Origin of the sequence: Cognatilysobacter bugurensis, assembly GCF_014652095.1 — a bacterium.
GTDB lineage: Bacteria > Pseudomonadota > Gammaproteobacteria > Xanthomonadales > Xanthomonadaceae > Cognatilysobacter > Cognatilysobacter bugurensis.
The window spans coordinates 1,094,781-1,151,374 of the sequence record NZ_BMYD01000001.1 but is presented as its reverse complement, the minus strand read 5'-3'; the positions used below and the strand labels follow the sequence as shown (position 1 = coordinate 1,151,374).

Below are 56,594 nucleotides of genomic sequence, written 5' to 3'. Positions count from 1 at the left end.
CTCGATCGCGTGGCCGGTCATGTGCCCGGCGCCGTCAACCGGCCGTATGCCGCAAACCTGCGCGACGGGCGTTTCAAGCCCGCGGAAGAGCTCGCGCGCGAGTTCGACGCGCTGCTCGGCGACGCGCAGCCCGCGGACCTCGTGGCCATGTGCGGCTCGGGCGTCACCGCGTGCCACCACCTGCTTGCAATGGAGCACGCGGGTCGACCCGGCGCGAAGCTCTTCACCGGCTCGTGGAGCGGGTGGATCGAAGACCCCCGGCGCCCGGTCGCGCAGGGCGACTGAGCAACGTTTCAGCCGGGCGGCGGGATCAGCGGCGCAGGCGGGCGACCAGCGCCTGCAGTGCCTGCTGCGTGCCCGGCGCGTACCAAGCATCGAGGAACTCATCGAGTGCGATGCGTGCGGGCTGCATCGCAGCGCCGACGTCGGCCCGGGCAATCTCCCGCGTGCGGCGCATCGCGTCCTGCGGCAGCGCAAGCAGACTGGCGAGCCATTCGTGCGCCCGTGGCACGACGCGGTCCATCGGCACGACTTCGTCGACGAGTCCGATGCGCTGCGCCTGCGCGGTGTCGACCATTTCGCCGGCCACGAGCAAGCGCTCGGCACGGTTCACTCCGACCACCCGCTGCAGCAGGTGTTGGACGCCTTCGGGCACGGCAAGGCCGACCTGCGTTTCGTTGAGGCCGATGCGCAGCGGCCGGGTCGGATCGGGGCTGTCGGCCATGATCCGGTAGTCGCAGCACAGCGCGAGTACGCACCCGCCCGCAGGCGCGTGGCCGTTGATCGCAGCTGCTACCGGCACCGGGCACGAGGCGAGTGCGCGGGCCGCGTCGAAGAACGCCGTCCACGCCGCCCGCAGGCGCTCGCGGTCGTCGCCGAGCGAGAGCAGGTGCGGGACATCGAGGCCGGCTGAAAACACCGCGGGGCCGTCAGGGCGATGGGCCGACGCGAGCACGAGGCCGCGTGCTCCATCACCCACCGCTTGCCGCACGGCCTCACGCAGTGCATTGCACAAGGCGGGGTCGAGCGCGTTCACCGGCGCGCGGTCGAGTCGCAGCGCGAAGATGCCAGCGTCCGCGTCGAGAACCTCGATGCGCACGAGGCTCATCGGGCGGCTCCCACGAAGTGGGCTGCAGAGCGGGAAACAGCGGACGTGCGCGCAAGCATGGGCGGCTCCTGGCCAGGACGCGCCTATCATAGGCACATGACTATCAATCGCCGCTTCTCGCTGGGTTTAGCTTTCGCCTTGGCCTGCATGCTCTCCGGAGCGGGCGATGTGTCGGCGCGTGGATGTGCACCGCGCGTCGAATCCGCGTGGCTGCGGCTGCCGCCAGGCGGGATGCCGATGCTGGCCGGCTTTGCGCGCATCACCAACCCATGCGATGCGCCGATCATCATCACCGGCGCACGCAGCAAACGCTTCGCTGACGTGTCGCTGCACGAGTCCAAGATCGTCGATGGGATGAGCCGCATGCGCGCGGTGCCGCGGCTCACCGTGCCCGCACGCGGCGCAGTGTCCCTGCAGCCCGGCGGGCTTCATCTCATGCTGATGGGCGCGCAGGCGCCGGTGAAGACCGGCGATCGCGTTGAAGTCGAACTCGAGCTGGAAGGCGGGCGCACGGTGCGCGCCGAGTGGCCTGTGCGGGCCGCGGCCCGCTGAGCCCCAGCTCAGCCGGCGACGGGCGCCGCGCAGGCCGTGCGCACGAACTCTGGCAGCGGCGCGGGGCTGCCGGCTTCCCGGTCGATCCACACCATCACGACGTTGCCGTCGCAGTACACGGCGCCGCCGTCGCCCGCGTCGACGATGCGATGCCCGACCGTCAGGCTCGTGCTGCCGATCCGTTCGACGAACAGTTCGACCACGACCTCGCCCGGCCAGCCGATCGGCCGCCGGTAGTTGAGGTTCGATGCGGCGACGACCGGCGCGATGTGGTCCTCGAGGCCCATGCCGGGCATCGTGATCATCCAGCGCAGGCGCGCTTCCTCGAGATAGCTGAGGAACTTCGAGTTGTTGACGTGGTTGAACGCGTCAAGATCGCGCCAGCGCACGCTGATCGGCACCCGGATCAGCGGCGATGTCGGGGCCGACGCTGGCGATTTCGCCTCGGCCTCGGTGGCTGGAGCGGAGTCCCGCGTCGGCTCCGCTGCAGCGGCCGCCTTGTCTTTCGCGGGCTTGCGCTTGCGCGTCGAGGGGCGGCGCTTCTTCGGCGCGGGGGCGGGGGTTTGATCACTCATGCAGCGGACGGCTTCTTCCGGGCGCTCTTGCGCGGCGGCTTAGCTTCGGCCGGTTTGAGCAGCGGCGCAAGGAAGCGGCCGGTGTACGACTGCGGCATGGCTGCGATTTCCTCGGGCGTTCCGGTCCCGAGGATCGTGCCACCGCGGTGGCCGCCTTCCGGGCCGAGGTCGACGATCCAGTCGGCCGTTTTGATCACGTCGAGGTTGTGCTCGATCACGACAACCGTGTTGCCGTCGTCGCGCAACCGGTGCAGCACCGCAAGCAGGTGCTCGATGTCATGGAAGTGCAGGCCGGTCGTCGGCTCGTCGAGGATGTACAGCGTGCGTCCCGTGTCGCGACGCGAGAGTTCTTTCGACAGCTTCACGCGTTGGGCTTCACCGCCCGACAGCGTCGTCGCGCTCTGTCCGAGCTTGATGTAGCTCAGGCCGACGTCCATGAGCGTTTCGAGCTTGCGCGAGATCGACGGGATCGCCTCGAACAGCTGCAACGCGTCCTCGACGGTCATCTCGAGCACGTCGTTGATGTTGTAGCCCTTGTAGAGGATCTCCAGCGTTTCGCGGTTGTAGCGCTTGCCGCCGCAGACGTCGCAGGGGACGTACACGTCGGGCAGGAAGTGCATCTCGACCTTGATGAGGCCATCGCCCTGGCAGGCCTCGCAGCGACCGCCGCGCACGTTGAAGCTGAAACGGCCGGCGGCATAGCCACGGGAGCGCGACTCGGGCACCGCCGCGAACAATTCGCGCAGCGGCGTGAACAGCCCCGTGTACGTGGCCGGGTTGCTGCGCGGCGTGCGGCCGATCGGGGACTGGTCGATATCGACGACCTTGTCCCACAGTTCGATGTTCTCGTACGAATCGTGCGGCGCGATAGGCTGCGACGCGCCGTTGAGCTCGTTCGCGGTGATCGGGTACAGCGTGTCGTTGATGAGCGTCGACTTGCCCGAGCCCGACACGCCGGTCACGCAGGTCAGCAGGCCGGCCGGAATCGCGAGGTCGACGTTGCGCAGGTTGTTGCCGCGCGCGCCGCGCAGGTGGAACGTCGTCTTCGGATCGGGGGCGTGGCGCTTGGCGGGCACCTCGATCTTGCGCGCACCGCTGAGGTACTGGCCGGTCAGCGAGCGCGGCGCGTTGATGATGTCCGCGTACTGCCCCTGAGCGATGACCTCGCCGCCGTGCACGCCCGCGCCCGGGCCGATGTCGACGATATGGTCGGCAAGGCGGATTGCGTCCTCGTCGTGCTCGACGACGATCACCGTGTTGCCGAGATCGCGCAGCCGCGTGAGCGTGCCGAGCAGACGCTCGTTGTCTCGCTGGTGCAGGCCGATCGACGGCTCATCGAGCACGTACATCACGCCGACCAGGCCGGCGCCGATCTGCGACGCCAGGCGGATGCGCTGCGCTTCGCCACCGGACAGCGAGTCGGCCTTGCGTTCGAGCGTGAGGTAATCGAGGCCGACGTCGACGAGGAAGCGCAGTCGGTCGCCGATCTCCTTGACGATCTTCGTCGCGATCTCGCCGCGCCAGCCCGGCAGCTGCATGTCGCGGAAGAAGTCGAGCGCTTCGCCGACCGGTTGCACGACGATGTCCGACAGCGGCCGGTCCGCGACAAACACGTTGCGAGCGGCGCGGTTGAGACGCGCGCCGCCGCACTCGGTGCACGCGCGCTCGCTGATGTACTTGCTCAGCTCCTCGCGCACGGCGGCCGATTCGGTCTCGCGATAACGGCGTTCAAGATTCGGGACGATGCCTTCGAAGCGGTGCCGGCGCTGGTGCTTCGTGCCGCCTTCGCTGACGTAGGTGAACGGAATCGTCTCGGTGCCGCTGCCGAACAGCACCGCCTCGCGGTTTTTCTCGGGCAGCGTGTTCCACGGCTGGTCGACCTTGAAGCCGTAATGCTTCGCGAGCGACTGGATCAGCTGGAAGTAGTACGCATTGCGGCGGTCCCAGCCGCGCACCGCGCCCGCCGAGAGCGACGCGTCGGGATTGACGACGACCCGCGCCGGATCGAAGAACTGCGCGACGCCAAGGCCGTCGCAGGTCGGGCACGCGCCCACCGGCGAGTTGAACGAGAACAGCCGCGGCTCGAGCTCGGGCAGCGAGTAATCGCAGACCGGGCAGCTGTACTTCGACGAGAACAGCAGCGGGGCCATCTCGGCGTCGTCGAGCGACTGCACGATCGCCATGCCGTCGCCGAGCTTGAGCGCGGTTTCCAACGACTCGGCCAGGCGCTGCTTCATATCCTCGCGCGGGCGGAAGCGGTCGATGACCGCCTCGATCGTGTGCTTCACGCGCAGCGCGAGCGGCGGCACCGCATCGATCTCGTGCACTACACCGTCGACGCGCACACGGACATAGCCCTGCGCACGCAACTGCTCGAACACCTGCGCATGCTCGCCTTTGCGCTCACGGATCACCGGCGCAAGCAGCATGAAGCGCTGCTCCTGCGTCTCGGGTTTCGTGCTCAGCGCAATGACCTGGTCGACCATCTGGCTGACCGTCTGCGCTTCGAGCGGATACGCGTGCAGCGGGCAACGCGGCGTGCCGACGCGCGCGTACAGCAGGCGCAGGTAGTCGTAGATCTCGGTGATCGTGCCGACGGTCGAACGCGGGTTGTGCGACGTCGACTTCTGCTCGATCGAAATCGCCGGCGACAGGCCTTCGATGTGGTCGAGGTCAGGCTTTTCCATCACCGACAGGAACTGCCGCGCGTAGGCCGACAGCGATTCGACGTAGCGGCGCTGGCCTTCGGCGTAGATCGTGTCGAACGCGAGCGAGGACTTGCCGGAACCGGACAGGCCGGTGATCACGATCAGCTTGTCGCGAGGCAGGTCGAGGTCGATGTTCTTGAGGTTATGCGTCCGCGCGCCGCGGATGCGGATCATGTCCATTCGGGAACCGGGGCTTTCATGGGGGATGCGGCGGTCGCGGCATCTACGCCGGCGAAAGCCAATCGGGGAGCGTATCGGCCGGTCGATATGGGGGCAAACCGCATGAACCGAAGGCCGACGCGTCCGACGCTCATGTGGTCAGGCGAAGGTCCGGTTCAGTTGCAGGCGCCGCCGCGGCTTCGCGGGTTGCGTCTGCGGCACCGCTGCAGCCGCGGAACACGCCGAACCCGATCAGCAGCGCAACGATCACGAGCAGCATCACCGCCATCGGCCGCGCCGGGCCGGTGCGGGTGGGTGTCGGGCCCTGCGGCGGATCTACGGGCGGGGCGATCGGCTCGGGCGCCGCGGCAGGGCTCGCGTCCTCGACGACCTTGGCGGCGGCTGCCATGTGGGCATTGCCGACGACCCCGACGCTTCCGCCGAGCGTGACCGCGCCTGCCTCGATCGCCGCGGCGCCGATGTGCCCGAGGTCGGGCAAGAGGTGCTCGCGCGAGTCACCGAACCAGCCATGGAAGCGGTCGGGAATTGCCGAGACGTCTGCCGGCAGATCGCCGTGCTCGCTGAGTTCGTGCACCACGTCCGGCAGCATCGCGGCCGCCGCGGCGCGCACGTTCGGCAGCGGCATTTCCAGGCGGTGCGCCATGTGCGCGAGCGTGTCGGCGCCGAGCGTCTGCTCGAGGCGTTCGCCGTCGATGGGCTCGTTCGGGCCCGGGCCGAGCCAAGAGTCGATCTCGGTGCCCAACCCGCGGTCGCGGAAGGTCTGCACGAAGCCGGCCGCTCCGCCGCGCTTGGGGTTCAGGATTTGCCCGACGAGCATGCCGAGCAGGCGTCGGGCGCGGGGCTCGTCGAGACCCAGCAGGCGGGTGTGCTCAAGGATCCGGTCGAACATGGCGGGCTCCGTTGCGCCAGGCATCTGGCCTTCGCTTCACTAGAGCACCGCTTGCGTCAACGCTGCGGGAACCTGCCGGACGCAACGGGCCGGCTTGCCCGGGCATGCGCGGTCGCCTACAATCCCGCGTCTGTTTGCCCGGCAAGGGCGGCAGGACCACAATAACTACATAGGAAGTCTGGTCATGTACGCAGTACTGGTCACTGGCGGTAAGCAATACCGCGTGATGGAAGGCGAGAAGCTCCGCGTCGAGCTGCTCGACGTGGAAGCCGGCAGCGAGGTCACGTTCGACAACGTGCTGATGCTTGGCGGCAGCGACGGCGTGAAGGTCGGCAACGACGTGAACGGCGCCACGGTCCGCGCAACGGTCGTTGGCCACGGCCGCGCCGACAAGGTCAAGATCGTCAAGTTCCGTCGCCGCAAGCACCACCGCAAGCAGATGGGTCACCGTCAGCATTACACCGAAATCCAGATCACCGGCATCGCCGGTGACAGCAAGTAAGGAGCAGGCGTCATGGCACATAAAAAGGGCGTAGGCTCGACCCGTAACGGCCGCGATTCCAACCCGAAGTACCTCGGCGTCAAGATCTTTGGCGGCCAGGAAATCGAAGCGGGCAACATCATCGTCCGCCAGCGCGGGACCCAGTTCCACCCGGGTTCGGGTGTCGGCCTCGGCCGCGACCACACGCTGTTCGCGCTGGTCGATGGCAAGGTCGAGTTCTCGACCAAGGGCCCGAAGCGCCGCCGCACCGTCAGCGTCGTCGCTGCCTAAGCGCGCGACGTTGCGCGAGAAGCCCCGCTTCGGCGGGGTTTTTCGTTTGTGAGCCGGTGAATCGCGTTTGCCGCTCCTTAGCGGCAGCGGACGAGCAGCGCAGCGCGTCTCTGGACGCGCTCCAGCCCGCACCGTCGTTGCACACCTCCTTTCCGACTCATTCATCACGGCCCCTATGAAACTCGTCGACGAAGCCGAAATCCAGGTCAGCGCAGGCAACGGCGGCAACGGCTGCGTGGGCTTCCGCCGTGAAAAATTCATCCCCCTCGGCGGCCCAGACGGCGGCGACGGCGGTGACGGCGGGAACGTCTGGCTCGTCGCCGACGAGAACCTCAACACGCTCGTCGATTTCCGGCACCAGAAGCAGTTCCGTGCACAACGCGGCGAGAACGGGATGGGTCGGCAGATGTACGGCAAGGCCGGCGCGGACCTGACCATCACCGTTCCGGTGGGTACCGTCGTCACCAACGTCGAGACCGACGAGGTGATCGGCGACCTCGCGCGCCACGGGGAGCGGCTGCTCGTCGCGCACGGCGGCAAGGGGGGGCTCGGCAACATGCACTTCAAGAGCTCGACGAACCGCACGCCGCGCAAGGCCCTGCCGGGTCTGCCGGGCGAAGAGCGGGCGCTCAAGCTCGAGCTCAAGCTGCTCGCCGACGTCGGCTTGCTGGGCTTTCCGAACGCGGGCAAGAGCACGTTGATCCGTGCCGTCTCGGCGGCAACGCCGAAGGTGGCGGACTACCCGTTCACGACGCTCTACCCGAACCTCGGCGTGGTCAGCGTCGAGATGCATCGCAGCTTCGTGATCGCCGACATCCCAGGCCTCATCGAGGGCGCCGCAGACGGTGCGGGCCTGGGTGCGCAGTTCCTGCGCCACCTGCAGCGCACCCGGCTGCTGCTGCACCTCGTGGACATTGCGCCGATGGAAGGCGGTGTCGAGGGTGTGTCGCCCGCCGAGCAGGTGCGTGCGATCGAGCGCGAGCTCGAAAAGCATGACCCGGAGCTGCTCGCAAAGCCGCGCTGGCTCGTGCTCAACAAGGCCGACCTGCTGCTCGAGGAGGAACAACAGGTCGCGGCGCAGGCGGTCGTCGATGAGCTCGGCTGGAGCGACCGTTGGTACCTCGTCTCCGCGATCGGCCGTGAGGGCACGTGGCCGATCATGCTCGACGTGATGGCCTTCTTCGACCGGCAGCGCGAAGAGGCTGCCGAAGCGGCTGAAAACGAACGGCCGGAGTGATCCCGTGGTGCGCGTGAATCCGCAGCGCGGTCCAGGCCGCGCGTGCGAATCCCTCAGTTGTTCGGGGAGCGCGCTGATGCGCGCGGCTCGCTCGGGCTGTGCGCTGCAGCGGAGCGGCGAGAGGACGATGCCGTCGGAGGCGTGCGCCGGGGGCTGCAGTGCGCGCGCATACGGCGCTGCTGGATTGCCATGTTTAGCGCAGCCGTCCGCCCAGGCGGCGGCCACAAAAAAGCCCGGCCGAAGCCGGGCTTTTTCAACAGCGCCTAGCGTGAACTCAGGCCGCGGTCTGCAGCGCCTTGATGCGCGCGTTCAGACGGCTCTTGTGGCGAGCGGCCTTGTTCTTGTGGATCAGGCCGCGCGAGCTGAAGCGATCGAGGATCGGCTGGGCGGTCGCGAAAGCAGCCTGGGCACCGGCGGCGTCATTTTCGTTGATCGCCTTCAGCACCTTCTTGACGGCGGTGCGCAGCATCGAACGCTGACTGGCGTTGCGGGCGTTGCGCACGACAGCCTGCTTGGCGCGCTTCTTGGCGGACTTGATGTTTGCCACGGTGGGTTCCTGGAATTGAGCTGAAACTGAAAGGAAAAGCGGGTGCGGAAAATCAGACCCAAAAGTATGTCCCGAGTGAAGACGTGCGTCAACCGACCAAGCGCGGGGCTGCGTTCATGAGCCGAGGACCGGGCCACCGTCGAGCTGCGGGTATGCTGCGCTCGACCGTCGTCTTCAGCGCGATGACGTTCCTCTCCCGCATTGCGGGCTATGCGCGCGACGCGCTGCAGGCGCATCTTTTCGGCACCAGCGCGGCGGTCAGTGCGTTCGTCGTCGCGTATCGCATTCCGAATTACCTGCGCCGAATCTTCGCGGAAGGCTCGTTCTCGTCGGCGTTCGTGCCGGTGCTCTCGGAGCTCAAGCAGAAGGGCGACGAGCAGGCGATGCGCGACGTCCTCGACCACGTCGCGGGCGCACTGCTGGCGGCGGTCATCGTCGTCACCGCACTCGGCATGCTCGGCGCGCCGTGGATCGCGCGCGTGTTCCTGCTGTTCGCCGACCCGGGGGCCGGCGGCCTCGTGGAACTGGCGGCGGACATGCTGCGCATCACGTTTCCGTACCTCGTCTTCATTTCGATGACGGCGCTGGCCGGCGGCGTCCTCAACACGTTCCGGCACTTCGGCGTGCCCGCGTTGACGCCGGTGCTGCATAACCTGGCGATCATCGGCGCCATGCTCGTGCTGCCACGTTTTCTGGCCATCCCCGAGCAGGCGCTTGCCTGGGGCGTGCTGGCGGCCGGCGTGCTGCAGATGGCCGTGCTGTGGCCGACGCTGGGCCGCCTCGGCATCCGGCCGCGGTTCCGCTTCGACCTGCAGCACGAAGGCGTGCGACGCGTGCGCAAGTTGATGCTGCCGACGATCTTCTCGTCGTCGGTCGCGCAGGTGAACCTGCTCGTGGGCACGATGTTCGCGTCGATGCTCGTCGTCGAGGCGCAGGCCTGGCTGTACTACTCAGACCGCCTGACCGAACTGCCGCTCGGCCTGTTCGGCGTCGCCGTCGGCACGGTGATCCTCCCGCAGCTTTCGAGGCAGTTCGCGGGCAAGGACGAGGCCGGGTACGCGCGTTCGCTCGACTGGGGTCTGCGCGTCGTGGTTCTGGTGGGTATGCCTGCGGCGCTCGGGCTGGCGCTGCTCGCCGTCCCGCTCACCGCGGCGCTGTTCGGGCGCGGTGAGTTCACTGACGACGACACGCGCATGGTCGGCTACGCGCTCACCGCGATGAGCCTCGGCATCCCGACGTTCATGCTCAGCAAGGTGCTGCTGCCTGCGTTCTATGCGCGGCAGGACACCAAGACGCCGATGCGTGCGGCGCTGGCGACGGTCGTGACGAACGTCGTCCTGACGATCGCGTTCGTCACGCCGCTCGACTACCTCGGGGTGCGGTGGGCGCACGTCGGCATCGCGGCGGCGACCGCGCTCGCCGGCGTGGTCAACGCGGCGCTATTGTGGCGGTACCTGCGGCGGGACGGCATCTTCAAGCCGCAGCCGGGTTGGACGCCGTGGCTGGCGCGGATCGGCGTGGGCCTCGCGGTGATGGCCGCTACTGTGATCCTCCTGGAGCGATGGGTGACGGCGCGGTACGGCATGTGGACGGCGCAGCCCGATGCACTGCGGTGGATGTGGTTGCTCGCGACGATCGCGACCGGCGGCGGCGCGTACGGCGCGACACTGCTCGCGCTGGGGCTGCGGCCGCGTCACCTCCGCCAGTGAGCAGCGGCCGGGCAGCGGACCGGCCCGGCTATACTCCGACCGGATGAGCAGGCTGTTTCGTGACGTCGAAGGCGGGCCCCGATGCCCGCACGGCAGTGTGGTCTGCATCGGCGCATTCGACGGCCTGCACCTCGGGCACCGGGCGCTGGTGCGCCACACCGTTTCACGCGCGCGTTCGCTGGCTTTGCCGGCGGTTGCATTGAGCTTCGAGCCCTTGCCGCGCGAGTTCTTCGCGCGCGGCGAGGCGATGCCGCGTCTGTCGACGGCGCGTGCGAAGGCCCGCGGGCTGTGGGCGCTCGGCATCGATCAGGTCGGCCTGCTGCGCTTCAACACGGCGCTGAGTGCGCTGAGCGCCGAGACGTTCGTCGAGCGCGTGCTCGTCGATCGACTGCAGGCACGCGAAGTCTGGGTCGGGCCGGGATTCGGCTTCGGCCACCGGCGCGGCGGCACGCTGTCGACGTTGCAGACGCTCGGCAAAGCTCACGGTTTTTCGGCGGCCGAGATCGAGCCGGTGCTCGTCGACGCCGAGCGCGTGTCGAGCACGGCGATCCGCGAGGCGCTGCGCAACGGCGACTTCGAGCACGCGAGCCGGTTGCTCGGCCGGCCGTATGCAATCGAAGGCCGCGTCGTGCGCGGGCGGCAGCTCGGGCGCACGCTCGGTTACCCGACCGCAAACCTGCGCCTCGGCGGTCGTGTGCCCGCACTGACCGGCATCTTCGCCGTGCGCGTGACTGGCGTGGAAGGCCGGGTCTGGCCCGCGGTGGCGAGCCTGGGCACGCGCCCCACGGTGGACGGCGTCGAACCGCTGCTTGAAGTCCACCTGTTCGATTTCGACGGCGATCTGTACGGGCGCTGCATCGAAGTCGAGTTCGTTGCGAAACTGCGCGACGAAGTGCGGTTCGAATCACTCGACGCACTGACCGAACAAATGCACCGCGACGCCGCCCAGGCGCGCGACCTCCTCACGCACGATCAACGCCGCGCGTTCGGCTGAGCCTTTCCGTGAACGATTCCACGAAGTCCGGTCCGGACACCCAGGACAACCCGTACAAGGCCACGCTGCACCTGCCGGCCACTGCATTCCCGATGCGGGGCGACCTGCCCAAGCGCGAGCCGCAGACGCTCGCGCGCTGGGAAAGCGAAGGCCTGTATGCGCAGGTGCGTCAGCACGCGGGCACGCGCGATAAGAGCTTCGTGCTGCACGACGGCCCGCCATACGCGAACGGCACGATCCACATCGGCCACGCCGTCAACAAGGTGCTCAAGGACATCGTGGTCAAGTCCAAGCTGCTGTCGGGCTTCGATGCGCCGTACGTGCCGGGTTGGGATTGTCACGGCCTGCCGATCGAGGTCGCGGTCGAGAAGAAGCACGGCAAGGTGGGTGAGAAGCTCGATGCCGCCGCGTTCCGGCAGAAGTGTCGCGAATACGCGGCCGAGCAGATCGAACTGCAGCGGCGCGACTTCAAGCGCCTTGGCGGCCTTGCGAATTGGGACAACCCCTACCGCACGATGGATTTCCGCTTCGAGGCGGACATGCTGCGCTCGCTCGCGAAGATCATCGAGCGTGGCCACCTCGTGCGCGGCGCGAAGCCCGTGCACTGGTGCTTCGACTGCGGCTCGGCGCTCGCCGAGGCCGAGATCGAATACGCGGACAAGAAGTCGCCCGCGATCGATGTCGCCTACCTCGCGCGCGACCCGCAGGCGCTCGCCCGCGCGTTCGGGGTCGACATCGAGCCGGGCACCGAAGTCGCCGTGCCGATCTGGACGACGACGCCGTGGACGCTGCCGGCGAGCCTCGCGGTGTCGATCGGCGCAGACCTCGAATACGCGCTTGTTGAAGGCCCGGCTGGCCCGAACGGCCGCCGCCTGCTGGTGCTCGCGAGCGCACTCGCCGAGCGTGCGCTCAAGCGCTACGGCGTCGACAACGAGGTGTGCTTGCTGGGCACCTCGACCGGCGCACGGCTGGAAAACATGCTGCTCGCGCACCCGTTCTACGAGCGTGACATCCCGCTGCTGCTCGGCGAGCACGTGTCGGCCGAGGAGGGCACCGGTGCCGTGCACACCGCGCCGGGCCACGGTCAGGAGGACTTCGCGGTCAGCCGCAAGTACGGGCTGATCGAGCGCTACGAAGCAGCGCAGATCAATCCGGTCGATGCGCGCGGCCGCTACCTGCCGGGTACGCCGGCTGCGAACGGCGCGGAGATCGCGGGCGTGCATCTGTGGAAGGCAAACGACATCCTCGTCGATGCCGTCCGCGGGCTCGGCCTGCTGCTCGCCGCGCACCCGCTCGAGCACAGCTACCCGCATTGCTGGCGCCACAAGACGCCGGTGGTGTTCCGCGCCACGCCGCAGTGGTTCATCTCGATGGAGCAGGCCGGCCTGCGTCGCGACGCGCTCGCAGCGATCAAGGATGTGGGCTGGTTCCCCGATTGGGGCGAGGCGCGCATCGCGGGCATGGTCGAGGGGCGCCCGGACTGGTGCATCAGCCGCCAGCGCACCTGGGGCGTGCCGATCGCGCTGTTCATCCACCGCATCACCGGCGAGCCGCATGCGCGCTCGGCCGAACTCATGCGCGAGGTCGCCAAGCGCGTCGAGCAGTCCGGTGTCGATGCGTGGTACGCGCTCGATGCAGCCGAGTTGATCGGCGACGAGGCGGGCGACTACGACAAGGTCACCGACATCCTCGATGTCTGGTTCGATTCGGGCGTCACGCACGAATGCGTGCTCGGCGCCCGCCCGCACGACGGGCTTCGCAAGCCGGCCGACCTCTATCTCGAAGGCTCCGACCAGCACCGCGGCTGGTTCCAGTCCTCGCTGCTCACCGGCGTCGCGATGGACGGCGTCGCGCCCTATCGGCAGGTGCTCACGCACGGCTTCGCGGTCGATGCGCAGGGCAAGAAAATGTCGAAGTCGCTCGGCAACGTGGTCGAGCCGCAGAAGGTGATCGACCAGATGGGCGCGGACGTGCTGCGCCTGTGGATCGCGTCCACCGACTATCGCAACGAGATGTCGGTCTCCGACGAGATCCTCAAGCGCAGCGGCGATGCGTATCGGCGCATCCGCAACACTGCGCGCTTCCTGCTCGGCAACCTGCACGGTTTCGACCCGGCGCGCGACCTGCGGCCGCTCGAGGACATGGTCGCGCTCGATCGGTGGATCGTGCACCGCGCGCATGAGTTGCAGCAGCGCGTCATTGCCGCCTACGAGCGGTACGACTTCGCCGACATCGTGCAGGCGCTGACGAACTTCTGCAGCGTCGACCTGGGCTCGGTGTACCTCGACGTCACCAAGGACCGCCTGTACACGATGCGCGAGGACTCCCGCGGGCGTCGCTCGGCGCAGAGCGCGATGTACCGCATCGCCGAGGCGTTCGTGCGCTGGATCGCGCCTGTGCTCAGCTTCACGGCCGACGAGATGTGGCAGCACCTGCCGGCGCCGGCCGACCGTGAGCGAGCAAGGAACGTGCTCTTCGCGACCTGGTACGACGGCCTCGCGCCACTGCCGTCGGACGCAGCCTTGTCGGCGGTCGACTTCGACCGCCTGCTTGCGCTGCGCGAGCAGGTCAGCCGCACGCTGGAACCGATGCGCGCCGCGCGCGAGATCGGCGCGGCCCTGGAGGCGGAGATCACGGTCCGCGCGGGCGCGGCAGATGCAGAGTGGCTCGACAGACTGTCCGACGAGCTGCGCTTCCTGTTCATCAGCGGCGACGTCGACGTGCAGAGCGGCGGCGGCGACACGGCTGCGGTCGAGGTATCGGCCGCGCGATCGACGAAGTCGAAGTGCGCACGCTGCTGGCATCACCAGGCAAGCGTTGGCATCGCGCCGTCCCATCCGGGCCTGTGCGCGCGATGTGTCGAGAACGTCGACGGCGAGGGCGAGGACCGCCGCTGGTTCTGATGTCGTTGCGCGCTTTTGTCCGCGGCGCGCCCGCGCGCTGATAGCGGCTTGCCGGCCCCCGCGGAGCACCACCCGTCAATCAGCCCTGCCGCGCCCTCAGCGCGCGGCCACCCCGGAAACTCATGAACAACTCCGTTCGTCCCAATGCGCTCGTCTGGCTCGTCGTGTCCGTTGTCGTCATCGTCCTCGACCAGCTCACCAAGGCCTGGGTGCTGACCTCGCTGCCTGAGTACACCGCGGTGCCGGTCATCGAGGGCGTGTGGAACTGGTACCGCACGTACAACACCGGCGCGGCATTCAGTTTTCTGAGCGACGCGGGCGGTTGGCAGAAGTACTTCTTCGTCACGCTGGGCATCGTCATCAGCGGCTTGTTGGCCTGGTGGCTTTCGCGCACGCCCCGCCGCGACTGGCGTGTGGCGCTGCCGTACTCGCTCGTGATCGGCGGCGCGATCGGCAATGTCATCGACCGCGTCGTGCACGGGCACGTCGTCGACTTCATCCAGTGGCACTGGCAGGACTACTACTGGCCGGCCTTCAACATCGCCGACATTGCGATCGTCGGCGGCGCGGTTGGGATTGCCGTGCTCGGGCTGTTGGGGGAACAGAAAGGCGCGGCGCAGGCGCAGCGGTAGAATCGTCAGATGGACGTCCTGCTCGCCAACCCCCGCGGCTTCTGCGCCGGTGTCGATCGCGCGATCGAAATCGTGAAGCGCGCGATCGAATTGCTCGGTGCGCCGATCTACGTGCGCCACGAAGTCGTGCACAACCGATTCGTCGTCGACGACCTCAAGAAGCGCGGCGCGGTCTTCGTCGAGGAACTCGACGAGGTGCCTGACGGCGCGACCGTGATCTTCAGTGCGCACGGGGTCTCGCAGGCGGTGCGCCAGGAGGCCGCGCAGCGCGATCTGAAGGTGTTCGATGCCACGTGCCCGCTGGTGACAAAGGTGCACATCGAGGTCGCACGTCACTGCCGTGCCGGGCGCGACGTAGTGCTGATCGGTCACGAGGGACACCCTGAGGTCGAGGGCACGATGGGGCAGTGGGCGCGTGAGTGCGGCGCCGGCAACATCTACCTCGTCGAAGACACTGACGACGTCTCGGCACTCGAAGTGGGGCAGCCGGAAAACCTCGCGTACACGACGCAGACGACGCTGTCGGTGGACGACACGCGCGTGGTCATTGCGGCGCTGCGCGCGAAGTTCCCCGCGATCCAGGGGCCGAAGAACGACGACATCTGCTACGCCACCCAGAACCGCCAGGACGCGGTGCGCGAACTCGCATCGCGCTGCGACCTCGTGCTCGTCGTCGGCTCGGTGAACAGCTCGAACTCGAACCGGCTGCGTGAGCTGGCCGAGCGCGACGGCGTGCAAGCGCATCTGATCGACGGTGCCGACGAGATCGACGCGGCGTGGGTCACGGGGCGCACGCGCATCGGTGTCACCGCGGGTGCGTCGGCGCCGGATGTGCTGGTGCGCGGGGTCATTGCGCGGCTGCAGGAGTTGGGCGCGTCGGGAGTCACCGAGCTCGACGGCAAACCCGAGAACATGGTGTTCGCGCTTCCGCGCGAGTTGCGCCTGCAATTGGTGGATTGACCCTGCCGCCCGAGGCCCTCTACAATGCGCGGCCTTGCGGCACGTACCGCAACGGTTTTGCCGGAATAGCTCAGTTGGTAGAGCGGCGCATTCGTAATGCGTAGGTCGTAGGTTCGATTCCTATTTCCGGCACCAATAAAAACAAGGGCTTGCAGAGCTTATGGCGCTGCAGGCCCTTGTCCTTTTTGGGACTGGGTAGCAATTGGGTAGCAGGCTGCGTCGATGTCGTACCTGAAGAGATTGTCAGAGATGGCGCCGGATGGTGATACACAGCATCACTGGGATCGTCTCGTCGGCCGTTTCGTTCTCGCGTTCGGCGACATCGAGAACGTAGTGACGTCCTGCCTGCGGTTGCTTCCGCAGGATCCAATTGGGCGCACTGCTTCAGAGCTGCACCTTGCCCAGCGAATCAGCCTGCTGGAGGAGATCCTCTCGCCACGTCGCACGGCGGCCCGATCGAATCTCCTCGACGCTGTTAAAGCCGTGCGCCGCTACAGCAGCAAGAGAAACATCGTTGCTCACAATGGCCTGAGCTTTCGGTTTGAACGCGACGGGCAGGGCCTCGCTGTCGAAAGTGCTATTCGGTCGACGCGTGGCGATCGCTTCCACGAGGTCTCGCATCGGGAGATGATCGATCTGGTAGAGGAGGTGATGTCGATCTCCGCGGCGTTGAACAACGCATTTTTGGAGGTGGTCGACGACGAGCCTGAGATCGAGCACCGCCTTGATTCAGAGTGAGCGTAGTCGGGTTACTGCTATTCGCGGCCTGTCCTCGACATAGCGCGCGCCGCCGCCGCGCCGCCCGCCGCCGGCTGGGCCCTAGCATGTCTGAGCGCATCCTCGCCTAAGTGTCACCGGTTGAGCGGCGCTGGATCGAGCGGCGGGAGCCTGCGCATGGCGCACCGCTGAGGCGGTACCCGGATCGGGTCGCGAACTTGCCAGCGTTGGCGCCCGTCGAATTAGTCGGCGCATAGGCCCTGCCGCAGTTGGCTGAGGGCAGCTTGGATCTCGCCATATTTCGTTGTCGGATGCGATGAGGACGGGAGCGCTTACGTAGACGAGCCGGGCGAGCGCGCCGAGCTGTTCCTCAAGGGAGGCATCAAGGCCGACGAGTTCGCCGGGCTGCGACTGGGGCCGAACTTCGAACCGCTCACCCTTGAGGAGATGCGTCGGAAGGCGTCGAAGGTGTTTGAGCGAGCGGGGGTTTAGTCTCGTCGGCGTCGCTGTACCAGTAGTCGACGTTCACCGTATTACAAGACCTGAGTTGGACCACACAGAACTCGCCAGGTATCTCCACCCATCCACCCATTGGATCAGCCTCGTCAGGCGGGGTGTAAGGCATGATCTTGCGGAACGCTGTCCTCAGAACAACGCGGTTCAAGCTGCCGTCTGGGCCAATGCTGAACTCGTCTGCGATACCTGTGTAGAGATAGCAGTTGCTTCCTACTTGTACGTCGACGGTAAGCAGGATAAGCGTCACCCCACCCGGGTGAAGGAGCTCGTAAAAGTCAGCGTTACGCGGCTTTCGGAAACGTTTGTTTGCGCTTCTACCCAGCCGAACGCCTAGAAATGTAAGGCTAGTGAAGTAGACGACAATCTGGAGCGGCGACGCGACGACCGAGGCGACAGCTTTAACTCCGTCGTCTCCATCAACCTTACCCGCAAGCAAAAGAAGAGCGCTTCTGATGTCAGGTATTGGCGTGTCGAAAGCGTGTGCCACCAGCATCAAGCCGGCGTACGCAATAGCGTGTAGCACGAGCGCGGCCGCGATAGACACAGCAAGCCCTGCACTGATGTGCTGATCTAACGGATTGGTAGGCTTATTTGCCCGGTGTAGCCGGCTAAGACCAAAGAAGAACGCGACGCCCGGTAAGGCAAGAATGATCGCAACAAGGACCGAGAGACTCAGTCCCACGAATCAGCCGGCTTTCTTCTTTTCGGTGTCCTGCGGAGCTCGACCCTGCTTCTTCGAAAAGAAGGTGACATCCCCCACCTTCACGACCTCTTGGCCGCGCTCTCGAGCCATCAAAAACTGTCGCAGGTTGTCACGACCCGAATCTGCTGAGCCGAAAACGCGCTCGACAACGTCGCGCCGCATGGTTGCCTTGGCAGAGACTTGCTTCATTTCACCTTCCCCGTGCCCGAGACTATAGACGAGATTACGCGCGTGTGATCAACGGGTTGTCACGATTTGATCGTGATAGCTTTCCAGTGCAAAAAAGATACCGAATGCTGGCTGAAGTCGACTTATAGACTGGTCTAGCCAGACGGAAAATCGCGTAAGTATCTGATTTTACAGCAGGTGGGGTGAGTGTCGCCTCAGGTAATTTCTAACGGCGGCTGCCGATCGGCTATTTCTACTTGCCTCCACTTTAGAAGTGCAGAGGTGCGTTGCAGGGCCCTCGCACGGCCTCGAAGCTGACCGCCTCATCCTCGCAGCAGTAGAAATGAGGTGGCCGAGCCAGTCCGCCCATGGCGTGCCTCCTAGGCACGAGGCGCCTGCCATGGCAAAGACCACCCGCCTGTCGCCCTTGAAGTAGCTTCTTTAGAAGGGTGCGATGGGCCGAGCCGACATCGCTGCTCGTGGCTGGACCGTTGCGCTGCGATCACGCGGACGCACGCATACAGGTCGGGAACCCATCGAGCCCCCCCCCGATGCCGACCGCCTACCTCATGATTTCTGCCGTTGCCTGCGCACTGACTGTCGTACGCGGCCTCCTCACCGCGCGGAGGCGTGCCGCGCGCCGCCAGCGGAACCCGCTCCCTCCAGTGCTCGTGCTCGCGTAGCGCCGGATCAGCTGTTGAAACGCGTGCCCGGATACTTCCGGGCATGCGATTCCAATGGCTCCCCTGGTTGACCGGTCCCGGCCTCGCCTACGGGCGAAGGTTCGTCGCGACCGTGGTCTGCATGGAGGGCGGGGCGCGGGTCACCTGCACCCGAACATCCCGCGCCTGCTGCGCCATGAGTTCGCCGCCGCCGAGCACGCCGGCTGGCGCTCCGTCGAGGCGTGGAAGCGGAAATGGGAAGCCGAGCTTCGGGAGCTGTACGTACCCTACGGGAAGGGCAGGCCGGACCGGCCGAGCGAGTTCGAGGAGCAGTTCTGAGCTGTCACCTCTGACGCCATATCAGTTACAGGCCCGTGCGACCCGGTCGTTCCAGGCGCGTACGCTGTCGTATGACCGCTTGAGTCCTGCTGAACGTTCCCACTGTTCACGCTGCGAACGCGCCAGCTCGCACGTACTCCGCGCTGACGGTGTCACTGTCGGGATCGGGATGTTCGCCGCCGCCGCCGCGTGTTGCTGCTGCCTGGTAGCCCACTGGGCCTCGCGCTGCCGCTTTTCCTGCCACGTCAGCTCACGGTCGGGCACAAAGCCTTTGATGTCGGCGACCTTAGCAGAGGCGGGGCAGGGCGAGGTCTGGAAGCTCGTCGGCTTGCCCTTCTCCACGCACTTGTAGACCACCTGCCCGTGGGCAAGGCCGGTGTAGAGCAGCATTGCGCCGCTCACCGTAAGAACGAATGGACGCATGGGAACTCCCCTGTCGCGCTCAGAGTCTTGCCGAGGCGCCAGCTGGGCTGGCAGGCGAGCAGCGTAGGAAAAGTCCTACTTGCCTCTGCGCTGTGCCCTGATGGAGCACGTCTGGCGTGTACGTCAATCTGGTCTCGCCCCGGACGCCCGGCCCCTACCGACAGGGACACGGACGTCACCGACGAGTCGGCCGCGCAGTGCTTGGCGTCCGGGGCGTCCCACTGATCGATTAGGCAGGAACCGCTACGGCTTCGGCCCGCTCCACGGCGCTAGCCTGCGCATGTGCCTGTTGAGGACGGAGCTCTTGAACGATGCGCCCGCCATCCATAACAAGCACGCGATCGGCGCTCGCGATGGTCTCAGGACGATGGGCAACAATCACCTTCGTCAGCTCGAGCTGCTTGACGGCTTCGTTTACCAGTCGCTCCTTCGTCACGTCGAGGTGGCTAGTGGCCTCGTCGAGGAAAAGCAGTTTTGGGTTGCGGTACAGGGCGCGCGCCAAGATCACGCGTTGCTTCTGTCCGCCCGAAAGCGAGCTCCCCATGTCGCCAATTAGGCTGTGATAGCCCATAGGCATGGCAATGATCTCATCGTGCGCCGCAGCCAGCCGCGCAGCAGCTTCGATTCGAGCCTGATCATGCTCTGGGTCAAAGAAGCTTATGTTGTCTCCCACGCTGCCAGCGAATAGCTGATCGTCCTGCATTACTGCGCCGACCATGGAGCGCATGTTACGTGGCCCGAGCTTGCGCAAATCGTGGCCGCCGATGCGGATAATGCCTTCGGTGGGCACGAGCAGACCAAGCATCAGCTTAACCAAGGTGGTCTTGCCACAACCTGATGCGCCGATTACTGCCACCGACTCGCCCTGATCCACGGTAAAGCTGCAGTCCTTCAGCACCCAGGGTTCGCCATCGGCGTAGCGGAAAGAAAGCTTCTCGACCTCGATGCGGGTACCGGCCGGCGTCGGCGCTTCAGGCAGGCCATCCACGTCTTCCGGTGCCGTCAGGACGATATCGGCTAGTCGTTCGCCGTGGAGGCGCAACATACGGAACTCCATCCACTTGTCGATTAGAGCGCTCATGCGCTGGGCGAACTGGTCCTTGTAAGCCAAGTAGGCGATCAGCATGCCTACGGAAAAAACATTCTGAAGGGTCAGCAGCGCACCGATCCAGATGACCGCGATACGTTCGACGCCGAAGACAAGCTGACTGACAGTAGTAAAGCCCAGCCCCATTCGCGCCAGCCGAACGTCTTGGTTAACCGTGTCGACCATCAGATTGTCGTAGGTGGAGCGCCGTTGCGATTCCTGCCCGGCGACCTTGACGCTCTGCATGCCGCGAAGCGACTCGAGCAGGTGACTTTGCTGTTTCGCGGCAGCCACTAGCTGCTGTTCAGTCCGATTGCGAAAGGGATGATATGCCGCGGTTCGCAGAAGGAGGTACAGGGCCACCGCCAGCAAGGTAACCAACGCCAGCTTCCAGCTGTAGACCAGCATCAGCCCAAGCGTGACCGCCGCCATCAGCCCATCGATGAGTGCCTCGACAAAGCTCGTAGTCAGCGTGCGCTGGATCGCCTGTACGGACCCCATGCGCGAGGTTATGTCGCCGAGGTGGCGTTTCTCGAAAAAGTCGAGCGGAAGTCGCAAGAGATGGGCAAACACGTTGCCCATCCACTGCAGCCCAAGGCGCGAGGACAGGTAGACCACCGACCACCCGCGCAGCAGACCGATACCGATCTGCAATACCAGGGCGAGCCCAAATCCGAGCGCCAACACAGCCAATAGGTCGCGATCCGCCGAGATCAATACCTGATCGACGACCCACTGCATGAAGAAAGGTGCGAGCACCACAAACACCTGCAGCGCAACCGAAAGCAGCAGGATTTGCGTCAGCGCGCGCCGTAGGCCGCTAACCGGGCCGGTCAGCTGGCGAGCCGTTACTGATGGCGCTACCTTTTCGGGCTTGAACTCCGCCATCGGCGCAAGTTCCAACGCCACACCGGTAAAGTGTTTAGACAGCTCGTCCAAGGTGAGCTGCCGCTCGCCGAAGGCCGGATCAAGGAGGGCGACCTTAGCTCGCCCTACCTTCGTCAACACGACGAAGTGATTGAAATCCCAGTGCAGGATGCAGGGCAGCTTGAGCTTGGAAAGATCGTTTACCTCAAGCCGCAGTGGTCGCGCCTGAAAGTCCAGCTGCTGGGCGATGTGGATCAGGTGCCCAAGCTTTGCACCCTTGAGTGACATTGGAAAGCGGCGACGCATCTCGGGCAAGCCAATATGCATGCCGTTAGCGCTAGCTACCATCGCTAGACAGGCAAGGCCGCACTCGGCGGCCTCGGATTGCCGTGACAATAGTGGCTTCACTCGGTCCTACCTATAAGCGTCTGTCCGTACCGATATCGTCTAGGACCTGTTGCCATAATAAATTCCTGCTAAGCATCCTAAAAGAAGTCCGCACAGATGAGAAACCGTAGCGGCATTCGGTGACAGAATCTCCGAACTCAGGACCCCCAGAAGGGTCAAGTTGACGCTAAGCCACCAGAAGCCCTTCGGAAGCAAGCGCCTGTTTACAAGTCCGGCCGCTATAAAAACTCCTAAAAGTGTGTATACGCCGCCCGACACTCCGGCGTAGTTATCAAACACCCGGCCTCCCAACGCCATCTGGGCTAGCGCGGAAACCGTATTGCCAAGGGCGAACACAGCCAGTGTGGAGCCACCAAATAACGCATAAGTTAACGATCCGGCGAACAATAGAAGCGCCACATTGTTAAAATAGTGCACTAGAGAATAGTGAAGATAAGGGCCGGCCAATAGCCTCCAATACTCCCCATTTTCCACTGCGGAGTACATGACTCCGTATTCTCGGAACACCGGGTCAATCCCGCCGAGACTTGATTGTAGCCCCCACTGCAGCAGTCCGACTGCCAAGCTAATCAGCGCCCAAAGACGAATCCCGCGCCTAGCCCGGGAGCTGGCCTTCAACCAGTAGAAGAAAAGCGCCCTCTCGGCTACACCCGCGCGATGTCGCAGTGCGAACAGGTAGTCGACGACAAGCGTCGTAGTCAACATGGTCATTATGAGGCCGAAGGGCAATGCCTTTGAGCTCGGGCGAAGAAGCGAAACTCCGAGGAATGCGATCGCGCACGCAGCGAACGCAACCGCAAGGTTTCGAAAGTTGTTGCGTATCGTACGGAGTACCAAGTCTTCAAATTGCGGCACCAAGATCGGCGGCAAAAACTTCGAAGATTCAGGCTCGCCAACCAACAACGGATTGGCAGGTAACCATTTAGAGACCTCAGACGTTACTTCGTCGCGGGTGGCGTTGACTTGACGCCCGCTCTTGAAAATCGACCACTCGTGGCCAATTTTAGGAGGCAACGTGTTGACGTCCCGCCACTCACTTGTTTCCGACACTTTCCTGGCCTTGATGTTTCTACGTGCCGCAAGCTATCACTTATGGCTCTTGCTGCGCGCCCTAGAGCGCGCAGCAAGAGCGGTGTTACTTATGGATCACTCAGCAAGGAACTGAGCGATCGCCAGACCCGCCGCCACGCCGACAGCGACGGCGATAACCGGCGCACTAATGGCCCCGCCAGCCATCAGGGCGCCGGTCCCCAGCACCGACAGTACTGCGCCCGAACCCTCATAACCGGAGATGCCGCCATCTACAACTGCGACTTCATTGATGTTCAATTCACGCACGTTATTAATCCTTTCTGTGTAACGCAGCTCCCCTGCGTCGTGGGTTCCAGGATTCCACCTGGCAATTTCATGTGCTGTCGAAACAAGGCGATAGCTCAACCATCGCCTACCATCCCGCTAAGCGAATAAAGTGGTTCGAATATCCATTCAACCAAGCGTCGCCGTTCGCCGAGGATGTCGGCGTCCAGCAACATGCCGGGTCTCAAAGATTCCTGCGTGCCATACGCAGTCACGGTCTGCTGCGCGAGCGCGACCGTGACGCGGTAGAACGGTTCGCCAGCCTGCGCGCCAAGCAAGGTGGTGGACTCGGACGGCGACAGCGCACTTCGGCTGATGCGAACCACGCGCCCTAGGTGATGGCCAAACTTCTGATATGGATAGGCTTGGTAGCGCAGCAGAACGCGATCATTCGGCGCTACGAAGCCAATCGCGCGACTCGGGACCAGCAAGTCAGCCTCAAGCTTGCTGTCGTCGGGCAGCACCGTCAGGAGCGGTTGACCCGCCTGAATGGACTGTCCCGGTTTGGCGAGCAGAGTCGCTACCACGCCTGCCACGGGTGCATTGATAGTCAGCGCGCCGCGTGCTTCGGTTTCGAGTCGCTCCTGCTCCAGGGTGGCCAGATCGCGCTGGAACAAGGCAGCCGCAGCTTGGCGCTGGCCCGGCAGTTCCTGCATGGCCTGTTGCAGCTGCACGATCGTCCGGCGCGTTTCAATCGCCTGGCGCTGCAACGCCTGCATCGCACTAACCTGTTCCAGCGCACTGGATTCCTGCTGCTTGACCTGCAACACGCTGACGTACTCGTCGGCCTGCAGCTGACGCAGCCGTCCAAGCGTCTCGTTCGCGAGGCGCACCTGCTCCTCACGCGTGGCGATCTCGGCTTTTATCTGCGTAAGTTCCCACTGGGCCGTCGCCAGTTGGCTTGCGAGGCCAGTCTCTTGAGCAGACAGCAGTTGCTTCTGCGCATTTTGTCCGTCCTGCAGTCCCGCCTGCCTGCGTTGCAGCCGCTCTTCGAGCGCCGAGGCGGTGTCGCCACCTGCCACTGTCGCTCGTGGAACCGTAATCACGGCCAAGACCTCTCCCGCCGTGACTGTTCCACCTTCTGGAACGTGAAGACGGCTGACGACGCCCGTTGCAGGCGCCAGGACAGTTGCAAGACCATGGGAGGGTACGAGTTGGCCGACGACGCGCGAGCGCCGTGTGTAGGTGGCGAGCACGAGGAAGAGACCCACGGCCAAAGCGACGGTAACAGCCGCGCTCGTGAGCACCCAGAAGCGCACAGGCTGCGCGAGGGAGATTCCTCCCAGCCAACTCGTGCGCTTAGCCTCGAGCGCTTCCTTGCGAAACAGCTGCGACATCTTCCCTGAACCCCGCCTGCTGCTCACTTCCCCGTGAAGAAAATGTAAAGACCGGACTCCTATTCAGGCAAGGCTGCTTCCGGTCGAGTTTCTTACCAGTTTAGGAATGTGACAGCGGCTGGATTCTGAGGCTGGTGACACGTGACGGGGCTTCTGATACCGCCCCGGTCTAGCGCGGTGTCATAGCCCGTCGCCGTGAAGACACGTCCTGTGTTGGGCCCAGTCGGCGTCCAGATCGCCCTGCAGGTCCTGCTCGATCACCTGAAGCTGCTCGTCGAGCGCCATCTGGTCTGACGCTGTCAGGCGCTCGCGGACCTGCCCAAGGCGTTGCGGGCCTGCATCGGATCGTCGAGCAGCACGCGCTCGAGCACCTGCCGCTGCGTTGCGGAGGCGTACTCCGCGCGCTTGGCCTGCCGGGTGATGGCATCCGCGCCCTGCAGGTCGAGCACGCGGTCGATGGCGACCATGCCGCGGGCGATCTCGTGGTCGACCCGTTCGGGATCCCAATAGTTGAGCGCAGCCGCGTTGCGGGCGTTCTTCTGCAGCGCCTCACTCTGCTGGACCAGCACCGAATCGCCCTGCTGCAGCGAGTGCCGCATGAGCTGTTTCTCGGCCAGCTGGCGGCGCTGGCTCGCCTGCTGTTGGCCCCAAGGCTGCAGGTGGTTCGGCAGGCGGCGCACGATCGTCGACACCTGTTTGTCCCACTCTGGCAACACCTGCTTCTCGAGCCCGAAGCCGTTCTCGCCCTGTCGGGCGAATGCGCCGCGTTCGGGGTCCTGCAGGAGCGTGTTCTGGATCGTCGCGAGGTCGTTCTCCACGCGCATCTGTAGCGCCGTGTTCGCCTTGTCCTGCTGGTGTCGGGCGATCTGCGAGGCGACGCCGGCCATGTCCTGCAGGCCGCTGGCGATTGCCGTGCCGGCTTGGCGCATGTGCTGGGCGCCGGAATCGTCGATCCGGACGTTAGGGGTTACACGCGCCGGAACCCCGGGCACGCCATAGCGGGGCACAGTGGGCATTCAACGGCTCCTGGCTGCCGGCAGGCGGTCGGTGTGCCTGCGACGGGGGTTGGAAAAGTGGCTGGGTCTCGCGCGCGCGCGCGCGCACTTGGCCGCGAAACTCGGGTCGAGGGTTTCCGCAGGCTTCGCGTGCGCGTGCGCGCGATGGCGCAAGAAACTCCGTCTGCTTGGTTTCCGCCGGCATCGCGCACGCGCGCGCGTACGCGCGCGATGCGGCGGGAAACTCCTTGTCCGGAGGCGAGCAGTCCGCCGGCAGCCTTCTAGGGGCCGAGAAAACCCCGAGGGGTTGCGGGCCCGCATGGCGGGACGAGAGCCGCGAGCGCGGCAGCCGCCGCCCGCCGCCCGCGCTCTTTAGGAGCTCCGAAAACTCCGTTTTTCGGGCCTTCGCGCGTGCGCCCGCGCGCGTACTGGGCGCGAAGGTCGCGCGCGTGCGCGTGTAGGTCTGACAAAACCCCCCGCGCGCGCGGGCGTACTGCTCCGCGAAACCCTCGCGCGCGTGCGCGTAGTTCTCGGAAAACCCTCCGAGCGCTCCGGCTGTGCGCTCCGCGGACGGGCTGTGGGACCGGGCTCGCCGGGCCGTGCGGCGCCGTCATTCGCCTGACCTGGCTCGAGGTGCGTCACAGGGTGCGCCTCCTGCCTGCGAACGCCTGGGAGCGGCGCGCCACACCGGTCTCGCGTTCCACGACTTCGCCGTTCACGCAGACCGGGAAGGTGAACACGGGCGGTTCCGGCTCGATCAGGGCGGGCGGCGCCTCGATGAGATCGCGGTCCACACCGGCAGCCGCCCGGCGGCTCTCGCCGGGGATGGTCACGGTGACATTCGCCTCACGGAGCCGGTCGGCCGCGCGCTCGCCGATGCCGTCCAGCGTTTCCGCGGTCAGGTTCGACGCGACGATCGTCGGGCGCTGTTGCCGATATCGGTAGTCGACCAGGCTGAAGAGCAGGGCTTGGTCCCAATCGCTGCCGGACCGCACGCCGATCTCGTCGAGCACGAGCAGGTCGAGGCCCTTGAGTCTCTCGACGAGGCGGGCGTCTTCGCTGTCGCGCTGTCCGAACGCGGCCTTCGTCCTGTCCACCACGTCGCCCCAGACGACATATCGGGCGTACACGCCGGCCTCGTACGCGGCGGCGATCAGCCCGTAGCAAAGGTGCGACTTGCCGACGCCCGGCGGACCCAGCAGGGTGAGGCCCTTGCCGGTCTGCAAATGCGCACGAAGGTTGGCTGCGTAGGCGCTAATTGCGCGGTGCGCGACTTGCTGGGCCTTGTTACAGGGGCGCCAGTTGCCGAGCGTGCGGTTGCGACCGAGGCGCGGCACGTCGCTGGAACTCTGCCAGGCGCTCCACCGGCTCCACTTGCTTTCGTACTCCCGCTCGAGCGGCCCCAACACGGCGCGCCGGGCTTCGGAACATTGCGGGCAGGTAGTCCCGATCCGGGCGAGAATCGTCGGCGGGATCAGGTCGTCGTCGCACTCGTACTCGAGGTCATGAATCGGGCAGGTGTAGGTCGTCATCCGGTCGCTCCAAGGCGTGCGAGCGCCTCCTCGTTCGCTAAGGCGAGCTCGTCTTCGGTTCGGGTATCGCGGGCGAGGCGCCCCCCATCCGCGCTGCGGCGGCTCCGGATTGCGGCCGCCTTCGCAAGCCAGCCGATCGGTTCGACCACGTCGGCGTCCTCAGCTTGGGCGAGGAGTGCGCGTGCCTGGATAGTGCCGACCACCTTGATGAGCCGGCCAAGGTAGCCGCGGGCGTCTTTCTCTCGAACGCCCTTGCTCTGCAGGAACCGGAGACCTGTTCCCCAGATCGGGTCCGCAGGACGCGAGGCGTCAGCCTCGTTCTTATTGCTAGGTAATGGATAGGTAATGGATAGGTCAGTGGACTCTGTGCCCGCGCGGTTGGGACGCAGAGTCCGCACGTTTTGGACGGAGAGTCCGCACGTTTCTGGATGGCGTGCGGGCAGAGTGTCCGCAGCTTCCTCGGATCGTGCGGACACAGTGTCCGCACCCTTCGGGATCCTCAGTCCATATACGAACCGCCTCCATCCGTGCTCGGTTCCCTTTTGCGACCTCGTAATGAACCCGGCTGCCTCAGCGCGCGTCATCGAGCGGCGGACGGTCTTCTCGTTTACTGAGGCTTTGGTGGCGATCGTCGGAATCGACGGGAAGCAGTTCGATCCGTCGGCGTCCGCCCATTCGGCGAGCACAACCAGGCACAGCTTTACGGTGGAAGATTCGGCGCTGTTCAGCACGGCCGATCTCCACTCGAGCACGAATGCGCGTTCGCGGTCATCGGCCATCGCCCCGCTCCTCGGCGAGCAGGCGCTCCCGGAAGCGCAGGGCGGCCCGCTGAGCGCCTTCGAGCTCGATCGCGACCCGTGAGGCGGCTTCCGCGCTCGGACGCGCGTCGAGCTCGTCCAGCGCGCGCTGGAGGTGGTCGCCCATCGTGGGAAGGCTGCGGCGCAGCTCCTCGCTCGACGGCCCGTACAGCGCGTCGTAGCTCGCGTGCGCCGCGCTCAAGTCGTCGAGGAGCCGGCCGAACGCCGCATGCGACTGGCGGAGTCCGTCAAAAGTGCCACGGTCGCGCTCGTCGAACCAGGCGTACACAGGGCACAAGTGGCCGAGATTGAGCTGGAGCCTGCTGTGCAGCTCCTCGACACTTGCGGGCTTCGCGACGAAGCGGTCGGCGTAGGTATCGGAGCCTTCTGTCGACGGCCCGCCCTCGATCACCGGGAAGCGGCTCACGCGGCAGCCTTCCCGCTATTGCCGCTACGGCCCTGCTTCAACGCTTCTACGTCGGACTCGCGCCAGTAGTTGCGCCCGTTGATCTTGATGGGCTCTGGAAGCAGCCCCTTCTGCACCCAGCGCCACACCGTCATGTCGGAAATACCGCCGAATTGCCGGCGGACCGTCGAAGCTGCGATTAAGGGTTGAGTTGCCACGTCTGACCACACACGTTGGAATGTGGTCAGATGTTTGCCCGCGTGAGGCCTAGAGTAATCCCGCTACTTTTTACGTTTTGGCGGAACTCTCAAGGAGAACGGCATCGAGTTGCGTGTCTCGTAAAAGAGCTCAGACGCCAAAGTCTTCCCGATTCCGAGCTGCTCGCCGACGTCCTCGAAAAGCCCTGCGTCAATCGGTCTTCCGTCTCGTGAGGCAGCATTAACCGCAGTAAAGACTCGGCCGCGCAGCTCCCGCCTTTTTCTCATTGACGCCAGGTGTGTTCCTTTCGGGTGGGGCCTTCCGAAAGCATCATCCCAGCTGGCAACTTTGTGTAGGCGTACTGACTCATACGCCTTCACAAAGGCTTCTGCAGCCCATTGGGGCAGTAGGTCATTGTTGGCGGCGCAGATACGGACGGCAGTTAGAACTGCGCGCTTATCGCCAGAGGCGAATCTCTGCTCAAGCGCTTCGAGAAGAACACTCCCGAACTGCCGCAAGATCGGAGGATGTGTAACTACCTCGTCGTCGGGACCCCATTCCTCGAGCACGACGTGACCGACGCTCAGAATGGTGTCGATATCCATATCGGTCAGCGTCAAATTGTCAGTCATTTTTAGCAGCCTCGACTGGGCACGCGGTCTCTCGGGTCACCCGGCACGCGCGGCCTGCAGCATGTCGAAAAGCGCGAAGACGGCTTCATCTGGCGTACGCGCCTCGCAGCCACGCGCGCGCAGCCACTCCTTGATCGCCTTGCGCTTGGTCACCGCGGCCTCGAGCTCGGCCAGCCGGGCGCGCATTTCGACCTCGTTGCCGTCGTGGTAAACGCGGAAGCACGGCGCTGCGGCCTCGTACACGGTGACTTCTTCTTCGGTCGGCAGCTCGTCGGCCTCCCATTTCGTTCCGCCGAGCATTGCCCAAGCGAGGCGGCCGTCGAGCGCGTCGCCGCGCAGAAGCGGGAAGGGTGCGATCTTCGCGGCGGGGCCGGTCGTGACCTTCCGACCGCGCTTGCGCGCGCGGGAAGCGTATGACAGAGGCGTTCACGACTGCGCTCCTGAATCAGCCGCGTCACCGTGTGTCGGCTTGTAGAGGCTCAGATCGGCCGCGAGCGCGTATCCCTTGTCCGCCCACGCATCGGCGAGTTGTACGCCTACTCCGATGAGCAAGCCCCATTGCTCGCCACCGTTATGGAGGTCGATGCGGACAGCCCTCAACAGGGCGCCAAGCTGGGCAATCGTCCTGCCCAGTTCGGCGGCGGAATCGCCCATCTGTTCGAATGCGTCGCCGCGCGAAGCGTTACTTTCTACAATCTCGGTTGCCATGGTCGTTCTCCTTGGTAGAGCGGTCGTGGAAGGCGGGCAGGGTGCTGCAATCACCCTGCTCGCCGCTTGCTCCCTCGCCGGCTGGCGAGAGGAATCACGGTCGGCGCTGCTCCCTTGAGGATGGCGCTTAATTCGCGGTCCCAGCGCTCGAGCGCTTCCGCGACGTGTGGTCGGTAGTCGGCGTGGTCGTACACCTCTCGCAGGCCACTAAGGGCGTGGTTGAGCACGCGCTCGGCGGTGTCGGGCGAGACGCCACACCAGCCGGTCAGGGCCGTCCGCACTGTGCGGCGCAGGTCGTGCGGGGTCCACGGCTTCGCGATCGGGTCAAGCTCGAGCTCTGCTGCCGCAGGCTTCACCTGCGGCGCGATGTGGCGGCGCAGAGCGTTATTCCATGTATCTGAGCGCAGCGGACGGGCTTCGCCGCTCTCGTCGGCGCTGGCACTGAAGTAGGGCGCGCGTTTGCCGAGATGGGGGCAGTCGTCGAGCACCGCCTTCGCGCGCGAGGCGAGGTAGATGTCGATCCGGCGGCCCGACTTATTGTCTTCCTGCTTCCAGTAATCGCCGGTCGAGTCGATGTCCGAGCGACGGATACCGCCAACCTCGCCAATGCGCTGGCCGGTGCATATGGCGAACCGGAGCGCGTGGCCGTACGGATAGCCCGCGAGTTCACAGGCGCGCCAGAGGATGCGGATCTCGTTCCGGTCGAGCGTGCGCTTGCGCTTCGTCTGCTTCGCCGGGTTCTTGATGTCGGCCGCAGGGTTGCTCTCGAGGTCGAAGCGATCGCGGGCGAAGCCGAACAGCAGGCGGATCACGACGGCCGTGCGGTTGGCCGCGGTGGTCGAGCGCGCTTTGACCTTGTCGAGGAAACGCACCAGCTGGCCGCGGCGCAGGCTGCCGATGTCCTCGTCTCCGAACTCGGCGACGAACTCAGCCAGCGCGCGGCGGTAGTCGGCTTGGGTGGCAGGTGCGAGATCGCCGAGGTGCGAGGCGGTCCACAGCTCGCCGACCGTGCGCACGAGGCGCTCGCGGTCGAGCGTGCGGGATTCGCGCTTGGCGGCGCGCTCCCGGGCCTGCTCGGCCTTGGGGTGGAATCCAGCTGCTTTCTGGTTTTCGATCTCGCCGGCCTTGGCACGGGCGTCCGCGATGCCGAGCGCCGCCCACTCGCCGAGCTTGAGGCGGGCGAGCTTCCCGTCGATCCGCGTCATGTAGTACCAGGACGCGCCACGGGGGCCGATGCGCAGGCACAGGCCACGATGCACGGTGTCGAAGTAGTCGACGCGGGTGGTCCGCGGCTTGGCGACCTCGGCCTCGATCCACTTCTGGGTGAGCTTCTGCGCGGGCATGCGTAGGTCGCCTGGGTAACAAACGGGGTAACAGAGGCGACGTTACCCCGTGTTACCCAGTGTGCGCAAGCGTTACGCTTAGGTCGCCTGAAAGCCAGCAGTGTCGGGCCTTTAGTGTGATGCAGTGTTGCGCTGTGTTTCGGTGCTCCTGTGGATTCGTAATGCGTAGGTCGTAGGTTCGATTCCTATTTCCGGCACCAATTTAAAGCCCCGCGAAAGCGGGGCTTTTTTTTGCCAACAGTGCCGTGCGCGATCCTTGCCAGCGGTGGGCGAAGCGCGTCGACATCAGACCGACAACCGAACTGCGCGCGGCTAACCCGCCGCGCGCGTGATGGAACTCCGTCAGGCTGCCCGTGCGTTCGGCTGCGGCACCTGGAGCGGCGCTTCGCCGTTCGCGGCGATCTGCGCGAAGTATCGCGTGAGCGCGTCTTCGAGCGAGGGCATGCCGAACGTCTGCTCGCTGCGCATCGCGCTGTAACGCGGGCGCCGGGCAGGGAGGCGCCGGTGGTCATCGCTGCAGGCCTGGATACCGCCCGGGTCGACCTGCGCAAGCTGCGCAGCGCGTGTGGCAAGTTCTGCCCACGTGATCGCACCGTCGTTCGTCAGGTGCCGGATGCCGGCTTCGCGATCCACGAGCAAGTCCAAGCACTGGTGCACGAGGTCAGGCACGTAGGTGGGCGACACGGTCTGGTCCTGCGACGCCACGAACGGGCTGCCCGCCCGCAGGGTACGCAGCGCCACCGAGACGAAGTTGTGCTCGTCCCATGGCCCGAAAAACGAGCTCGTCCTGACGACGAGCGCACTCGGGTGACGGTCCAGCACGAGTGCTTCCGCGCGTGCTTTGCTCTGGCCGTACACGTTCAGCGGCTGGATCGAGTCGGTCTCGACGTACGGCGAATCCTGTTCGCCGTTGAACACCAGGTCGGTCGAGAACGTCACCAGCCCAACGCCGTGCCGTGCGCAGACCGCAGCGAGGGTGGCCGGCCCGTGGGTGTTTTCACGGAAGCAGCGCTCCGCGTCGCTTTCGGCTTCATCAACCCGCACATAGCCCGCGGTGTTGATCACGGCCCACGGACGGTAGCGATCAAATGCCCGTTCGACTGAGTCCGCATCGGCGATGTCCATCTCCGCACGCGAGAGCAGGCGGAACGCCAAGTCGCGCTCCTTGCAGATTCGCGCAAATGCACGGCCCAGCGTGCCGGTGGCACCGGTGATCAGGATCGGCGCGCGGTTGTCGCCGGTCCGCGGCCGGGGAGGGAACGTGAGTCCGGGCACGGAGACCGGCTCCCGCGCGAAGAAGCGCGCCGGGCGGCGCCACCAGCCGGCGCCGGACAGCGCCGGGTCGTTCGGCAGCCCGCCCGACGCGAGTGCTTTCATCAAGGCGGCGATGGCGGTCGGTCGCGGCACCCCGCTGCGTACGTCGAACGCGCCGGCCTCGTAGTAGTCGCGACATTCGGTGAGCAGGCAGTTCCAGTCATAGAGGCCCAGAAGGCCCCAGACCGCCACCGCGCGGACGTCGGCGCCCTGTGCGCGCGCCTGCTCGGCGCCGAGCCAGATCTCTGCGAGCCAGCGCAGCTGGTCTTCGCGCTTGGCGTCGATGTGCGCTTCGGTGATCGCGATCGGCAGGCCATAACGTTCCCAGGCCTCGAGCAGCAGCGGGCCGATGCCGCCCGTGGGCTGAGCCAGCACGCGCGCCGTCTCGATGTCGGCATATCGATGCCGGCGATTGCCGCCGTGGTAGTGCTCCGGATAGTTGTCCTGGTTTTCGTCCAGGAAGCGCTCGCTCGTGACGTAGTAATTGACGCCGAGGATGTCCGGCGGGCACGGATTGTCCCGGAACCAAAGGATCTCCTCCGGCGTCGCACCGCACACCGCGATGAGCCAGTCCCAAAGGGAATGCGCCTCATCGACCTTGCCGCAGATCAGATCCCATCCGAGCCAGCGCACCTCGTTGCTGAGCTCGGCTTGGTAGGCGAGAAGCGGCGTGCTGTAGATCTTGCCGAGGTCGTCCGTCTGGACGAGCTTGGCGTTCGGGTTGACCTCGCGAATCGCGCGCATCGCGAGCACCGTGCCTCGGCACTCGTTGAACAGCGCGTTCTTGAACGTGTGCTCGTCGCGGCCGTGCGGATACCACACGCCATACAGGCCGCTGAAACGCGCGGTCGTCAGCGGCTCGTTAACGGGCGTGTAGTACTCGACCCACGGGTAGCGCCGCGCCACGGCGCCGGCGTACTCGGCCAGCTTCGGCCCGAATTCGGGATCGACGAGGCTCGTGTACATGGGGCCGCTGCCGTGGTGCACGAGGCCGACGATCGGCTCGACGCCGACCTCGCGCAGCCGCTGCAGGCGCTCGTCCGGCCACGACCAATCCGCCGATTCCGGGCCGTCGGGCGCGATCTGCTCCCAGAGCACCGGGTAGCGGATCGTCGTCATCCCCGTGGCGGCGAAGCGATCGATGTCGTCCAGGCGGATCGCATGCGCGCTGCGTTCCAGCTGGCGGTTGTAGCTATCGCCGACGCGGCAGATCGTGCATTCCACGCCGCCCCACAACTCGAGTTTTTCGCGTCCGAAGGTCATGTCGTGGCCGGTGCTCCAATCAGCGCTTGGTGCCAATCAGCGGAGCCGGGGCAGCGGCGCTCGACTTCGAGCTGCCACTGGCGGCGACGAGTTCGGCCGGGGCCGTGTCCTCGTTCGACGCGTCGACATCGCCGAGCTTCTCGAGCACGTACTCCGATGCCTTGAGCGCCGCGCCGACGCACTGGTCCATGTTGTAGTAGCGGTACTGCGCCAGGCGGCCGACGAACGTCACGCCCTTCTCTTGCTGCGCGAGCGCTTCGTAGCGCTTGAACAGCGCTTCGTTCTCCGGGCGCGGCACCGGGTAGTACGGGTCGCCTTCGGCCTGCGGGAACTCACGCACCAGCGAGGTGCCGGCATGCTTCTGGCCAGTCAGGTGCTTGAACTCGGTGACGCGCGTGAACTCGTAATCGTTCGGGAAGTTCACCGTGCCGACCGTCTGGTACTGCTCGGTATCGGCCAGGTGCTCGTGCTCGAAGCGCAGCGACCGGTAGGGCAGGCGGCCGAAGCAGTACGCGTAGAACGCGTCCACTGGACCGGTGTAGACGATGTGGTCCGACTGCACCTTGTCGCGCATTTCGAAGAAATCCACGCCGGTTTCGACGCGGATGCGCGGATGGTCGAGCATCCGCTCGAACATCTTCGTGTAGCCCTCCGCGGGCATCTTCTGGAAGGTGTCCGTGAAATAGCGGTCGTCGCGGTTGGTGCGCGTCGGGATGCGGGCAGCGACCGACGAGGCCAGCTGCGACGGGTCGAGACCCCACTGCTTGCGCGTGTAGCCGCGGAAGAACTTCTCGTAGAGGTCCTGGCCCACCGCGTTTACGACCACGTCCTCGCTCGTGCGGATCTGCTCGCGCGGTTCGCGGACCGAGTCGTAGAAGCCCTGGATCGTGTCTTCGTTGAGGTCGAGGCCGTAGAGCTCGTTGACCGTGTCGATGTTGATCGGGATCGGCACGAATTTGTCTTCGACCTTCGCGAGCACGCGGTGCTCGTAATCGCGCCATTCCGTGAACTGCGACAGATACTCCGCGATGCGGGCACCGTTGGTGTGGAAGATGTGCGGGCCGTACGGGTGGATCAGCACGCCGTGCTCGTCGGTGCGGTCATAGGCGTTGCCGCCGATGTGGTCGCGCTTGTCGATCACGAGCACGTTGTATCCGCGCTCGGCGAGTTCCCGGGCTACGACCGAGCCGGAGAAGCCGGCGCCTACGATCAATACGTCAGTTTTCATTCGATCTTCCCTGTTAATTCGAGTCCGAGGCGGCCGAAACGGGGCCGAACACGGCCTCCTGGATGTCGTTGCGCATCGAGGCAATGGTGGCGTCCCACGTGGCGTCATTCGCCCGTGCAATGCCTTCGGCGATGAGGTCCTGGTCCGGCGAGCGCCACGCACGTTCGACGGCGTCCACGAACTCCTCGGGGGAGTGGGCCACCTGCACGATCGGCGTGAAGTTGCGCACGACGTCGGCGATCGCGGTCGACACCACCGGCTTGCCGCCGGCCATGTACTCGAGCGTCTTCGTCGGGTTGATGTACTTCGTCGCGTCGTTGAGCGCGAACGGCATCAGGCAGACGTCGAAGCCCTTCACGAGCGAGGGCAGGTCGTCGTACTTCTGCTGGCCGAGCCAGTGGATGTTCGGGCGGTCCGGCAGTTCGTTGCGATCGACCTTCGCGAGCGGGCCGGCCATGACGACCGACGCCTCCGGGAAGCGCTTGGCGAGCGCGTCGACCAGTTCGTAGTCCAGGCGCTCGTCGATCACGCCGAAGTAGCCGAACACCGGCTTTGCAAGCGACGACACGGAAGCCGGAACCTCCGTCTCCTCGAGGCGCGCCTTGCCGTAGTGCTCGACGTCCACGCCGCAGCCGTAGAAATGCACGTTGTCGTGGTGCTTGGACTTCGACTCGAACAGCTGGAAGCCGCCGGTGAACACGACGTCGGCCTTCGACATCACGAAGCGTTCGCGGTCGCCGATGTCCGGCGGCGCGAAGCGGAAGTTCGCGAGTTCGTCCATGCAGTCGTAGACGATGCCCGGGCCGCCGAACTTGCCGAGGTAGCCCGGCGCGCTCATCGGCGAGTAGAACCAGTGGACCGCGTCCTCGAACTGTCCTGCAAGCAGCGGATGCTCGCGCAGCGCCTGCTGGATCAGCGGGAAGAAGATCTCGGCGTCCTTGTCGGAGTTCACCGCGAGGTGCTGCGGGATCTGCGGAACGATGCGAACGAGGTTCGGCATCGGCTCATCGACGGCCAGGTGCGGTTCGCCTTCGGCGATCACCGGGTCCTCGATGAACAGGACGCGGTGGTGCTTCGCGAGCCGCGAAAAAATCTGCTGCGGGCGCTGCCAGACGAAGTCCCAGCGCAGGTGGCAGTGGACGATGATCGGGAAGTCGTCGCGGCGTGCGCTCGACGACGGGCCTGCATTCGGAGCGCGAACGGCCGGCGCACCGCCGGTAAACGTGGAGTCGAGATCCGCAGCAAGGGCCGCGCTTCCCGACTCGAGTGCGCTCAGCTCATCCGTTTCCTTTGACATGGTGCTCTCGCTTCTTTGGATAAACCTAAGTCTTGGGTTAACAACTTCTTTTTGGTGTGAAGCCGACCATATGACGAGTCAGATGACTGAATCAGCGCACGACGCAGCCTCGGTGTACCCGCGTCCTCAATTGCAGCGTGCGGACTGGACGTCGCTCGACGGCGCCTGGCGGTTTCGCTTCGACGACGCGTGCGAGTTCACGCATCCGCGCCAGGTCCCTGACTGGCCTTTACGGATAACCGTGCCGTTTCCGGTCGAGTCACAGGCAAGCGGTATCGGCGACCGTGGCTTCCACAAGGCCTGCTGGTACCAGCGCGAGTTCGATGCCGATGCGCGAGGCGGACGCATCCTGCTGCACTTCGGCGCCGTCGATTACCGCGCCAAGGTGTGGGTCAACGGCGTTCATGTGGTCACACATGAGGGCGGCCACACGCCGTTTCACGCCGACATCACGGACGCGTTGATCGACGACGGCCCACAGGTCGTCAGCGTGCTCGTCGAGGACGACCCGCACGATCTGACCAAGCCGCGCGGCAAGCAGGACTGGCAGCTCGAGCCGCACTCGATCTGGTATCCGCGCACGACGGGGATCTGGCAGACCGTCTGGATGGAGCGCGTGGAGCGCACCTACGTGCAGAAGATCCGGTGGACGCCGCACGTGGAAGGCTTCGCGATCACCCTCGAGTCGCGGATCGTCGGCGATCTCGAGGACAGTCTTGCCGTCGAGGTGGAGGTGAGCCATCTCGGCCGATTGCTCGCGCAGGACCGCTACCGTGTCATCGACGGTGAGGTCGACCGCCGCATCATCCTGTCCGACCCCGGCATCGACGATTACCGCAACGAACTGCTGTGGAGCCCGGAACGGCCACAGCTACTCGATGCGCGCATCCGCCTTCTGCGCGATGGCGAAGTGATCGATGAGTTCACCTCGTACACCGCGCTGCGCTCGATCAGCGTGCTGCGCGACCGCGTCATGCTCAACGGCCGGCCGTACATGCTCAAGATGGTGCTCGACCAGGGTTACTGGCCGGATACGCTGCTCGCGGCGCCCGACGACGAGGCGCTGCGCCGCGACGTCGAGCTCGCGAAGGCGATGGGCTTCAACGGCGTGCGCAAGCACCAGAAGATCGAGTGTCCTCGGTACCTCTACTGGGCCGATCGCCTCGGGCTGCTTGTCTGGGAGGAGATGCCATCGGCCTACCGTTTCACGCGCACCGCCATCAAGCGGCTCGTGAAGGAGTGGAGCGAAGTCATCGAACGCGATTACAGCCACCCGTGCGTGATCATGTGGGTGCCGTTCAACGAATCCTGGGGCGTGCCGGAGCTGACGAACGTCGGCGCGCAGCAACACGCCGTCGCGGCCCTGTATCACTTGACCAAGACGCTCGACAACTCACGCCCGGTAATCGGCAACGACGGCTGGGAGAGCAGCGCGACCGACGTGATCGGCATCCACGACTACGACCCGAACACCGAGCACCTGCGCCAGCGTTACGGGCCCGAGGTGAGCCCGCAGCAGTTGTTCGACCGCCGCCGCCCGGGTGGACGCGTGCTCACGCTCGACGGATACCCACACCGCGGTCAGCCGATCGTGCTCACGGAGTTTGGCGGCATCGCCTTCGACAAGAAGCCGCAGGAAGGCGTGTCGGAGATCTGGGGCTACTCGACGGCGAGCGTGGAAGAGGAGTTCGCGACGCAGTTCCACGCGCTCATCGAAACGGTCACGCACACCGCGCTGTTCGCGGGCTACTGCTACACGCAGTTCGCTGACACGTTCCAGGAAGCGAACGGCCTGCTCACGGCCGATCGTGAGCCGAAGATTCCGCTCGAGCGCATCGCGGCTGCGGTGAAACTCTCGCGCACCTACATCCCTGGGGCCGCGTGATGCATCGGCTCGAACTCACAAAGCCCGACGGCCGCGCGCTGACGTTGTACGCCCGCGAAGCCATGGGCGATATCGGGCCCGCGCCGAGCCCGTTCGCGGAGCCACTTGGCCGCTTCCCGCACCTGCGCCACCACCCGCTGCGCGACGAGTGGATCACTTATGCGGCCCATCGGCAGGACCGCACCTTCCTGCCGCCGCCGGAGTACAACCCGCTCGCGGTGACCGTGGACCCGGCCAACCCGACCGAGCTGCCGGTGGGCAACTGGGACGTTGCCGTGTTCGACAACCGCTTCCCGTCGCTGAGCCTCGGCGCAAACGAAGCGCCCGAGCTGATCGTCGACACCGCACCCGGGACGGGCAAGTGCGAGGTCGTGGTCTTCACCCAGGACCGCGAGGCCTCGCTCGGCGCGTTGCCGCTGTCGCACATTGAGTTGCTGCTCCAGGTCTGGGCCGATCGGACCGCGCAGCTCGGCGCGCTCGATGCGATCCAGTACGTGCTTCCGTTCGAGAACCGCGGCGCGGAGGTCGGCGTGACCTTGCATCACCCGCATGGCCAGCTCTACGCGTACCCCACGGTTCCCCCGGTGCCGGCGCGCATGCATCAGGTCGAACAGGCCTATTACGCGCGGCACGGTCGCGGCGCGCTCGCCGATCACATCAGCCGCGAGCGTAGTTCGGGCGAGCGGGTCCTCTATTACGGAGAGCATGCGATCGCGTTCGTGCCTGCCTGCGCGCGCTACCCGTATGAGGTGTGGGTGGCGCCGATCGAGCCGGTCGCGACGTTCTGCGACCTCACCGATGCGCAGCGCGCCGACCTCGCACGCGCGCTCAAGACCGTGCTCATGAAATACGACGGGATGTGGGACCGGCCGTTCCCGTACCTCATGGCGTGGTACCAGGCGCCGCTCGACGGTGTGCCGCACCCCGAGTCGCACCTGCACGCGGAGTTTTATCCACCGTACCGCACGCGCGACAAGCTCAAGTACCTCGCCGGCACGGAACTCGCCGCCGGCTGGTTCGCAATGGACGCGCTGCCGGAAGACAAGGCGCGCGATCTGCAGGCGGTCGAGGTCGATATCGACGCCCCCGCCACGGAGAAGAATCGATGAGCGATTTCCACGCGGCGTTTGGCGTCGCGCCCGAGGTCACGGCCCATGCGCCCGGGCGCGTGAACCTGCTCGGCGAGCACACCGACTACAACGACGGCTTCGTGCTGCCCACGGCAATTCCGCAGCGCACGACGGTTGCAGCGCGCCGCAACGGCGGCGCGGAGTTCGTGCTGCACGCGGCCACGCTCGATCGCGAGGCGCGCTTCACGCTGGACTCGCAGCCGGAGGAGCAGTTCGCCCGCTACGTGTACGGCTGCCTGCGCTGCCTCGCAGACGAAGGCACCGAGGTGCCCGGCATGGATTTGCACGTGGAGTCCGACGTGCCGATGGGCGTCGGGCTGTCGTCCAGCGCCGCGCTCGAGGTCGCCGTGTTGCGCGCCGTGCGCGAGTTGCTGGGCCTGTCGCTCGACGACGTGCGCATCGCCCAGCTTGCGCAGCGTGCGGAGATTGAGCACGCCGGGGTCAATTGCGGAATCATGGATCAGATGGCGTCGAGCCTCGCCGGCACGGATTCGATGCTGTTCCTCGACACCCGCAGCCTCGCGAGGCGGCTGGTGCCGATGCCGTCGGGCACCGAGTTGCTCGTCGTCGATTCAGGGCTCAGTCGCTCGCTCGCAGGCAGCGCTTACAACGAGCGGCGAGCGCAGTGCGAGGCCGCGGCGAGCGCGCTCGGAGTTGCTTCGCTGCGCGACGTCGACGACGTGAAAGCCGTGGAATCGCTGCCCGAGCCGTTGCGCCGCCGCGCGCGCCACGTGGTCACCGAAAACGCCAGGGTGCTGCGGGCGGTCGAGGGCGTCGACGCCGAGACGTTCGGCGTGCTGATGAACGCGTCGCACGCGAGCCTGCGTGACGACTACGAGGTGTCCGTGCCGCCGCTCGACGCGCTGGTCGCATTGCTGCACGCGCACCCGTCCGTGCACGGCGCGCGCCTGACGGGCGCCGGCTTCGGTGGCGCCTGCGTCGCGCTGTGCCGAGAAGGCGAAGCCGAGCGGGCGGGGCGCGACGCGGTGGAACGCTACGGCGCGCAGGGCCAGTCCGGCCGTGTGCTCGTGCCCCGTTCGGAGACCGCGTGATGGATGCCCGCCGCCACGTAATGCGCGCCGGCGATCTCGCTGCCACGTTCCTGCCTGAGCGCGGGATGCTCGGCATCTCGTTAACGCACCGCGGAGACGAGATCCTCCAGCTGGTCGACGATCTGGACGCGGCCGCCGACGCGGGGCGCTCGGTCGGCATCCCGATCAATCACCCGTGGGCTAACCGCTTGAGCGGCCCGCGCTACAGCGCGGCAGGCCGCGACGTGCAGCTCGACCCCGAAAACCCGCTGCTGCTGAAGGACTGGAACGGCACGATCATCCACGGCTTGCCGTGGTCGAAGCTGGACTGGACGCAGCAGCACGCCGACGAGACGTCGCTGACGTCGGAACTCGACTGGTCGCGACCGGACCTGCTCGAAGTCTTCCCGTACCCGCATCGCCTGCTCATGCGAGCGTCGCTGCAGCCCGATGCGCTCGCGGTCGAGACCACGTTGATCGCAACCGGCGACACGCCCGTGCCGGTGAGCTTCGGCTTCCACCCCTACATCGCGGTGCCGGGGCTCGCACGGCAGCAGTGGCGGATCGAGCTGCCGGAAATGCAGTCCATCGTCCTCGACGAACTCCTCCTGCCGACCGGCCGACGCGAGCGCTTCCCCGCGCTCGACGAGGCGCTTGCCGAGCGCGAGTTCGATGACGGCTTCGCGCTTGGCGGCGAGGGCATCACGATGGCGATCTCCGGCAACGGGCGCCGCGTCGCGGTCGAGTTCGTGCGCGGTTTCCCGTACGCGCAGATCTACGGACCGGCAGCGCACGACCACATCTCGTTCGAGCCGATGACCGCCCCGGCCGATGCGCTGACGACCGGCGAGGACCTGCGGCTCGTCGCGCCCGGCGAATCGTTCACCGGCGAATTCCGCATCCGGGTCAGCGATCTCTGACGCGCAGGCGCGGCGCACGCCATGCGCCGCGTCTCACCTCGCGCTACGTGCGACGTTTACAGTGCGGCGTCCCGCAGGGTGATGCCGATGAAGCCAAACGCCAAAACCGCCGCCAAGGCTCGTACCGCATACGTGTGCGGCGAGTGCGGCATGGACCACAACAAGTGGCAGGGCCAGTGCGCCGGGTGCGCGGCGTGGAACACGCTCAGCGAGTTCGTGATCGAGCCCGCATCCGCGGCTGCTGTGAAAAGTGTCGCGGCCTCGCGCCGCAGCGGCTGGGCCGGCAAGGCCGACGTGCCCGCCGTCACGGCGCTCAAGGACGTCAAACACGCTGAAGAGGCGCGCGTCAGCACTGGAATCGGCGAGTTCGACCGCGTGCTTGGGGGCGGCCTCGTGCACGGCTCGGTCGTGCTCGTCGGCGGCGATCCGGGCATCGGCAAATCGACGCTGCTGCTGCAGGCCGTCGCGATGATGTCGTCGACCATGCCCGGCCTGTACGTCACCGGTGAAGAATCGCTCGCACAGGTCGCGGGCCGCGGCGCGCGGCTCGGCCTGCCGATCGACGGCGTGCATGCGCTCGCGGAAACCTGCATCGAGCGCGTGCTGGAGCAGGCCGCGCCGATGGGCCCGCGGCTGATCGTCGCGGACTCCATCCAGACCCTGTGGACAGAGACCCTCACCGCCGCGCCGGGCTCGGTGAGCCAGGTGCGCGAAAGCGCGGCCCGCCTGGTGCGTTACGCCAAGGAGACGGGCACCGCCGTGTTCCTCGTGGGTCACGTCACGAAGGAGGGCGGGATCGCAGGCCCGCGCGTGCTCGAACACATGGTCGATGCCGTGCTGTATTTCGAAGGCGAATCGGGCAGCCGGTTCCGCGTGCTCCGCGCCTTCAAGAACCGCTTCGGCGCGGTCAACGAACTCGGCGTGTTCGCGATGGGCGACAAGGGCCTGCGCGAGGTGCCCAATCCGTCGGCGATTTTCTTGTCAGGCAGCCGCGAACCGCAGCCTGGCAGCTGCGTGATGGTCACCCGCGAGGGCACGCGCCCGCTGCTCGTCGAGGTGCAAGCGCTGGTCGATCATTCCCCTTTGTCGAACCCGCGACGTGTCGCCGTCGGCATGGAAGGCAACCGGCTCGCCATGCTGCTCGCGGTGCTGCACCGCCACGGCGGCGTCGGGGTGGGCGATCAGGACGTGTTCGTGAATGTCGTCGGCGGCATCCGCGTGCAGGAGACCGCCGTCGACCTGCCGCTGCTGCTCGCCGTGCTGTCCTCGCTGCGCGACCGCCCGCTCGCGGAGCAGACCGTCGCATTCGGCGAAGTGGGCCTGTCCGGTGAAATCCGCCCGGTGCCGAACGGTGAGGAGCGGCTCAAGGAGGCCGCGACGCACGGCTTCAAGCGCGCGATCGTCCCCAAGGGAAACGCGCCGAAGGCCAAGCGGATCGGCGAAATGGAGGTCATCGCCGTCGAGCGGCTGTCCGAGGCGCTCGAAGTCGCGACCTGACCGCGGTCCCGAAGCGCGACGCTGCGCCTTGCGTTTCGCGGGCCTGGCGGCCCATTCTCGGGTTCCGCTAGCGGCCGCGTGGGGAGCAACGCCGACGATGCAGCAGTCCTGCAGTGCGACCGCGCCGTCGTTCGACGCGGTCGACGACGACCCGACCGGGCACAACCCGCCGCGCCTACTCATGGTCGACGATGCTGGCCGTGTGATTGGGGGCGCCTCTGGGTTGGTCGATGCCTGGGTGCCGGGCCTTTCGAGCGCGGCGTGGAGCGCTCTCCTCGATGCGTCGCGGGCCGCGCCCGGTGGCCGGGTCCGCATCGACGCGATCGCGATCGACGGCAGGCCCATCGCAATGTGGATCGAGGCCGGCGCGCGCGATGCGGCGCACCGGGTCGAACTCGTCGATCTCGGCGCAGAAGGTCATTACCGCGATCGCCTCGATCAACGACTTGCGTTCGAGCGGCTCATCGCGTCGCTGTCGACCGAATTGATCCATGCGCCGCCCGAGCGCATCGACGGCCTGATCGAAGAAGGGCTTGGCCGCATCGGCCGGTTGTTCTCGGTCGACCGTGCCTACCTGTTCCGCTTCAGCGCCGACCGCACGTCGTACTCGAACACCCACGAGTGGGTGGAAGAGGGCATCTCGCGCGAAGCCGAGAACCTGCAGAACGTCCCGCACGACTACTTTCCGTGGCTCGCCGCGGAACTCGAAGCGGATCGGGACGTGCACTTGCCGTGTGTCAGGGCGCTTCCGGAGTCCGCTTCGGCCGAGCTTGAGGAATTCCTGCGGCAGGGCATCCGATCCATCGTGATCACCCCGTTCGGCGAGGCCACCCGGCCGGACGGCTTCATCGGTTTCGATGCCGTGCGTCGCGAGCGCGACTGGCCTCCCGACATCCGGCTCGGGCTGCGTCTGGTGGGGCAGATGTTCTCCAATGCCTTCCGCTCGCGCGACATGGCCGACCGCCTGACGCGGCTCGCGTTCCATGATCCGCTCACCGGTCTTGGCAACCGCCGCTTCCTGATGAAGCGACTGGATCTAGCGCTCAGTCGCGTCAAGCGCGAGGACCGGCAGCTTGCCGTGATCCTCATCGACTTGGACGACTTCAAACTCGTCAATGACGGCTACGGGCATTCGGTTGGCGACGAAACGCTCATGGCGCTCGCCGCGCGGCTCACGAGCGTCCTGCGCGCGGGCGACATCATCGCGAGGCTCGGCGGCGACGAGTTCGTCGTCGCGGTCGACGTCGACGACTTCGCGATGCTGTCCGAACTCATCGAACGGCTGTTCGCCGCGATGGCCGAGCCAGTGGAACTGCGCGGGTTGACGTTCGCACTGCGGCTCAGCGTCGGCGTCGCGATCTATCCCGACGACGCAATCGACGGAGAGAGCCTGCTGCGTCAGGCCGACGCGGCCATGTACGCGGCCAAGTCGGACGGCAAGAACCGCTTCGCATTTTTTACCCCGCAGATGACGCATGCGAGCCGCGAGTCGTTGCGGCTGCGGCATGAGCTGCGGCTCGCGCTCGAGCGCGACGAGATCCGTCCGCACTACCAGCCGCGCGTTTCATTGCCGTCCGGGCGCGTCGTCGGGTTCGAGGCGCTCGCCCGCTGGACGCACCCCAAGCGCGGGTTGCTGATGCCCGGCCAGTTCCTGAGCCTCGCGCAGCACGGCGGGATGATGGAGCGCATCGATCTGGCCGTGCTCCGGCATGCGCTCGCCTGCCTGCGCGGTTGGCGACTCCGGCAGCCCGGGTGCCGGGTGTCCGTCAACCTCGATGCGCACGCGCTGCAGAGCGGCCGCTTCACGGCGGAGCTCGAGGATCTACTGGGTCAGGAGGCCGACGTGGCCGACAGCATCGAAATCGAGATCACCGAGCACTCGCTGATGCGAGACATCGATCAGGCCTCGCATGCGCTGGCCCGGCTCCGGGCGGCAGCGCCGGGACTGCACATCGCGATCGACGATTTTGGGATCGGCTACTCATCGCTCGCATACCTCGGACGCCTTCCGGTCACGACGCTCAAGATCGACCGCAGCTTCACCGCCGACTTGGCTGGGCCGAATGGGCCGAGCGCGCGCGCGATCATCCGGGCGATCCTCGGGCTCGGCGAGAGCCTTGGCCTGCACGTCGTCGCCGAGGGTGTCGAAACGCAGGCGCAGGCCGACGAGTTGTCCGGCCTCGGGTGTCGCGAGGCGCAGGGCTTCCTGTTCGCCGCGGCCATGCCCGACGTCGAGGCCGAACGCTGGCTCGACGCGGGCGACGGCGCGTCCGCCGCCTGACGGTCTTCAGCCGCGCTCGAGCACCAGTTCGAGCACGAACTTGCTGCCGAAGTACGCCAGCACCAGCAGCGCGGTGGCCGAGAGCGTCCAGCGCACGGCGATGTCGCCGCGCCAGCCCCAGCGCCATCGGCCGAGCAGCAGCGCACCGAACGCAAGCCACGAGAGCACGCTGAGCACCGTCTTGTGGATCAGGTGCTGCGCGAACAGGTCCTCGACGAACACGATGCCCGTGAGCAGCGTCGCGCTCAGCAGTACGAAGCCGGCCGCGATCGTGCGGAACAGCAGGGTCTCGAGCTCGACGAGCGGGGGCAGGGCGCGCAGCCAGCGGTGAAACTCCCGCCGGCGCATCGCACGCTCCTGGGCCCACAGCATCAGCGCGAGTAACGCGGCGACCGCGAGCGTCGCGTAAGCGAGCAACGCGAGCCAGGCATGGAGCTGGAGCGGCCAATCGAGCGAGGTCGCGCTGCGTGGGCCGTGGAGCCCGTATGCAATCACGGTCGCCGACGCCACCGGGAACACCACCACGCCCAGCGCGGCCAATCGGCCGAAGCGGCCGACCGCTGCGGTCAATGCGGCCATGCCCAGACCTACCAACGAGAGGGCGGCGAAGAAATGCATGTCCGGCTGGCCAAGCTGTCGCCAGGTCACCAGATGAACGGCCACATGGGACACGACCGCCGCGAGCGCCGGCAGCAGCCACGGCCACGCCTCCCGCTGCCGGTTATGAGCCAGCACGCGGACAAGCAACCCGGCTGCGAGGAGGTACAGCGCGGCGCCGATGAGAACGATTGTCATCGCCGAAGTGTCGCACAGCGACCGCGCGGGAAGACGGGCCCCGGCGAGCGCGGGCCGGGGGCTTATAATCGCCGGCCGTTTGCCCACCGCGTCTGCAGGTCGCGCCCGCATGTTCGAATCCCTGACCCAGCGCCTGTCCGGCACCATCGAGCGCCTGCGCGGCCGCGGCCGCCTGAGCGAGGACAACATCCGCGAGTCCCTCCGCGAGGTGCGCATCGCACTGCTCGAGGCCGACGTCGCGCTGCCGGTCGTGCAGGCGCTCATCGAGCGCATCAAGGTGCGCGCGGTCGGCCAGGAAGTGCTCAAGTCGCTGACGCCCGGCCAGGCGCTCATCAAGGTCGTCCGTGACGAGCTGACGACCGTGATGGGCGCGCAGACCTCCGAGTTGAACCTCAACGTGCCGTCGCCGGCGGTCATCCTGATGGCGGGCCTGCAGGGCGCGGGCAAGACCACGACCGTGGGCAAGCTCGCCAAGCACCTGAAGGAGCGCCGCAAGAAGAAGGTCATGGTGGTTTCGGCCGACGTCTACCGCCCGGCCGCGATCGAGCAGCTGCAGACGCTGGCCAAGCAGGTCGACGTGATCTTCTTCCCGTCGGACCTGACCCAGGAGCCGGAAGCGATCGTGCGCGCCGCGATCGCCGACGCGCGCAAGTCGTTCGTCGACGTGCTGATCGTCGACACCGCCGGCCGCACCAGCATCGACGAAGCGATGATGGCCGAGATCAAGGCGCTGCACGGCGCGGTCGACCCGGTCGAGACGCTGTTCGTCGTCGACTCGATGACCGGCCAGGACGCCGCGGTCACCGCGAAGCACTTCAGTGATGCACTGCCGCTCACGGGTGTCGTGCTGACGAAGACCGACGGCGACGCGCGCGGCGGCGCGGCGCTCAGCGTCCGCTACATCACGGGCCGGCCGATCAAGTTCATCGGCGTCAGCGAAAAGCCCGACGGCCTGGACGTGTTCCACCCGGACCGCATCGCGAGCCGCATTCTCGACATGGGCGACGTGCTGTCGCTGGTGGAGCAGGTCGAGCAGCAGGTCGACAAGGACAAGGCGCAGAAGCTCGCGGAGAAGGTCGCCAAGGGCAAGAAGTTCGACCTCAACGACATGCGCGACCAGCTCGAGCAGATGCAGAACATGGGCGGCCTCAGCGGCCTCATGGACAAGCTGCCGGGCGTCGGCAAGCTGCCGGATGAGGTGAAGAACCAGATCACCGGCAAGGAAGTGCCGCGCATGATCGCGATCATCAACTCGATGACCAAGAAGGAGCGCCGCAATCCCGCGCTGCTCAACGGGTCACGCCGTGCCCGCATCGCGCGCGGCTCGGGCATGACGCCGGCGGACGTCAACAAGCTGATGAAGCAGTACCAGCAGATGGAGAAAATGATGAGCAAGCTCTCCAGCGGCGGCATGAAGGGCCTGATGCGCGGCATGAAGGGCATGATGGGCGGTCGCGGCGGGATGCCGTTCCGCTGAACCCGGGTTTCACCCCGGCGCGCCGATGTTCTACAATTGTCGGCTTACCCTGCCATTCCGGCAGCCGGGCAACACCGAGAACACCATGGTCAAGATTCGCCTTACCCGCGGCGGCGCGAAGAAGCGCCCCTTCTACCACATCATCGTCACCGATAGCCGCAGCGCCCGCGACGGCCGCAACATCGAGCGCGTGGGTTACTACAACCCGGTTGCAGCGGGCAACGACAAGCGCGTCGAGCTCGACGTCGCTCGCGTCCAGCACTGGGTCGAGCGCGGTGCGCAGATGACCGACAAGGTCGCCGATCTGTACCGCCAGGCGCAGAAGGCCGGCACGCAGCAGGCCGCTGCGGCCTGATCCGGCTTGGCCTCGCGCGTGCATCCAACCGGACGGCAGCGCGGCCATGGCCATGAGTGACACACCGGGGCGCCGCATCCTGCTGGGCAGGGTGATCGGCGCCTTCGGCGTTAAAGGCGACGTCAAGCTCGAGTCGTGGACCGAGCCGCGCGCCGCGATCTTCCGTTACCAGCCCTGGATCCTGCGCACACCGCAGGGCGCCGAGCGCGAGCTGCGTGGCGTGCGTGGGCGCGATACCGGCAAGCACGTCGTCGCGCAGATACCCGACATCGACGACCGCGACACGGTCGAAGCGATGCGCGGGACCGAGATCTACGTGCCACGCGAAGCGCTGCCTCCGCCCAAGCCGGGCGAGTACTACTGGGTCGACCTCGAGGGCCTGCGCGTCCTCAATCTGGAAGGCGTCGACCTCGGCACCGTTTCGCACCTGTTTTCCACCGGCGCGAACGACGTGCTCGTGACGCGCGACGACGAGCGCGAGCGGATGATCCCGTTCGTGACGCCGCAGTACGTGCACGGCATCGACTTCGACGCAGGCGTCGTCACGGTCGATTGGGACCCTGAGTTCTAAGCAGCCCGCCGCGAATGCGGTTCCCGCGCTTTCGACGCGCCGCCGCCGGCCAACGCCGTCCGGTTCACCTCTTTCGACCCCGACCGATGCGCATCGACGTCGTCAGCCTGTTTCCCGATTTCGTCGCGCAGTGCGCGGGTTTCGGCGTGGTCGGGCGCGCGCACGAGCGCGGCCTGCTGTCGGTGCACGGCTGGAACCCCCGGGACCATGCTGAGGGCAACTACCGGCGGGTCGACGACCGGCCGTTCGGTGGCGGGCCAGGCATGGTGATGATGATCGAGCCGCTCCGTGCATGCCTGGGGGCCGCGGGCAGCGCCGACCCCCGACCGGCCCGCACGGTCTACTTGAGCCCTCAGGGCCGGCCGCTGACCCAGGCGAAGGTGCGCGAACTCGCGGCGCTGGACCGGCTGGTGCTGCTGTGCGGCCGCTATGAAGGCGTCGATGAGCGCCTCATCGAGGCCGAGGTCGACGAGGAAATCTCGATCGGCGACTACGTGCTCTCCGGCGGTGAACTCGCGGCCGCGGTCGTCGTCGACGCGGTCGCGCGCCTGCTCGACGGGGTGTTGAACGACGCCGACTCCGCGGCCCAGGACAGCTTCGAGGCCGGGCTGCTCGATTGCCCGCACTACACCAAGCCGGTCGAGCACGTTTTTGGCGCCGTGCCGCCGGTGCTGCTGTCGGGAAACCATGCGGAGATCGCGCGGTGGCGCCGGATGCAGGCGCTCGGTCGGACCTGGTCAAGGCGTCCCGATCTGATCGACCTCGCGACCCTTTCCAAGCAGGACCGTGCGTTGCTGGAACGCTGGCAGGCGGAGCGCGGGGCCGACGACGACGCCGGTTGACCGCGCCGCCGCGCAGCCAGTGGCGCCGCGTAAAAGAACGCGGCTATAATTCGCCGCTTAGCTACACCCATGCCAGACGCGGGTCCACGTGCACTCGCGCTACAACGACTCCAACAGGCAGCCACCTCAGGTGGCGCTCCAAAGGCCAACGTCATGAACAAGCCCTCGCTCCACACCCTGCTCCAGAATTTCGAAGCCGACCAGGTGCAGCGCCAGCTGCCCGACTTCAGCCCGGGCGACACCGTCGTCGTCAACGTCAAGGTGAAGGAAGGCAACCGCGAGCGCGTGCAGGCCTATGAGGGCGTGGTCATCGCGAAGAAGAACGGCGGCCTGAACTCGTCGTTCACCGTCCGCAAGATTTCGCACGGCTACGGCGTCGAGCGCGTCTTCCAGACGCACAGCTCGATCATCGACTCGGTCGACGTCAAGCGCCGCGGTAAGGTGCGTGCGGGCAAGCTGTACTACCTGCGCGGCCTCGAGGGCAAGAAGGCACGCATCAAGGAAGATCTGGCTGCGTACGCGAAGGCCAAGGCAGCGGCCGCGGCTGCCAAGTAAGTCTTCGCTGCAAGCGACACCGCGACGGCCGCCTTCGGGGCGGCCGTTTGCGTTTGAGCCGTTGGGTACCAGCGCGGGGGCTGCTGCCGACGCCCCGTCGGTGCAGTGGGATTGCGGGAAGCGCGACTCGCATGAACAGTGCCCCGGGCAGGGCTTGGCGCCGGGCGCGCGAGGGGCCTAACGTGGCGGTCCGTCCCGATCGAATTACCCGATGAGTGATATTCCGACCGCTGAAAGCGTGCGTCTGGATCAATGGCTGTGGGCTGCGCGATTCTTCAAGACGAGAAGCCTGGCCAAGCAGGCGGTTGAGAACGGCAAGGTCGACGTCGGCGGACAGCGCGCAAAAGCCTCACGCGCCGTCCGCGTCGGCGATGCGATGCGCGTCGTGCGCGGCGACGAGGTGTTCGAGATCGAAGTGCGCGGGCTGAGCGATACGCGAGGACCCGCGCCGGTGGCCCAGCAGCTCTATGCCGAATCCGAGGCGTCGCGGCTCGCACGCGAGCGGGTTCGCGCGGAGCGGGCGGCTGCACGGACGGGTTACCAGGCCCCGGAGACCAAGCCCGACAAGCGGGCGCGGCGGTTGATCCGCGCGCTCGGCGATCTTGATGCGATGTAAACCACGGCGTCGGTTCCGCAGCGTCACGCCGTCTCATGCGGAGCAAGAGCAGCTCGTTGGGCTGCGTGCGTCCGCGTTGCAGGGTTCCGAGTAGTCCGCATCCGGCGTGGTGACAGGGCAACGCGCACTGCTCGGGCTATGGAGGAAACCGATCAGAAAAAAGCGCCGGCATTGAGGCCGGCGCTTCGGTTCATCGTGACTCGAATGACGCCCCGGTCAGACCGCGCGCTTGTACGCCAGATCGAAGCGATCCAGGTTCATCACCTTGTCCCAGGCCTCGACGAAGTCGCGCACGAAGTCCTGCTCGCCGTCGGCCGCTGCATAGACTTCCGAAAGCGCACGCAGCTGCGCGTTCGACCCGAAGATCAGGTCGGCGATCGTCGCGGTCCAGCGCACGTCGCCGGTCTTTCGGTCACGGCCTTCGAACACGCCTGTCGCGCCCTCCGTCTTCTGCCACGCCGTGCGCATGTCGAGCAGGTTGCGGAAGAAGTCCGGCGTGAGCGCGCCGGGGCGATCGGTGAATACGCCGTGCGATGTATTGCCTGTGTTCGCACCAAGCGCGCGCATGCCGCCGATGAGCACCGTCATCTCCGGCGCGGTCAGCATCAGCAGGTTTGACTTGTCGATGAGGGCGTTCGCGACGTGGTCCTCGGCGCCGACGCGCACGTAATTGCGGAAGCCGTCGGCCGCGGGCTCGAGCACGAGGAAGGAATCGACATCGGTCTGCTCGATCGACGCGTCCATGCGGCCCGGGGTGAACGGCACGGTGACCTCGTGGCCCGCGTTACGCGCCGCAGCTTCGATGGCCGCGCAGCCGCCCAGCACGATGAGGTCGGCGAGCGATACCTTCTTGCCGCCGGTTTGCGAGCCGTTGAAGTCCTGCTGGATGCGTTCGAGCGTGGCGAGGACGTTCGCGAGTTCCGCAGGGTCGTTCGCTTCGAAATCCTTCTGCGGCGCGAGGCGGATGCGTGCGCCGTTCGCGCCGCCGCGCAGGTCGCTGCCGCGGAACGACGAGGCCGAGGCCCAGGCTGTCTTGACGAGCTGCTGGACCGAGAGGCCCGAATCGAGCAACTTCGTCTTGAGCGACCGGACGTCGGACTCGTCGATGAGCGGATGGTCGACCGCCGGGATCGGGTCCTGCCAGATCAGGTCCTCCTGCGGCACATATGGGCCGAGATAACGGACCTTCGGCCCCATGTCGCGGTGCGTGAGCTTGAACCACGCGCGCGCGAATGCATCGGCGAACTTCGCAGGGTTGGCCATGAAGTCGCGCGAGATCTTCTCGTAGGTCGGATCGACGCGCAGAGCCATGTCGGCCGTGCTCATCATCGGCTGGTTCATCTTGCCGGGGATGTGCGCGTCGGGAACGATGCGGCCGGTGTCGCCGACAGGCTTCCACTGGTGCGCGCCGGCGGGGCTCTCGGTGAGTTCCCATTCGAAGCCGAACAGCGTCTCGAAGTAGCTCATGTCCCACTTCGTCGGCGTAGGCGTCCACGCACCTTCGAGACCGCTGGTGATCGTGTGTGAACCAATGCCGCTTTCGTAGGCATTCTTCCAGCCGAAGCCGAGCTCCTCGATGTTCGCGCCTTCCGGTTCGTGCGTGACGTGGTGCGCCGGGCCTGCGCCGTGGCACTTGCCGAACGTGTGCCCGCCTGCGACGAGCGCGACGGTTTCCTCGTCGTCCATCGCCATGCGGCCAAACGTGTCGCGGATGTCACGCGCTGAGCCGAGCGGATCCGGCTTGCCGTTCGGGCCTTCAGGGTTCACGTAGATCAGGCCCATCTGCACGGCCGCGAGCGGACGCGCGAGCTCGCGCTCGCCGCTGTAGCGCTCGTCCCCGAGCCACGTGGACTCCGGGCCCCAGTCGATCGGCAGCGGTTCCCAGATGTCCTCGCGTCCGCCGCCGAAGCCGAACGTCTTGAAGCCCATCGATTCGAGCGCGACGTTGCCGGCGAGGATCATGAGGTCGGCCCACGACAGCTTCTTGCCGTACTTCTGCTTGATCGGCCACAGCAGGCGGCGGGCCTTGTCGAGGTTGCCGTTGTCGGGCCAGCTGTTGAGCGGTGCGAAGCGCTGTTCGCCCGAGCGTGCGCCGCCGCGGCCGTCGAAGATGCGGTAGGTGCCGGCGGAGTGCCAGGCCATGCGGATGAAGAAGGGGCCGTAGTGGCCCCAGTCGGCGGGCCACCAGTCCTGCGAGTCCGTCATCAGCGCATGCAGATCCTGGATGACCGCATCGAGATCGAGTGTCTGGAACTCGGTCTTGTAATCGAAGTCCTCGACGTTCGGGTCGCCAAGCCCGGCATGCTGGTGCAGCATGGTCAGGTTGAGCTGGTCGGGCCACCAGTGCGCGTTCGTACGTGTCTGGCGCGAGTGGCCATGCCCGACGGGGCACTTCGATTCGGCGTTCATGCAGCGGCTCTCCTATGGTTGCGCGCGAGGTGCGAGGCACGGCGCGTAGGCGTTTCGACGGTTTCCTGGTGAGCGGACGAGGACAGACCAACGGACTGGCGTGCCGGTCAACATCGATGGTTAGCGACGTTGAGCGTGCGGGCACCGGCCCGCATTCTGCGCGCGCCCTCGTTTTCACCCCGTTACCGTACGGCCCCGCCAGTCATTCGGAAAATCGAATGTCATCATGGCTGCGATAGGCGGATCCTATCGGCGGGGCAGGCTGCGCGGGAGAGTGCGCGCTACGTGAGTCGCTTGAGTCGATACAGGGCTTCGAGCGCCTGCTTGGGCGACAGATCGTCCGGGTCGATGCCATCGAGTGCATCGACCAGCGCGGTCGCGCTGGCCGGCGGTGGGAACAGCCCGAACTGCTGGGGCGCGTCCAGCGCGTTCGCGGTCATTGCCGTCGAGGCGCTGTCGCTGCGATGGCGCTCGAGTTCGTCAAGGCGCCGGCGTGCATCTTCGACGACGCGCCGCGGCAGGCCCGCAAGCGCCGCGACCTGCAGTCCGAAGCTGCGATCGGCCGGGCCGTCCTTGACCGCATGCATGAAAACCAGCCGGTCGCCGTGCTCGACCGCATCGAGGTGCACGTTCGCGATACCGCTGCCGGGCGTCGCGAGCGCGGTGAGCTCGAAGTAATGGGTGGCGAACAGCGTGTAGGCGCGGTTGTGCGCGGCAAGGTGGCGCGCGCATGCGTCCGCTAGTGCGAGGCCGTCGTACGTAGACGTGCCGCGGCCGATCTCGTCCATGAGCACGAGCGACTCGTCGGTCGCGTGATGAAGGATGTAGCTCGTCTCGCTCATCTCGACCATGAAGGTCGACTGCCCGCGGGCGAGGTCGTCACCGGCGCCAATGCGCGTGAGGATGCGGTCGATCGGGCCGATCACCGCACTCGTCGCCGGCACGAAGCTGCCGATGTGTGCGAGCAGCACGATCAGCGCGTTCTGGCGCATGTACGTGCTCTTGCCACCCATGTTCGGGCCGGTGATGACGAGCATGCGGCGGCCGGCGTAATCGGGCGCACAGTCGAGGATCAGGTCGTTCGGTTCGAACGGCGCGTCGCGCACAGCCTCGACGACCGGATGGCGGCCGCGCTCGATGCGGATGCCGGGGTGCTCGGTGAGTTCCGGTCGCGCCCAGTCGAGCAGGCGCGCACGTTCGGCGAAGCAGGCGAGCACGTCGAGCTCGGCCAGCGCCGCGGCGCAATGCTTGAGCGGTTCGAGATCCGTGTTGAGCGCGTCGAGCAACTGCTCGTACAGCAGCCGCTCGCGCGCGAGCGACCGTTCGCGCGCCGACAGCACCTTGTCTTCGAACTGCTTGAGCTCTTCGGTGATGTAGCGCTCGGCGTTGCTGAGGGTTTGCCGGCGTGTGTAGTGCGTCGGCACGCGGCCGGCGTGCGACTTGCCGACCTCGAGGTAATAGCCGTGCACGCGGTTGTAGCCGACCTTGAGCGTCGCGATGCCGCTCGCGGCACGCTCTCGCGTCTCGAGGTCGACGAGGAAGCGATCGGCGTTCGTCGACAGCACGCGCAACTCGTCGAGCTCGGTGTCGTAGCCTTCGGCGAACACCCCGCCGTCGCGCGCCAGCACGGGCGGCTGCTCGACGATCGCGCTGGCGAGCAGGTGCGCGTGTGCGCCGTGCTCACCCAGTGCATCCGACAGCGCGCGCAGGCGCGGCGCGTCGATGCCGTCGAGGCAGGCACGCACGCGCGGCAATAAACCGAGCCCGTCGCGAAGCGTCGATAGGTCGCGCGGACGCGCGCTCCGCAGCGCGATACGCGCGAGGATGCGCTCGAGATCGCCGACCGCGCGGAAGCACTCGCGCAGCGCGTCGTCCGCGCCGGCGTCGATGAGCGCGGCCACGGCCTGGTGGCGGTGACGCAGCACGGGACGGTCGCGCAGCGGACGGTGCAGCCAGCGGCGCAGCAGGCGGCCCCCCATCGGCGTCGCCGTGCTGTCGAGCACGCCGAGCAGCGTGTGGCGCAGGTCCCCGTCGACCCGGCTGTCGAGCTCGAGGTGCCGGCGCGTCGCGGCATTCATCGCGATCGCGCCGTCGCCTGCCTCGTATGCGATCGACGTCAGGTGCGGCAGCCGCTGCTTCTGGGTTTCTTCGACGTAACCGAGCAGCGCCGCGGCGGCGGCGATCGCGAGCGGGCGATCCTCGACACCAAAGCCGGTGAGATCGTGGACATCGAAGAAGCGCAGCAACTGCCGGCGCCCGCTGTCGATATCGAACAGCCACGGGGCACGGCGCCGCGCCCCGGTGCGACCCACCACACAGGGCGGCCAGCCGTCTTCGTCGGGGCACAGGACTTCGGCGGGCTCCAGTCGCGCGAGTTCGGCTTCGAGCGTCGATTCGTCGGCGACTTCGCAGACGAGGAAGCGGCCGGCCGAGAGGTCGGCCCACGCAAGGCCGAAGCCGCTGCGCCCGCGGGATACCGACAGCAGCAGCGTGTCACGGCGCTCGTTGAGCAGCGCCTCGTCGGTCACCGTGCCCGGGGTCACGACGCGCACAACCTTGCGCTCGACAATGCCCTTCGACGTCGCCGGGTCGCCGATCTGTTCGCAGAGCGCGACCGATTCCCCGAGCGCCACAAGGCGGGCGAGATAGCCCTCCGCCGAGTGGTGCGGCACGCCGGCCATCGGGATCGGTTGCCCGGCCGACTGCCCGCGCTGGGTCAACGTGATGTCGAGCAGCCGCGCGGCCTTTCGAGCGTCGTCGTAGAACAGCTCGTAGAAATCGCCCATGCGGAAGAACAGCAGTACGTCCGGATGCTCCGCCTTCGCGGCGAAGAACTGGCGCATGAGCGGCGTGTGGGCGTCCGCAAGGCGGGCACTGGCGGCGGGGCTGGAATCGGACACGGACTGGACTGGCAACGGGGCGGCCGCGGACCGGCAGGATGCCGGGCGGGGCGGTCGTCAGTGTACGCCGGATGTTTGCATTTCCTGTCCGACGTCACTGTCGGGGTGTTAAGAGGGCGTGATAGCGTGACTCCGATCCGGTGCCGCGGGATGCAGGGTTTGCGAATGGCGGCTTGTTCATGGGGAAATGCAATGACGGCCTACAAGCACAACCGCAACGCGCTCGCAGTGGCGGTGCTGACCGCCCTGGTCCTGTCTGCCCCGGTCGGCGCCCAACAGACCGAGCCCGCGTCGACCGACGCTTCCACGCAGGAACAAGCCGGGTCTGAAGAAGAGATCACGAGCCTGTCGGCCATCAAGGTCACCGCGCAGAAGCGCGAAGAGGCGCTGCAGGACGTGCCGATCTCGCTGACCGCGCTGCCCGAGCAGATCCTGCGCGATGCCGGCGTGCGCGACATCAAGGACATGCAGATCCTCGTGCCGGGCCTTACCGTGACCAGCACCCAGAGCGAGGCGCAGACCACGGCGCGCATCCGCGGGGTCGGCACCGTGGGCGACAACGCCGGCCTGGAGTCGTCCGTCGGCGTCGTCATTGACGGCGTCTACCGCCCGCGCAACGGCGTCGGCTTTGGCGACCTCGGCGAAGTCGAGCGCATCGAAGTGCTGAAGGGCCCGCAGGGCACGGTGTTCGGCAAGAACACGTCGGCCGGCGTGATCAACGTGATCACCCGTCGGCCGGACTACGACACGAGGATCGAGGGCGAGCTGACCGTCGGCAACTACGACGCACTCGGGGTCGCGAGCTCCTTCAACACCGCGCTCGGCGAAAACGCCGCGATGCGCGTGTATGCCGCCAAGCGTGAGCGCGAGGGGTTCACCGAAGTCCGGACCGGTGCCGGCCCGCGCACCGAGACGCGCGACGGCGACCAGAACATGCACACGCTGCGTGGGCAGCTGCTGCTGGAGCCGACCGCCGATCTCGATATCAACATCATTGCCGACTTCACCAGCCGCGAGGAGAACTGCTGCGTCGGCCTGACCACGGTGCGCGGCGGCACCGCGCCGATCATCGACGCGCTGTCGCCCGACGCTGGCGTTGTCCCGGTCGCCGACCCGTTTGAGCGGGTTGCATACAGCAATCGCAGCACCGAACAGGACATCAAGGACAAGGGCGTTTCCGCCGAAGTCAACTGGATCACCCCGTGGCTTGGCGGTGCGACCTTTACCTCGATCACGGCAATGCGCGAGTGGCAATCGATCAACGGGCT

Annotated in this window: 51 protein-coding genes and 1 tRNA gene (2 of these 52 cut by a window edge); 25 read left to right on the top strand and 27 right to left on the bottom strand. The window is 66.4% G+C overall.

The window, feature by feature from the left end; translation table 11 throughout:
• Positions 1-285, top strand: the 3' end of a protein-coding gene (locus tag IE075_RS05230; RefSeq protein WP_189453952.1) for a sulfurtransferase. Its footprint begins 561 nt before the window's first position; 285 of the gene's 846 nt are visible here — the last part of the coding sequence; its start codon lies off the left edge, out of view; the stop codon is at positions 283-285.
• Positions 286-310: 25 nt separating this feature from the next.
• Here the strand turns inward: IE075_RS05230 and IE075_RS05225 are convergent, their stop codons facing one another.
• Entirely contained in the window at positions 311-1,099 is a 789-nt protein-coding gene (locus IE075_RS05225; RefSeq protein WP_189454820.1) for an enoyl-CoA hydratase/isomerase family protein, read from the bottom strand.
• A 156-nt stretch (positions 1,100-1,255) separates the two neighbouring features.
• Between IE075_RS05225 and IE075_RS05220 the strand changes: the two genes are divergently transcribed.
• A complete protein-coding gene (locus tag IE075_RS05220) occupies positions 1,256-1,660 on the top strand; it encodes a copper chaperone PCu(A)C (RefSeq protein WP_189454818.1) in 405 nt (134 codons plus the stop codon).
• An 8-nt stretch (positions 1,661-1,668) separates the two neighbouring features.
• Here the strand turns inward: IE075_RS05220 and IE075_RS05215 are convergent, their stop codons facing one another.
• The 3 genes from IE075_RS05215 to IE075_RS05205 form a co-directional block, all read right to left on the bottom strand.
• Positions 1,669-2,235 (bottom strand): acyl-CoA thioesterase, encoded by a 567-nt coding sequence (locus tag IE075_RS05215; RefSeq protein WP_189453950.1) that lies wholly within the window; start codon positions 2,233-2,235, stop codon positions 1,669-1,671.
• Positions 2,232-5,123, bottom strand: a complete 2,892-nt coding sequence (gene uvrA, locus IE075_RS05210) for an excinuclease ABC subunit UvrA (protein WP_189453947.1) — start codon at positions 5,121-5,123, stop codon at positions 2,232-2,234. Before uvrA ends, IE075_RS05215 begins: the two co-directional genes overlap by 4 nt.
• A gap of 130 nt (positions 5,124-5,253) precedes the next feature.
• A complete protein-coding gene (locus tag IE075_RS05205; protein ID WP_189453945.1) occupies positions 5,254-6,012 on the bottom strand; it encodes a YidB family protein in 759 nt (252 codons plus the stop codon).
• Positions 6,013-6,196: 184 nt separating this feature from the next.
• Here IE075_RS05205 and rplU point away from each other — a divergent pair, with 184 nt between their 5' ends.
• The 3 genes from rplU (at position 6,197) to cgtA (ending at position 8,021) form a co-directional block, all read left to right on the top strand.
• Positions 6,197-6,514 carry a 50S ribosomal protein L21 gene (rplU, locus tag IE075_RS05200; protein WP_189453943.1) on the top strand — a complete coding sequence of 106 codons (318 nt, stop codon included), beginning with the start codon at positions 6,197-6,199 and terminating at the stop codon, positions 6,512-6,514.
• A gap of 12 nt (positions 6,515-6,526) precedes the next feature.
• Positions 6,527-6,784 (top strand): 50S ribosomal protein L27, encoded by a 258-nt coding sequence (rpmA, locus tag IE075_RS05195; RefSeq protein ID WP_189453942.1) that lies wholly within the window; start codon positions 6,527-6,529, stop codon positions 6,782-6,784.
• Between the two features lie 175 nt (positions 6,785-6,959).
• Positions 6,960-8,021 carry an Obg family GTPase CgtA gene (cgtA, locus tag IE075_RS05190; RefSeq protein WP_189453939.1) on the top strand — a complete coding sequence of 354 codons (1,062 nt, stop codon included), beginning with the start codon at positions 6,960-6,962 and terminating at the stop codon, positions 8,019-8,021.
• Positions 8,022-8,295: 274 nt separating this feature from the next.
• Here cgtA and rpsT read toward each other — a convergent pair whose 3' ends face one another.
• Positions 8,296-8,568 (bottom strand): 30S ribosomal protein S20, encoded by a 273-nt coding sequence (rpsT, locus tag IE075_RS05185; protein ID WP_189453937.1) that lies wholly within the window; start codon positions 8,566-8,568, stop codon positions 8,296-8,298.
• A gap of 152 nt (positions 8,569-8,720) precedes the next feature.
• Between rpsT and murJ the strand changes: the two genes are divergently transcribed.
• From murJ to IE075_RS05150, 7 genes are all read left to right on the top strand, one after another.
• Positions 8,721-10,277 (top strand): murein biosynthesis integral membrane protein MurJ, encoded by a 1,557-nt coding sequence (gene murJ, locus IE075_RS05180; RefSeq protein WP_189453935.1) that lies wholly within the window; start codon positions 8,721-8,723, stop codon positions 10,275-10,277.
• A gap of 43 nt (positions 10,278-10,320) precedes the next feature.
• Complete coding sequence (locus tag IE075_RS05175) at positions 10,321-11,271, top strand: bifunctional riboflavin kinase/FAD synthetase (protein WP_189453933.1); 951 nt, start codon at positions 10,321-10,323, stop codon at positions 11,269-11,271.
• A gap of 92 nt (positions 11,272-11,363) precedes the next feature.
• Entirely contained in the window at positions 11,364-14,174 is a 2,811-nt protein-coding gene (ileS, locus tag IE075_RS05170) for an isoleucine--tRNA ligase (RefSeq protein ID WP_229792374.1), read from the top strand.
• A gap of 122 nt (positions 14,175-14,296) precedes the next feature.
• Positions 14,297-14,806 carry a signal peptidase II gene (gene lspA / locus IE075_RS05165; protein WP_189453929.1) on the top strand — a complete coding sequence of 170 codons (510 nt, stop codon included), beginning with the start codon at positions 14,297-14,299 and terminating at the stop codon, positions 14,804-14,806.
• Between the two features lie 9 nt (positions 14,807-14,815).
• On the top strand, positions 14,816-15,766 hold the full coding sequence (gene ispH / locus IE075_RS05160; RefSeq protein WP_189453927.1) for a 4-hydroxy-3-methylbut-2-enyl diphosphate reductase: 951 nt from the start codon (positions 14,816-14,818) through the stop codon (positions 15,764-15,766).
• 59 nt (positions 15,767-15,825) lie between these two features.
• Positions 15,826-15,901 (top strand) — tRNA-Thr (locus IE075_RS05155).
• An 87-nt stretch (positions 15,902-15,988) separates the two neighbouring features.
• Positions 15,989-16,504, top strand: coding sequence for a hypothetical protein (locus IE075_RS05150; RefSeq protein WP_189453925.1), 516 nt, complete (start codon positions 15,989-15,991; stop codon positions 16,502-16,504).
• A gap of 412 nt (positions 16,505-16,916) precedes the next feature.
• Here the strand turns inward: IE075_RS05150 and IE075_RS05145 are convergent, their stop codons facing one another.
• The 19 genes from IE075_RS05145 to IE075_RS05055 form a co-directional block, all read right to left on the bottom strand.
• A complete protein-coding gene (locus IE075_RS05145; protein WP_189453923.1) occupies positions 16,917-17,681 on the bottom strand; it encodes a hypothetical protein in 765 nt (254 codons plus the stop codon).
• Positions 17,682-17,684: 3 nt separating this feature from the next.
• Positions 17,685-17,891 carry a hypothetical protein gene (locus tag IE075_RS05140; protein ID WP_189453921.1) on the bottom strand — a complete coding sequence of 69 codons (207 nt, stop codon included), beginning with the start codon at positions 17,889-17,891 and terminating at the stop codon, positions 17,685-17,687.
• Between the two features lie 1,001 nt (positions 17,892-18,892).
• Positions 18,893-19,261, bottom strand: coding sequence for a hypothetical protein (locus tag IE075_RS05135; protein WP_189453919.1), 369 nt, complete (start codon positions 19,259-19,261; stop codon positions 18,893-18,895).
• Positions 19,262-19,523: 262 nt separating this feature from the next.
• Positions 19,524-21,644 (bottom strand): peptidase domain-containing ABC transporter, encoded by a 2,121-nt coding sequence (locus tag IE075_RS05130; RefSeq protein WP_425489355.1) that lies wholly within the window; start codon positions 21,642-21,644, stop codon positions 19,524-19,526.
• 51 nt (positions 21,645-21,695) lie between these two features.
• The gene (locus IE075_RS05125; protein WP_189453915.1) at positions 21,696-22,706 is read right to left on the bottom strand and encodes a rhomboid family intramembrane serine protease; all 1,011 of its coding nucleotides are present in this window, start codon (positions 22,704-22,706) and stop codon (positions 21,696-21,698) included.
• 96 nt (positions 22,707-22,802) lie between these two features.
• Positions 22,803-23,093 carry a hypothetical protein gene (locus IE075_RS05120; protein WP_189453913.1) on the bottom strand — a complete coding sequence of 97 codons (291 nt, stop codon included), beginning with the start codon at positions 23,091-23,093 and terminating at the stop codon, positions 22,803-22,805.
• Positions 23,090-24,349, bottom strand: coding sequence for an HlyD family secretion protein (locus IE075_RS05115; protein WP_189453911.1), 1,260 nt, complete (start codon positions 24,347-24,349; stop codon positions 23,090-23,092). Before IE075_RS05115 ends, IE075_RS05120 begins: the two co-directional genes overlap by 4 nt.
• A 299-nt stretch (positions 24,350-24,648) precedes the next feature.
• Positions 24,649-25,365 carry a hypothetical protein gene (locus tag IE075_RS05110; RefSeq protein ID WP_189453909.1) on the bottom strand — a complete coding sequence of 239 codons (717 nt, stop codon included), beginning with the start codon at positions 25,363-25,365 and terminating at the stop codon, positions 24,649-24,651.
• Between the two features lie 617 nt (positions 25,366-25,982).
• Positions 25,983-26,876: an ATP-binding protein gene (locus tag IE075_RS05105; RefSeq protein WP_189453907.1), complete on the bottom strand. Its 894-nt coding sequence runs from the start codon at positions 26,874-26,876 to the stop codon at positions 25,983-25,985.
• A complete protein-coding gene (locus IE075_RS05100) occupies positions 26,873-27,655 on the bottom strand; it encodes a helix-turn-helix domain-containing protein (RefSeq protein WP_189453905.1) in 783 nt (260 codons plus the stop codon). Before IE075_RS05100 ends, IE075_RS05105 begins: the two co-directional genes overlap by 4 nt.
• Positions 27,645-28,100: a hypothetical protein gene (locus tag IE075_RS05095; RefSeq protein WP_189453903.1), complete on the bottom strand. Its 456-nt coding sequence runs from the start codon at positions 28,098-28,100 to the stop codon at positions 27,645-27,647. The genes IE075_RS05100 and IE075_RS05095 overlap by 11 nt, the downstream gene beginning before the upstream one ends.
• Positions 28,097-28,297 carry a helix-turn-helix transcriptional regulator gene (locus IE075_RS05090; protein WP_189453901.1) on the bottom strand — a complete coding sequence of 67 codons (201 nt, stop codon included), beginning with the start codon at positions 28,295-28,297 and terminating at the stop codon, positions 28,097-28,099. The genes IE075_RS05095 and IE075_RS05090 overlap by 4 nt, the downstream gene beginning before the upstream one ends.
• A gap of 63 nt (positions 28,298-28,360) precedes the next feature.
• Positions 28,361-28,909: a hypothetical protein gene (locus IE075_RS05085; RefSeq protein WP_189453899.1), complete on the bottom strand. Its 549-nt coding sequence runs from the start codon at positions 28,907-28,909 to the stop codon at positions 28,361-28,363.
• A 36-nt stretch (positions 28,910-28,945) separates the two neighbouring features.
• Complete coding sequence (locus IE075_RS05080) at positions 28,946-29,209, bottom strand: hypothetical protein (protein ID WP_189453897.1); 264 nt, start codon at positions 29,207-29,209, stop codon at positions 28,946-28,948.
• A 126-nt stretch (positions 29,210-29,335) separates the two neighbouring features.
• The gene (locus tag IE075_RS05075) at positions 29,336-29,617 is read right to left on the bottom strand and encodes a hypothetical protein (RefSeq protein WP_189453895.1); all 282 of its coding nucleotides are present in this window, start codon (positions 29,615-29,617) and stop codon (positions 29,336-29,338) included.
• A gap of 50 nt (positions 29,618-29,667) precedes the next feature.
• Positions 29,668-30,960, bottom strand: coding sequence for a tyrosine-type recombinase/integrase (locus tag IE075_RS05070; protein ID WP_189453893.1), 1,293 nt, complete (start codon positions 30,958-30,960; stop codon positions 29,668-29,670).
• A gap of 342 nt (positions 30,961-31,302) precedes the next feature.
• Entirely contained in the window at positions 31,303-33,537 is a 2,235-nt protein-coding gene (gene rfbD, locus IE075_RS05065; protein ID WP_189453891.1) for a dTDP-4-dehydrorhamnose reductase, read from the bottom strand.
• A gap of 19 nt (positions 33,538-33,556) precedes the next feature.
• Positions 33,557-34,765, bottom strand: coding sequence for a UDP-galactopyranose mutase (glf, locus tag IE075_RS05060; protein WP_189453889.1), 1,209 nt, complete (start codon positions 34,763-34,765; stop codon positions 33,557-33,559).
• Between the two features lie 13 nt (positions 34,766-34,778).
• On the bottom strand, positions 34,779-36,062 hold the full coding sequence (locus tag IE075_RS05055) for a glycosyltransferase (protein WP_189453887.1): 1,284 nt from the start codon (positions 36,060-36,062) through the stop codon (positions 34,779-34,781).
• A gap of 82 nt (positions 36,063-36,144) precedes the next feature.
• Here IE075_RS05055 and IE075_RS05050 point away from each other — a divergent pair, with 82 nt between their 5' ends.
• From IE075_RS05050 to IE075_RS05025, 6 genes are all read left to right on the top strand, one after another.
• Positions 36,145-37,947 carry a glycoside hydrolase family 2 protein gene (locus IE075_RS05050; RefSeq protein WP_189453885.1) on the top strand — a complete coding sequence of 601 codons (1,803 nt, stop codon included), beginning with the start codon at positions 36,145-36,147 and terminating at the stop codon, positions 37,945-37,947.
• Entirely contained in the window at positions 37,947-39,056 is a 1,110-nt protein-coding gene (gene galT / locus IE075_RS05045) for a galactose-1-phosphate uridylyltransferase (protein WP_189453883.1), read from the top strand. Before IE075_RS05050 ends, galT begins: the two co-directional genes overlap by 1 nt.
• Positions 39,053-40,129: a galactokinase gene (galK, locus tag IE075_RS05040; RefSeq protein ID WP_189453881.1), complete on the top strand. Its 1,077-nt coding sequence runs from the start codon at positions 39,053-39,055 to the stop codon at positions 40,127-40,129. Before galT ends, galK begins: the two co-directional genes overlap by 4 nt.
• Positions 40,129-41,028 (top strand): aldose 1-epimerase, encoded by a 900-nt coding sequence (locus IE075_RS05035; RefSeq protein ID WP_189453879.1) that lies wholly within the window; start codon positions 40,129-40,131, stop codon positions 41,026-41,028. The genes galK and IE075_RS05035 overlap by 1 nt, the downstream gene beginning before the upstream one ends.
• Before the next feature lie 87 nt (positions 41,029-41,115).
• Positions 41,116-42,525, top strand: coding sequence for a DNA repair protein RadA (radA, locus tag IE075_RS05030; RefSeq protein WP_189453877.1), 1,410 nt, complete (start codon positions 41,116-41,118; stop codon positions 42,523-42,525).
• A gap of 97 nt (positions 42,526-42,622) precedes the next feature.
• Entirely contained in the window at positions 42,623-44,806 is a 2,184-nt protein-coding gene (locus IE075_RS05025; RefSeq protein WP_189453875.1) for a putative bifunctional diguanylate cyclase/phosphodiesterase, read from the top strand.
• 6 nt (positions 44,807-44,812) lie between these two features.
• Here IE075_RS05025 and IE075_RS05020 read toward each other — a convergent pair whose 3' ends face one another.
• Positions 44,813-45,601 (bottom strand): cytochrome C assembly family protein, encoded by a 789-nt coding sequence (locus tag IE075_RS05020; RefSeq protein WP_189453873.1) that lies wholly within the window; start codon positions 45,599-45,601, stop codon positions 44,813-44,815.
• A 109-nt stretch (positions 45,602-45,710) separates the two neighbouring features.
• Between IE075_RS05020 and ffh the strand changes: the two genes are divergently transcribed.
• From ffh to IE075_RS04990, 6 genes are all read left to right on the top strand, one after another.
• Complete coding sequence (ffh, locus tag IE075_RS05015; RefSeq protein WP_189453870.1) at positions 45,711-47,078, top strand: signal recognition particle protein; 1,368 nt, start codon at positions 45,711-45,713, stop codon at positions 47,076-47,078.
• Positions 47,079-47,163: 85 nt separating this feature from the next.
• A complete protein-coding gene (gene rpsP, locus IE075_RS05010) occupies positions 47,164-47,433 on the top strand; it encodes a 30S ribosomal protein S16 (protein WP_189453868.1) in 270 nt (89 codons plus the stop codon).
• Positions 47,434-47,485: 52 nt separating this feature from the next.
• Positions 47,486-48,004, top strand: coding sequence for a ribosome maturation factor RimM (rimM, locus tag IE075_RS05005; protein ID WP_189453867.1), 519 nt, complete (start codon positions 47,486-47,488; stop codon positions 48,002-48,004).
• Between the two features lie 86 nt (positions 48,005-48,090).
• Positions 48,091-48,846 (top strand): tRNA (guanosine(37)-N1)-methyltransferase TrmD, encoded by a 756-nt coding sequence (gene trmD / locus IE075_RS05000; RefSeq protein WP_189453865.1) that lies wholly within the window; start codon positions 48,091-48,093, stop codon positions 48,844-48,846.
• 153 nt (positions 48,847-48,999) lie between these two features.
• Entirely contained in the window at positions 49,000-49,401 is a 402-nt protein-coding gene (gene rplS / locus IE075_RS04995) for a 50S ribosomal protein L19 (RefSeq protein WP_189453864.1), read from the top strand.
• A 211-nt stretch (positions 49,402-49,612) separates the two neighbouring features.
• The gene (locus tag IE075_RS04990; RefSeq protein WP_189453862.1) at positions 49,613-50,017 is read left to right on the top strand and encodes an RNA-binding S4 domain-containing protein; all 405 of its coding nucleotides are present in this window, start codon (positions 49,613-49,615) and stop codon (positions 50,015-50,017) included.
• 216 nt (positions 50,018-50,233) lie between these two features.
• On the opposite strand, the gene katG is transcribed toward IE075_RS04990, so the two are convergent.
• Both katG and mutS read right to left on the bottom strand, forming a co-directional pair.
• Positions 50,234-52,426, bottom strand: a complete 2,193-nt coding sequence (katG, locus tag IE075_RS04985; RefSeq protein WP_189453861.1) for a catalase/peroxidase HPI — start codon at positions 52,424-52,426, stop codon at positions 50,234-50,236.
• A gap of 281 nt (positions 52,427-52,707) precedes the next feature.
• The gene (gene mutS, locus IE075_RS04980) at positions 52,708-55,269 is read right to left on the bottom strand and encodes a DNA mismatch repair protein MutS (RefSeq protein ID WP_189454817.1); all 2,562 of its coding nucleotides are present in this window, start codon (positions 55,267-55,269) and stop codon (positions 52,708-52,710) included.
• Positions 55,270-55,518: 249 nt separating this feature from the next.
• On the opposite strand from mutS, the gene IE075_RS04975 reads away from it, so the two are divergent.
• Positions 55,519-56,594: the start of a TonB-dependent receptor gene (locus tag IE075_RS04975; RefSeq protein ID WP_189453860.1), read on the top strand. 1,549 nt of this gene lie beyond the right edge of the window; 1,076 of the gene's 2,625 nt are visible here — the first part of the coding sequence; its start codon is at positions 55,519-55,521; the stop codon falls past the right edge of the window.

What these genes read in the sequence shown, in the direction of transcription:
- IE075_RS05220 (WP_189454818.1), top strand. Translation starts at nt 1,256, where the DNA reads ATGCTCTCCGGAGCGGGCGATGTGTCGGCGCGTGGATGTGCACCGCGC.
- IE075_RS05215 (WP_189453950.1), bottom strand. Translation starts at nt 2,235, where the DNA reads ATGAGTGATCAAACCCCCGCCCCCGCGCCGAAGAAGCGCCGCCCCTCG.
- uvrA (WP_189453947.1), bottom strand. Translation starts at nt 5,123, where the DNA reads ATGGACATGATCCGCATCCGCGGCGCGCGGACGCATAACCTCAAGAAC.
- IE075_RS05205 (WP_189453945.1), bottom strand. Translation starts at nt 6,012, where the DNA reads ATGTTCGACCGGATCCTTGAGCACACCCGCCTGCTGGGTCTCGACGAG.
- rplU (WP_189453943.1), top strand. Translation starts at nt 6,197, where the DNA reads ATGTACGCAGTACTGGTCACTGGCGGTAAGCAATACCGCGTGATGGAA.
- rpmA (WP_189453942.1), top strand. Translation starts at nt 6,527, where the DNA reads ATGGCACATAAAAAGGGCGTAGGCTCGACCCGTAACGGCCGCGATTCC.
- cgtA (WP_189453939.1), top strand. Translation starts at nt 6,960, where the DNA reads ATGAAACTCGTCGACGAAGCCGAAATCCAGGTCAGCGCAGGCAACGGC.
- murJ (WP_189453935.1), top strand. Translation starts at nt 8,721, where the DNA reads ATGCTGCGCTCGACCGTCGTCTTCAGCGCGATGACGTTCCTCTCCCGC.
- IE075_RS05175 (WP_189453933.1), top strand. Translation starts at nt 10,321, where the DNA reads ATGAGCAGGCTGTTTCGTGACGTCGAAGGCGGGCCCCGATGCCCGCAC.
- ileS (WP_229792374.1), top strand. Translation starts at nt 11,364, where the DNA reads ATGCGGGGCGACCTGCCCAAGCGCGAGCCGCAGACGCTCGCGCGCTGG.
- lspA (WP_189453929.1), top strand. Translation starts at nt 14,297, where the DNA reads ATGAACAACTCCGTTCGTCCCAATGCGCTCGTCTGGCTCGTCGTGTCC.
- ispH (WP_189453927.1), top strand. Translation starts at nt 14,816, where the DNA reads ATGGACGTCCTGCTCGCCAACCCCCGCGGCTTCTGCGCCGGTGTCGAT.
- IE075_RS05150 (WP_189453925.1), top strand. Translation starts at nt 15,989, where the DNA reads ATGTCGTACCTGAAGAGATTGTCAGAGATGGCGCCGGATGGTGATACA.
- IE075_RS05140 (WP_189453921.1), bottom strand. Translation starts at nt 17,891, where the DNA reads ATGAAGCAAGTCTCTGCCAAGGCAACCATGCGGCGCGACGTTGTCGAG.
- IE075_RS05135 (WP_189453919.1), bottom strand. Translation starts at nt 19,261, where the DNA reads ATGCTGCTCTACACCGGCCTTGCCCACGGGCAGGTGGTCTACAAGTGC.
- IE075_RS05115 (WP_189453911.1), bottom strand. Translation starts at nt 24,349, where the DNA reads ATGTCGCAGCTGTTTCGCAAGGAAGCGCTCGAGGCTAAGCGCACGAGT.
- IE075_RS05110 (WP_189453909.1), bottom strand. Translation starts at nt 25,365, where the DNA reads ATGCCCACTGTGCCCCGCTATGGCGTGCCCGGGGTTCCGGCGCGTGTA.
- IE075_RS05105 (WP_189453907.1), bottom strand. Translation starts at nt 26,876, where the DNA reads ATGACGACCTACACCTGCCCGATTCATGACCTCGAGTACGAGTGCGAC.
- IE075_RS05100 (WP_189453905.1), bottom strand. Translation starts at nt 27,655, where the DNA reads ATGGCCGATGACCGCGAACGCGCATTCGTGCTCGAGTGGAGATCGGCC.
- IE075_RS05085 (WP_189453899.1), bottom strand. Translation starts at nt 28,909, where the DNA reads ATGACTGACAATTTGACGCTGACCGATATGGATATCGACACCATTCTG.
- IE075_RS05080 (WP_189453897.1), bottom strand. Translation starts at nt 29,209, where the DNA reads ATGCTCGGCGGAACGAAATGGGAGGCCGACGAGCTGCCGACCGAAGAA.
- IE075_RS05075 (WP_189453895.1), bottom strand. Translation starts at nt 29,617, where the DNA reads ATGGCAACCGAGATTGTAGAAAGTAACGCTTCGCGCGGCGACGCATTC.
- IE075_RS05070 (WP_189453893.1), bottom strand. Translation starts at nt 30,960, where the DNA reads ATGCCCGCGCAGAAGCTCACCCAGAAGTGGATCGAGGCCGAGGTCGCC.
- rfbD (WP_189453891.1), bottom strand. Translation starts at nt 33,537, where the DNA reads ATGACCTTCGGACGCGAAAAACTCGAGTTGTGGGGCGGCGTGGAATGC.
- glf (WP_189453889.1), bottom strand. Translation starts at nt 34,765, where the DNA reads ATGAAAACTGACGTATTGATCGTAGGCGCCGGCTTCTCCGGCTCGGTC.
- IE075_RS05055 (WP_189453887.1), bottom strand. Translation starts at nt 36,062, where the DNA reads ATGTCAAAGGAAACGGATGAGCTGAGCGCACTCGAGTCGGGAAGCGCG.
- IE075_RS05050 (WP_189453885.1), top strand. Translation starts at nt 36,145, where the DNA reads ATGACTGAATCAGCGCACGACGCAGCCTCGGTGTACCCGCGTCCTCAA.
- galT (WP_189453883.1), top strand. Translation starts at nt 37,947, where the DNA reads ATGCATCGGCTCGAACTCACAAAGCCCGACGGCCGCGCGCTGACGTTG.
- galK (WP_189453881.1), top strand. Translation starts at nt 39,053, where the DNA reads ATGAGCGATTTCCACGCGGCGTTTGGCGTCGCGCCCGAGGTCACGGCC.
- IE075_RS05035 (WP_189453879.1), top strand. Translation starts at nt 40,129, where the DNA reads ATGGATGCCCGCCGCCACGTAATGCGCGCCGGCGATCTCGCTGCCACG.
- radA (WP_189453877.1), top strand. Translation starts at nt 41,116, where the DNA reads ATGAAGCCAAACGCCAAAACCGCCGCCAAGGCTCGTACCGCATACGTG.
- IE075_RS05025 (WP_189453875.1), top strand. Translation starts at nt 42,623, where the DNA reads ATGCAGCAGTCCTGCAGTGCGACCGCGCCGTCGTTCGACGCGGTCGAC.
- IE075_RS05020 (WP_189453873.1), bottom strand. Translation starts at nt 45,601, where the DNA reads ATGACAATCGTTCTCATCGGCGCCGCGCTGTACCTCCTCGCAGCCGGG.
- ffh (WP_189453870.1), top strand. Translation starts at nt 45,711, where the DNA reads ATGTTCGAATCCCTGACCCAGCGCCTGTCCGGCACCATCGAGCGCCTG.
- rpsP (WP_189453868.1), top strand. Translation starts at nt 47,164, where the DNA reads ATGGTCAAGATTCGCCTTACCCGCGGCGGCGCGAAGAAGCGCCCCTTC.
- rimM (WP_189453867.1), top strand. Translation starts at nt 47,486, where the DNA reads ATGAGTGACACACCGGGGCGCCGCATCCTGCTGGGCAGGGTGATCGGC.
- trmD (WP_189453865.1), top strand. Translation starts at nt 48,091, where the DNA reads ATGCGCATCGACGTCGTCAGCCTGTTTCCCGATTTCGTCGCGCAGTGC.
- rplS (WP_189453864.1), top strand. Translation starts at nt 49,000, where the DNA reads ATGAACAAGCCCTCGCTCCACACCCTGCTCCAGAATTTCGAAGCCGAC.
- IE075_RS04990 (WP_189453862.1), top strand. Translation starts at nt 49,613, where the DNA reads ATGAGTGATATTCCGACCGCTGAAAGCGTGCGTCTGGATCAATGGCTG.
- katG (WP_189453861.1), bottom strand. Translation starts at nt 52,426, where the DNA reads ATGAACGCCGAATCGAAGTGCCCCGTCGGGCATGGCCACTCGCGCCAG.
- mutS (WP_189454817.1), bottom strand. Translation starts at nt 55,269, where the DNA reads ATGCGCCAGTTCTTCGCCGCGAAGGCGGAGCATCCGGACGTACTGCTG.